This window comes from uncultured Jannaschia sp. (assembly GCF_947494025.1).
Lineage (GTDB): Bacteria > Pseudomonadota > Alphaproteobacteria > Rhodobacterales > Rhodobacteraceae > Jannaschia.
This window is the reverse complement of sequence record NZ_CANLTQ010000011.1, coordinates 1-57,325: the sequence shown is the minus strand read 5'-3', so window position 1 is coordinate 57,325 and position 57,325 is coordinate 1. Positions and strand designations below refer to the sequence as shown.

The following is a 57,325-nucleotide window of genomic DNA, read 5'->3' as shown; positions in this document are numbered from 1 at the left end:
TCCCGACGACGCGCGGGATCGCGGCGTCGCGGACGGAGACCTCATCCGGATCTCGAGCGACCGGGGCGCGTGCCTGGCGGCCGTCGCGATCACCGACTCGGTCACGAAGGGGGTCGTCAACCTTCCCACGGGCGCTTGGTACGACCCGGTCGACCTCGATGGACAGCGGATATGCCAGCACGGCAACCCCAACGCCGTGACGCGTGACGCCGGGACTTCGCGCCTCGCGCAGGGGTCCACGGGCCAGCTCTGCTGCGTGCAGGTCGAAAAGTGGCAAGGCGAGGTGTCCGACATCAGGGCCTTCGACGGCCCGCGATAGGGGAAACCCGTTCCGGCCCGCCCGACTGACGCGGCGGATCGCAGACGTCCCGTCGCGCAGCGGCGTCGCGCTTTCCCCGGTACGGGATATGATCGCGCACTTAGCGGCGCATGTCGACGGCAACGCGCCCGAGCCGGGCTGCGTAGCCGAAGCGTTTGGGCGCATGGCCCTGAAGGTCATCCTGCTTCCGGCCGGGTGCATCGCCCCGGCCCGAGGGTCGCGCCGGAAAAGCCGAAGACGTCGGCGTGTCCTGACAAAGCCGCAGGACGAGGTGACTCTTCGCCGCCCGGCCGGCCGCCGCTCCGGATCACGGGTCCTTGGCCGGCCGTAGCGGGGGCAGGACGCGCTCGATGCGGTCCCGCATCCCCTCGTATTTCGGCGGCAGCATCAGTGCCTGCCCCATCGTCTCCGCCGGCTCGTCGGTGGCGAAGCCCGGCGGGTCGGTCGCGATCTCGAAGAGCACGCCGCCCGGCTCGCGGAAGTAGATCGCATTGAAGTATTGCCGGTCGATCACCGGGGTCACGTCGAACCCCGCCGTCGCAAGCCGGTCGTGCCAGCCGCGTTGCACCGCGTCGTTCTCGGCGCGGAAGGCGACGTGGTGGATCGTGCCGGCCCCGCTGCGCCGGATTGCCGGCGCGTCGGATCGCATGATGTCGATCGTCGCGGCCCGGCCGCCCCCTGGTGCCTCGAAGCGCAGGCGCTCCACGCCCTCGCAGCTTTCGCGGCCCGCCTCCGCATAGCCGAACAGGTCGACAAGCAGGCGGGCCGTCGGCTCGGGATCGCGCTCCCACAGGGTGACGGAATGGAAACCGTCAAGCGCCTCGCCCGATGCGGCCCCGCTCTCGACGAGTTCCACCGGCGCGCCGTCGGGATCGCGCAGGACGAGCAGACGCTGGCCGAACCGTTCCGCGGGGCCATCGAAGTCCGCCGTATCGCGCGCGAGCCGATCCATCCAGAGGTCGAACGCCCGTTTCGACACGGCATAGGCCACCGCGCTGGCCATGCCGGACCCGACACGGCCCGGTCCGGCATCGGCAAAGGGGAAGAAGGTCATGATCGTGCCGGGCGTGCCGGCCGCGTCGCCGTAATAGAGGTGGTAGGTGTCCGGCGCGTCGAAGTTGACGGTCTTCTTGACGAGCCGCTGGCCGAGGCGGCCTGCGTAGAAGTCGAGGTTGGCCTGCGGTGCGCCGCAGATCGCGGTCACGTGGTGCAGGCCGGGTATGGCGCCGAGGGGCATGGTCGATCTCCGGGTTCGGGTTTGTCTCGGTCGGACGTCGCGGGGCCGGACGGACCCGACAAGGATACATCACGCCGCCCGCGGATTGCGGATACCCGGGGCGGCGGGATGAACTTGGCTTCGTCGTCCAGAACCGTGTCGGAGCGGCCGCGGGTCCATTCCATCTTCGCCCCCTTCGATCAGCTCTCGCCGGGAGAAGACGAAGGCCCGTTGGATGTAGCACGGCCCCCCATCGGCGTCCCGCCAAAGGCCATGAACCACGCGTTGCGCGGATGGCGATCGGGTCGCCGGGCACCACATCGAAGGACGCGCCGAGGATTGGCCGCTCGTCCTGCCCGCCGATCACGTGGACGAACGACGCATCCAGACCGCCATCACGCTCGGCGTGCGGGGCATCGTGCCGACGGAGATGACGCCGGAGGTCGCGGCCGCCGCGATCCGGTCCATCCTCGCGGGCAGGTCCTACTACCCGCATGCGACGTCGATGGGCGCCCGGATGTCGCCCTTGATGATGCAGACACCGCCCGAGACGTCCCCACCGAACGGGCGGGGCCCGCCGGGCAAGGGTTTCCGGTTCCGCATCAGCGCCAACGATGACCGTCTCACCCGGCGGCAGCGCGACGTCCTCATGGAGCTGGAGAAGGGGCTCACCAACAAGGCGATCGGCCGTGAGCTCGACCTCCTGTCGGAGGCGACGGTCAAGGTCCATGTGCGGCATCCGATGCGCAAGCTGGGCGCGACCAACCGGACGCAGATGGCCCTTCTGGTGTGCGCGACGCGGAACGCGCCGGACGCGCGCAAAAGATCCCGTCGACCCCGTCAGGGGCCGTCGGGACGCCGCGCCATCAGGACGTGGCCGCAGACAGAGCCTGATCCAGGTCGGCGATGATGTCGTCCGGATCCTCGATCCCGATGGACAGGCGAACCACGTTCGGCGCGGCGCCGGCGGCCATCTGCTGCTCGGCCTCGAGTTGCCGGTGGGTGGTGGAGGCGGGGTGAATCACCAGCGACCGCGTGTCGCCGAGATTGGCGACGTGGCTGAAAAGCCGCAGCGCATCGACCAGTTTCACGCAGGCGTCGTAGCCGCCCCGGACCCTCACGGTGAAGAGCGCCCCCGCCCCCTTCGGCACGATCCGCTTCGCCCGCTCGTGATAGGGCGAGGAGGGAAGGCCGGCATAGGTCACCGCCTCGATCCGGGAGTCGTTCTCCAGCCATTCGGCAACCTTGCGGGCGTTCGCGACGTGGCGCTCCATCCGGAGGCCCAGCGTCTCGATCCCCATCAACGTGTAATGCGCGCCCTGCGGATTCATGGTCATGCCGAGGTCGCGCAGGCCGATGGCGATCGAATGGAACGTGAAGGCCATCGCGCCAAGCGACGCGAAGGTCAGGCCGTGATAGGCCGGCTCCGGCTTCGACAGGGCCGGGAACTTGTCCGAGGCGCTCCAGTCGAACCGGCCCGAATCCATCACCGCGCCGCCGGTGACCGTGCCGTTGCCCGTGAGGTACTTGGTGGTCGAATGGACCACGAGCGTGGCGCCATGCTCCATCGGGCGGCAGAGCCAGGGCGTCGCGGTGGTGTTGTCGACGATCAGCGGAATGCCGTGGCGGTCGGCGATCCGCGCCATGGCGTCCAGATCGGTGACGTAGCCGCCGGGATTGGCGATCGTTTCGCAGAAGATCGCGCGGGTGTCGTCGTCGATCGCCGCCTCCACCGCGTCGAGGTCGTCGGTGTCCACGAAGCTCGCCCGCCAGCCGAAGCGCCGGATCGTATGGGTGAACTGCGTGACGGTGCCGCCATAAAGCCGGGAAGAGGCGACGATGTTGCGCCCCGGCTGCATCAGCGGGAACAGCGCCATGATCTGCGCCGCGTGTCCCGACGAGCAGGCGATGCCGCCGGCCGCGCCCTCGAGCGCCGCGATCCGCGTGGCCAGCGCCTGCACCGTCGGGTTGGTCAGCCGCGAATAGATGAAGCCGACCTCCTCGAGGTTGAAGAGCTTGGCGGCGTGGTCGGCGTCCCGGAACACGTAGGCCGTGGTCTGGTAGATCGGCACCTGACGCGCGCCGGTGGCGGGGTCCGGCTCGGCCCCGGCATGGACGGCCAGCGTGTCGAAGGCGTAGGTTCGGTCGGACATCGCAAACTCCCCAATCATGGCGGCGCTCGGGATCCGTCGCCGCCTTCGCGCCCGATCCTCGGGATCATCGGCGTATTACGCAAGATGCCCGAGGGCGCCGCCGTCGGTTTGTCGCCGCGCCGGGCCCGTCGCCGGCGAGATCCCGTCCGCGAGAGAGCCGCCGTCGACGGCGGCGATGTCCGTGCCGGTCACGAAGTCCGCCGCGCGGACAGGTTCACACGCCGTGCCGAAGCGATCCGCGGGAATGCGCGGCCTCCTTGTGCGCGGCCGGCATGCGTTCGCATCTCAGCTCGGTCAGAAAGAAACGGGGCAAGGTCGAGTTCACCCTGCACGCCAGCCCCGCCCATTCGGCACCCGGTGTGCGGGTAAGACCGAGGACGCCGTGCCTGCCGATGACGCAGACGGATGCGTCGGGTCAGCCGCAATGCGCGGCGCGCGAGGCGATGTTGACGATGGCGCCGCTTCCGCGTGCACGCACCGCCCGCAGTCCGTGCGGCGGAAGGCACTCCGCAGGTCGGCCATCAACACGATGGGGTCATCCGCCGAGCCGATCTTGCCGGCCGAACGGCTCCCGGTCGTGTTTCGGCCATTGGCGAAGATGTCGGGCAAGCCGAGCAAGGCCGCGAACACGATCCCCGCGACGACGAGGTGGCCGATCGAGACCTGTCCGATGGGGCCTTTGGCGGATCATTCCGACGCCGGGCGGGATGATCGACATCGGCACCGCCGCGAAGGACGGGATCGCGCCGACGAACCCGCGCGGCAGGCTCCGCAAGCCGTCCCGCCAATCCCGCCTGCCCCGTCGCAGCACCGCCCGACTCTTCGCGGGGGAGCCGTTCCCGCGCGGACCCCTCGCGGTCCTGGAAGGGAGACACGGCGCGGGCGGCGGACCCGCCTGCCGTGCGTCCGTACGCGTCCTGACGGCGCCCCGCCATGCGGATCGAGCGTGCCCGGACGCTCGTGATCCACACGCCCGTCGGTCGGTCCCGACCCCGCGCGGAGCATCACGGCGACGTGTCCCGCCGCGGCAGGCGACGGAACCGGGTCGATGCGATCGCGTTACCCGACGCTCCCTACTTGTCAGGCACTCCGCATATGAAACACGATTCCCTTCAATCGGCAAAATCGGTCGCGTCGCAGATGACCGTCCCGATCCGCGAAGGACGCCCCTTCCCGCTCGGGGCGACCTGGGACGGGCTGGGCGTCAACTTCGCGCTGTTCTCCGCCCATGCCACCAAGGTCGAGCTGTGCCTGTTCGACGAGACCGGCCAGAAGGAGATCTCGCGCGTCGAGCTGCCGGAATACACCGACGAGGTCTGGCACGGCTACCTGCCCGAGGCCCGCCCCGGAACGGTCTACGGCTACCGCGTCCACGGCCCCTACGAGCCGGAGGCGGGGCACCGGTTCAATCCCAACAAGCTCCTGATCGATCCCTACGCCAAGCAGCTCGTCGGCAAGCTCGTCTGGGGGCCGGAACTGTTCGGCTACACGCTGGACCATCCCGACAAGGATCTGTCCTTCGACGAGCGCGACAGCGCCCACATGGTGCCGAAATGCCGCGTGATCGACCCGGCCTTCACCTGGGGAACGGAGCGCCGGCCCATGGTGCCCTGGGACCGGACCATCACCTACGAGATGCACGTGAAGGGCTTCACCGCCCTAGACCATCGTGTGCCCGAAGCGCAGCGCGGCACCTTCGCCGGCCTCAACCATGCCCATGTCGCCGGCTACCTTCGCGACCTCGGCGTGACCTCGGCCGAACTCCTACCGATCCACGCCTTCGTCGACGACAGCTATCTTGAGGAAAAGGGGCTGCGGAATTACTGGGGTTACAACTCCATCGCCTTCTTCGCCCCCGAGGCGCGCTACCTGCACGGGAACACGGTCAACGAGTTCAAGGAGATGGTGAACCAGTTTCACCATGCGGACATCGAGGTGATCCTCGACGTGGTCTACAACCACACCGCCGAGGGCAACGAGCTGGGCCCGACGCTCAGCTTCAAGGGGATCGACAACGCCTCCTACTACCGCCTCATGCCCGAGGAGCCGCGCTACTACATCAACGACACCGGCACCGGGAACACGGTGAATCTGTCGAACAGCCGCGTGCTGCAGATGGTGGGCGACTCCCTGCGCTACTGGGCGACCGAGATGCGGGTGGACGGGTTCCGCTTCGACCTGGCGACCATCCTCGGCCGGGAGCCGCACGGCTTCGACGAGAACGGCGGCTTCCTGCATGCCTGCCGGCAGGACCCCATCCTGTCGCGGGTCAAGTTGATCGCGGAGCCCTGGGACATCGGGCCGGGCGGCTACCAGGTCGGGCACTTTCCGCCGGGCTGGGCGGAATGGAACGACAAGTACCGCGACACCGTGCGCGCCTTCTGGAAGGGCGAGGAAGGGACGATGGGCGAGTTCGCGGCCCGCGTCGCGGGATCGGCCGACCTGTTCGACAAGCGCGGCCGCAAGCCCTGGGCCAGCGTCAACTTCATCACCGCGCATGACGGCTTCAACCTCAACGACCTCGTCAGCTACGACGAGAAGCACAACGAGGCCAACGGCGAGGAGAACCGCGACGGGCACTCGAACAACCATTCCTGGAACCACGGGGTGGAGGGGCCGACCGACGATCCCGAGATCATCGCGCTGCGCGAGCGCCAGAAGCGCAACATGCTCGCCACGCTCCTGCTGTCCCACGGCACGCCGATGATCCTCGCCGGCGACGAGTTCGGCCATACGCAGAACGGCATGAACAACGCCTACGCGCAGGACAACGAGATCACGTGGCTGGACCGCGACGGCGCCGGCCCCGAGGGGTCGAGCCTCCGCGAATTCGTCCGCCGGCTGGTCGCGCTGCGGCAGGCCTATCCCCTGCTCCACCGGAGCCGGTTCCTGTCGGGCGCCTACAACGCGGAGCTCGACGTCAAGGACGTGACCTGGCTCGACCCGCTCAGCAACGAGATGACCGACGAACAATGGACGGATCCGAATGCCCATTGCTTCGGCATGCTGCTCGACGGCCGGGCGCAGCCCACGGGCATCCGGCGCCGCGGCGACGACGCGACGCTTCTGGTGGTGTTCAACGCCCATCACGACGTGGTGGAGTTCACCCTGCCCGAAGCGCCGGGCGGTTCGCGATGGATGGGCCTGATCGATACCAACGATCCGGAGCGCCTCGAACCCCCGGCGTTCCCGTTCGGCCATGCCTATGCCGTGACGGGCCGATCCCTGCTGCTCTTCGTCCTTACCGAGGAGGAGTCCATGCCGCGTCACTTGCGCGAAGGATTGTCGGCCATGATGGCGATCGCGGACCGGCCCCTCTAGCCCGGCCCGCTGGCCCCGTCGGTCCGGCCGGATCGCGGGCGCCCGCATCTCCGTGGCCTGTTTCCGGCCACGGAGATGTGCCGGCAGGGATCGCTCCCATGTCCTGCCACGGGAACCGGGGAGCGTGGGCACGGGAACGCTTCGCCTTGCCGGCCCGTTGTGACGCAGTCCCAACACGGTTCTTGCCGAATGCCCCGCACGACGCCCCTGCCCGAGACCGAACGCGCCGCCACGACCTTTCCGACCGCCGCCGGCATCTTTTTCGGCCTCGGCATCGGCGGGTTCTTCGACGGGATCGTCCTCCACCAGATCCTTCAATGGCACCACATGGCCAGCAGCGCGGGCTTTCCGGTGGACACGGTCGAGGGCCTGCGCGGGAACACGCTCTTCGACGGGCTTTTCCATGCCACGGCCTACGTCTTCGTCCTTGTCGGCCTCGTCCTGCTTTGGCGCGCGGCGCGGGGCACGCACCTGCGCTGGTCCAACCGCCTGCTGGCAGGCACGCTCCTGATGGGTTTCGGGCTCTTCAACGTCGCCGAAGGGCTCCTCAGCCATCAGATCCTCGGATTGCACCATGTCAACGAGACCGTTCCCCGAGCGCAATGGATCTGGTGGGATGTGGGCTTCCTCGTCTGGGGGGCGGCGATGATCGCGGGCGGCTGGGCGTTGTGGCGCGCGTCGCGCAAAGCACAGGCCGAGGCGAACGCGGCGGCGACGGGCGGGCCGTGACATCGGAACGCCGCGTCGTACCCCGCGTTGCGCCTTTGTGATCTCGGGAGGCCATCATGATCGACGCATCAACCCCGCATGACCCGTCGGACAAGCGCCCGCCCGGCCCGGCCGGACCTATCGAGGCGATCGCCCGGGCGAACCGGGGTGGCCGATCATGATCCCGCCCCGCCTTCATGCCGCGCTCGACGCGCTGTCCGCGGCCGCGCTTGTCGCGGCGCCCCGGATCCTGCGCTGGAACAGACGGCTCCACGCGCCGCTTGCGGCGGCCGGCGCCGGTGTCGCGGCCTATAGCCTGCTGACCCGCTACGACCGGCCCTCGACGGCGCCGCTGTCGATGTCCGAGCATCTGGCGCTCGACGCGCTTCAGGGCGCGGGCTTCTGCGCCGCCGCCGCGATGCTCAAGCACGAGCCGCCGGAGGTGCGGGGATTGCTGGCAGGCTACGGCCTGTTCTCGATCGCGGTGGCGCTTCTGACGGACCGGCCGGAACGGTCACAGCGCCGCGTGGGTCGCCAGGTTCCGGTCGGCGCGGACGCGATCGCGCGGATCGAGCGCGGGTCGCGCATCCGCGAGGTGGCGCCGGAACTCGCCTATCGCCGGCTCGGCATCGTCAACGTCGCCTTTCTCGGGCCACGCGGCGCCGGCGACCGGAACTGGATCCTCGTCGATGCCGGCCTGACCGGCACGGCGCGCCCGATCGCGGCGGCGGCGACGGAACGGTTCGGATCCGGCGCCCGCCCCGCGGCCATCGTGATGACCCACGGGCATTTCGACCATGTCGGCGCGCTCGAGGAACTGGCCGAACGCTGGGACGCCCCCGTTTTCGCGCACCCGCTGGAACATCCCTATCTCGACGGCTCGCGGGCTTACCCCCCGGGCGATCCGAGCGTCGGCGGCGGGGCGATGGCGGCGCTCGCTGGCCTGTATCCGACCGCGCCCGTGGACGTGCGGCCGCGCCTCCGTTCCCTGCCCGACGACGGTACGGTCCCGGGGGCGCCGGACTGGCGCTGGCTCCATACGCCCGGCCACGCGCTAGGCCACATCTCCTTGTGGCGCGCGCGCGACCGGACGCTGCTTGCCGGCGACGCCGTCGTCACCACGCGCCAGGAATCCGCCTATGCCGTGGCGACGCAGGCCCCCGAGATCCACGGCCCGCCCGCCTATTTCACGACGGAATGGGACCAGGCGCGCGACTCCGCGCGGCGGCTGGCCGAGCTCGCGCCCGACCTGATCCTGTCGGGCCACGGGGCCCCGCTGGCCGGGCCGCGGGTGTGCGACGCCCTGCACCGGTTGGCCCGCGATTTCGATAATGTGGCCAGACCTCGCGGCAGCCGCTACGCAAGCCCGCCGACGCGCTCCGAGGCCTGACCGCCGGTCTGACGCCCCATGCGAACGCTCTTCCGAGCGCGTCGCAAAAACCGCAACGGTCGCGTCAACCGACGGAATGGCGGGAAACCAAATCATCCGGGCCCTCGTTGGCCCCCCGAGCGGCGCGCGCGGAGGGCCGCGGTTGCCCCCGGCGCGGCACTTGCCCGCCTGCCGTGCGGATCGAGAAAGGGAACGAGTCATGAGCCAGCGAACCGAGCGCATCGTTGCCGCCATCGAGGGCGAGGAGCGGCTCGACCGTCCCTCCTACGACGTCGCCAACGCGGCCTCGCTCGCGCTCCAGCCGATGGGACGCGCGGCGCAGCCGATCGAGAACGCGCTGCACGGGACGTGGCTCGGCCACCCGCTGCACCCGCTGCTCGCGACGCTGCCCGTCGGCGGCTGGACGCTGGCCTTCGCCCTCGATACGGCGGAAACGCTGGGCCTCTCCGACGATCCGCGGACGGCGCGGGCGGCCGATATCGCGCTGGCGGCCGGCGCGGGCGGGGCCGTCGCCGCCGCGGCGGCCGGGATCGCCGACTGGCGGCAGATCCACGGCCGCGACCGCCGCACCGGGCTCGTCCACGCCGCCGCGAACTCGACCGCGCTCGCGCTTGCCCTCGGCTCGCTCGCGCTGCGCCGGCGCGGCCGCCGCTCCGCGGGCCGGGCGCTGAGCGGCGCGGGATGGGCCGCGATGGCGGCGGGCGCCTGGCTCGGCGGCCACCTCGTCTATCGCCGCGGCGTGGGCGTCGATCAGGCCGACCGCTCGCCCGAGCCGCGCGCCTTCATGCCGGTCCTTCCCCTCGACGCGCTGGAGGAGGACCGGCCGCGCCGCGTGGAGGTCTGGGACGAGGCCGCGCGCGCCGGGATCGGTGTCGCTCTGGTGCGCCATCGCGGGCGCGTCCACGCGATGGGGTCGCGCTGCTCCCATATGGGCGGCCCGCTCGACGAGGGCTGGGTGCAGGATGGCGGCCTCGTCTGCCCCTGGCACGGTTCGCGCTTCTGCCTCCGCGACGGGCGCGTGCTCGACGGCCCCTCCACCGCGCCGCAGCCGCGCTACGACGCGCGTGTGCGAGGGGGCCAAGTCGAGATCCGCCGTGTGCCGGAGCCGGGGGACGAGGCGCTCACCCCGCAGGAGATCGACGCCGCCACGCAAGGGCCGGAGCCGTCCCCGCCGCCCGGGGCGCGCAAGGCCGACGAAGTGCTCTTCGAGCATCACGAGCTCATGCGCCGGCTCTTCGAGCGGATCGAGGCGATGGCGCCCGACGACCCGGAGCGGCGCGACGTGATGCGTCTGCTGGCGGGTGAGCTCGAGATCCACGAGCATGTCGAGGACGAGATCTTCTACCCGGCCGTCCGACCCGTCAGCGAGGACGTGCCCGTCGCCCATGCGGAGCACCAGCAGCTCGCCGACATGCTCGCGGTGACGCTGCGGCTCGGGCCGTCGAGCCCGGAATTCGAGGCGCAGCTTCGCGCCCTGCACGAAGCGGTCGACCACCATGCCAGCTCCGAGGAGCGCTCGATGTTCAAGGAGGCGCAGCGTCTCGGCGACGCGCGGCTGCGCCAGATGGGGGCCGAGATCGAGGCGATGCTCGACCACGAGCGCGAGTCCCGCGCCCGCAGCGCCTTCCGCGACCTCAAGATCCGCCTGCTCGAAGGGGTGTGAGCACGCCCCGTCCGGCGGTGGCCGGATCGCGGGCCGGGGTCACGGCATCCGGCGCCCGATCCGGCCAACGGCCCGCGCCCTTTGTCGCGCTTCCCGGCACGGCGGTCGGACGGGGATACCCGGGGCGCTGAACCTGCACCGGCGGCCACGCTGTGATCCCGGGGAAGCGGTGCCTAGGCCAGCGATCGCGCCGCCCGGCCCGTCACGGCGCGATCAGCTCCACCGACGGGAAGTAGGTGCGATACCGCGTCACGTCCCGGGTGAGCAGCGGGCGGGCGGCCAGCGCCGCCTGCGCGCCGACGAAGAAGTCCGGCAACACCCCCACCCGCGTGCCGCCCGAGCGCCGATAGGACCGGAACGCCTTGCCGGCCAGAACCAGCGCCGCGTCCGGCATCGCCGTCCGCCGGAGCCCCGCCTGCGCCACGAAGGCGTCGAGATCCTCGATCCGCTCGTAACGCACGGACAGCTCGCCACAGACGACGTCGCCGATCACGAGCAGTCCGCGAAGCGCCGCCTCTTCGAGCCGCGCCAGCGACCCGTCGGCGTGGATCGGGTCGTCCGTCACCAGATCGAGCAGGACGTTCGTGTTGATAAAGGTCACGCCCCGTCCGAGACCTCCCCTCGCGTCAGCGCGATGATTTCCCCGGTGGAGGGTCCAGGCCCGGCCTGGCCGCGCAGATCGGCCAGCGTCCGGCGCGGCGCCTTCGGGCCGTAGCTCGACGCGACCGTCCTCCGTCCGTCCGAAGCCCACGCGGCTGCCGGGCTCGATTCCGAGAAAGTCGCGCACCGGCTTCGGGGATGGTCACCTGTCCCTTGGATGTCACGGTCGTCGGCAAATCGGCTCCGAGAGGTAATACATTCATATGGAGGGCATTACTTTCACGCTGCGAATTCCAGGGCGGGATCGGACAGCGCCAACCGGTTCGGCATGGCCTCGAACCGGTGGCGGCTCATGCCGAACCCCCGACCGACCGCACCGCTTCGGCCACCGATCGGCCCTGCGTTACCAGCACGTCCACCTGCCGTGGCTTCACGACGATCTCCTCCGGCTTGCGCCTCTTCTGTCCCGTTCCATCGTCCTCCCTCCCGCCCAAAAGCCTACTACAGGGAGGACCACTCTCGAGGGGGCAGACCGCCGCCGGCCGAGGCGGAGGCGGGGGCGAGCTTCCATGCAAGACACGACCGCAGTTCGCGCATCAGCCCCAGACAACTTGGCGACGCCAACGCAACAGTCCCGTTGACAATGCCATTCAGCCCTTGTCCACCTGACAGGTGCCGGGAGGACGGCGCTGACCATGATGTCGTCCGGCCCGGTCCGGGTCCGCTGGGAGAGGGAACGGATGCGTCCGACGATCGATGACATGCGTGCTGGAGTGGCTCTATGGGACGCCTGATTTCCGCGGCGACACGCCTGACAGAGATGGCGATGGTGATCCTGCTCGCTGGAATGGCGATGATGGTCTTCGTCAACGTCGTGTTGCGCTACGGTCTCAATTCGGGGATCACGTTCTCCGAGGAGCTCAGCCGCTACTTCTTCGTCTGGCTGACCTTCATCGGCGCCGTCATCACGTTCAAGGAGAACGCCCATATCGGAGTGGAGACGATGGTGCGCCTGTTCGGACGACGCGGCCGGCTGATCTGCATGTTCATCACCAACGTCATCGTCCTGATCTGTGCCGTAGTCTTCTTCCACGGCACCTGGGTGCAGCACCCGATCAACGCCTCCATGACGGCGGCGGTCGTCGGCATCTCGCTCATCTGGGTGTTCGGGGTAGGCTATTTCTCCGCCGCGGGAATCGGTCTGATCGCGGCCGTCCGCCTCGGCCAAATCGTCACCGGACGGATGCCGGAGGAAGACATCGCCCGTTTCGCCGGTGATTACGACGACGGTCCCGGAGAGCCCGGTCACAAAGCGGAGCAGCGCTGATGGTCATCGGCGTCTTCATTGCCGCGCTCTTCGGCACGCTCGCCTTCGGAGTGCCTGTCGCCTTCGCGCTGATGTTCACCGGCATCATCCTCATGAGCTACATGGGGATCTTCAACACCCAGATCATCGCCCAGCAGATGATCTCCGGGGCCAATACCTTCACGCTCCTGGCCATTCCGTTCTTCCTGCTGGCCGGGGAGTTGATGAATGCCGGCGGATTGTCCCGCCGGATCGTGCATTTCGCGGTAGCCTGCGTGGGACACGTGCGCGGCGGGCTCGGAATTGTGGCGATCATCGCCGCAGTCATCATGGCGTCGTTGTCGGGCTCCGCCGCGGCAGACTCGGCGGCGCTCGCTGCGATCCTGATCCCGATGATGCGCGAGGCGGGCTACCACGTGCCGCGCGCCGCGGGCCTCATGGCAGCAGGCGGCGTCATCGCCCCCGTGATCCCGCCCTCCATCGCATTCATCATCTTCGGCGTAGCGGCCAACGTGTCGATCACGGGCCTGTTCATCGGGGGCATCGTGCCGGGTATGCTGATGGCCCTGTCGCTTGTCGGAATGTGGCTGATCGTGGCGCGACGGGACAACGTGAAGACCCTACCGAAGCGCTCCGGCAAGGAGCGGCTGCGCGCGACCCTGGATGCGCTCTGGGCCCTCATGATGCCGGTCATCATCCTGGGAGGCATCCGCTTCGGTGTCTTCACTCCCACCGAGGCAGCGGTGGTCGCGGCGGTCTACGCGCTTTTCGTCGGGCTCTTCGTCTATCGCGAACTGCACCTGCGGGAACTCTATACCGTCCTTCTGAACGCCGCGAAGATGACGGCGGTGGTCCTGTTCCTGGTGGCCGCGGCTCTTGTCACGTCCTGGCTGATCACCTCAGCGAACATTCCCGCACAGATCGTTGGATTCATCGAACCCCTGATGGACAACCCGCGCCTCCTGATGCTGGCCATCATTACGCTGGTCTTCGTGATGGGCACCGTGCTCGACCTCGCGCCGACCATCCTGATCCTGGCGCCGGTACTCATGCCGGTCATCCGCGCGGCAGGGATCGACCCGGTCTATTTCGGGGTGATCTTCGTAATGACCACCTGCATTGGCCTGATCACCCCGCCCGTAGGCGTCGTGCTGAACGTGGTCAGCGGTGTCGCCCGCGTGCCTCTGGGCCAGGTCATCGGCGGCGTGATGCCGTTCCTGCTCGCGCAGGTCGTTGTCCTGGTCCTGCTCGTTCTGTTTCCCGAACTCGTCACCGTACCGCTGAACGCGTTGCGCTGACGGCCCGACATCACGTCCATCAGGAGGAGGAGGACACCATGACCATGAAACATCTACTTGCGGCGACCGCCCTGGTCGCGCTCGCTGCCCCGGTCCAGGCACAGGTGCAGGAGCGCACGATCCGCATTTCCAACGGCGTAGCCGAGGATCATCCGGTCGCCGATGGCATCGAAGCCATGCGCCAATGCACCGACGAACGCACCGACGGCGCCTGGACCCTGAACGCGTTCTGGAGTTCCGCCCTCGGTGACGACCTGCAGGCGACGCAGGCCTTGCGATCGGGCGTGCAGGAAATGGTCATCACCTCGACCTCTCCCATCGTGGGCATCGTGCCGGAACTTGGCGTGTTCGACCTGCCCTTCCTCTTCGCCAACGCGGAGGAAGCGGATGCCGTCCTCGACGGTGAATTCGGCGAGTTCATCTCCGAACGGATGCTGGATTCCGGCCTCGTGAACCTTTCCTGGTGGGAAAACGGCTTCCGCAACCTGTCGAACAACGTGCGGCCCATCGAGTCTCTCGAGGATTTCCAGGGCATCCGCACCCGCGTGATGCAGAACAACATTTTCCTCGACACGTTCCAGACCCTCGGCACCAATCCCACGCCGATGGCCTTCGGCGAGGTCTTCACCGCGCTGGAGACTGGGGCCATCGACGCGCAGGAGAACCCCTACGTCACGATCGACACCTCGCAATTCTACGAGGTGCAGGATTACGTCTCCGCGACGCAGCATGCCTACACGCCGTTCCTGGTGCTGTTCTCGGGGCCGATCTTCCAGACCTATTCCGAGGAGGAGCAGCAGATCCTGAGAGACTGCGCCATGGCGGGTCAGAGCGTCCAGCGCGAGGCGAGCCGGGAATTGGCCGGACAATCCCTTGAGCGAATCACCGAGGCCGGCACGGCGTTCAACGAGATCTCCGAGGAGAACATGGCCGAGATCCGCGATGCGGTGCTGGGCGTCTATGAGCGGAATGCCGATACGATCGGACAGGACGTGATCGACCGCGTGCAGAGCCAGCTCGCCGAGATTCGCGGCGAGTGATCTCGACACCGGGCGGGGCCGTGCGGCCCCGCCCCCCGCAGGAGCGCCCGCATGAAGATCGTCGCCGTCGAGACCCTTCGCCTCGGCGAGTTTCCCAATATCCTGTGGGTTCGCGTCGAGACCGACGAGGGGCTTACGGGCCTTGGCGAGACCTTCATGGGCGCTGCGGCAGTGGAGGCGTATATCCACGAAACCGCCGCGCCCCGGCTCATCGGACGCGACCCGATGCAGATCGAGGCGATCGGCCGGGATCTCCTGGGCTACCTGGGTTGGCGCGGCGCGGGCGTGGAGACGCGTGGCAACTCGGCCATCGACATCGCCTTGTGGGACATTTTCGGCAAGGCCACCGGATTGCCTGTCTCCGTCGCTCTCGGCGGAAAGAGCCGGGAGACGATCCGTACCTACAATACCTGCGCCGGTTACCGTTACGTGCGCGACACCCGTGCGCAGAAGGTCGAGAACTGGGGTCACCGCGAACCGCATGCCGGGCCGTACGAGGATCTGGACGCTTTTCTTCACCGTGCAGACGAGTTGGCGCATTCCCTTCTCGAGGAGGGGATCACGGGAATGAAGATCTGGCCCTTCGACATGGCCGCCGAGCGCAACCACGGCCTCGATATCTCCGCCAACGAGTTGGGGACCGCGCTCGAGCCATTCGAAAAGATCCGCGCGGCGGTGGGCGATCGTATGGACATCATGGTGGAGTTCCATTCGCTGTGGCACCTGCCAGCCGCGCAGAGGATCGCGCATGCGCTGAAGCCATATGACACGTTCTGGCACGAGGATCCGATCCGGATGGACAGCCTCGACAGCCTGAAGGCCTACGCCGCCCATTCGAGCGCGCCCGTCTGCGCATCCGAGACGCTGGCCTACCCGCATGCCTTCCGCGACTACCTTGCCACCGGGGTCGCCGGGATCGCGATGCTCGACCTGTCATGGTGCGGCGGCCTGACGGAGGCACGCAAGATCGCCGCGCTCGCGGAAGCTGCGCACATCCCCGTGGCCCCCCATGACTGCACGGGGCCGGTGGTCTTCATGGCCTCCTGTCATTTCTCGCTTCACGCGCGTATGGCGCTGGTGCAGGAATCGGTGCGCGCCTTTTACACTGGCTGGTACACGGAACTCGTTACTGCTCTGCCGCCAATCCGCGACGGGCAGATCGGCGCCTCGGACGATCCCGGCCTTGGAATCGAGCTTCTGCCCGGTCTCGAAAATCGCCCGGACGCCATCCATCGCCGCCTCGACACGCAGGACGTGGCCTGAGGATCAAACGCCCGCACAAGCACCGCAGCGGCGAACAGGAAGACGGCTTTCGACGTTCACCGCTTCCGTTCGAGCGGCGGCAATCCAAACCGTCCCGTACTTTCGTCGCAGCGACGCTGCGGACGAAGCGACCAATCGCTGCGGTTGCTCGGTTCTTGTCGTCACCCGATAGATCATCGGTCAGGACGAGCGAAGAAGCGGTTCGGTTTGCCTGAACAGTTTTTCAGGTTACGCGTCCGGTTGAACGCAAACCGCTTTAAAGGCGAACCGCGCATGCAGCGGACGCCGTATCGAATTGGGGGAGCGGAAACCGGGCGCGGTACGGCTGACCCTCAGCCCGCCAGCCGCGCCTCGATCGCCGCCGCCACGGACGGAAGCGCCGCGTCGCCGCCCAGCCTGCCCCTGCATCGGTCGGCGAAGGCGTTCAGCACCGGGTCGCGGGCCACGATCCGGGTCTGCACTTCCGCAACCACGGTGGTCGGCCTGGGAGAACCGTCGCGATAGGCCGCGGCGGGCTCGGCGATGCCCTTCATCGGGCCAGTCGGTCGAACAGCCGTGCCCAGGCGACCTGACCATCGCGCAGATTGGAAAGGCGGTAGAACTCGTTCGGAGCGTGATAATCCTCGTCCGAAGTGGAGAACGAGAAGAAGATCGTTCCGACCCCCAGATATTCCGCGAAGACCGAACCGATAGGGATCGTGGCGCCCATCGCGACGCGGAGCGGGGCCGTTCCCATGATCTCCTCGAGAATATCCTCGGTCACCCGCATCGCCGGCAAATCCGGATCCAGCGCGAAGGCCGCCGAGCCGGGGCCATGACGGCGCAGATCCATCGCGAAGCCGGTGGGCAGGACGGCCTCAAGATGCTTGCGGATGGCATCGAACACGATGTCGGGCGACTGGCCGGCGACGAGACGGCAGGTGATCTTGACGCTGGCTTCCGCAGGGATGACCGTTTTGGTGCCTGCCCCGGCATAGCCGCCGGAGATGCCGTTGAACTCGAGCGTCGGGATCAGCCATTGCCGCGTAAGCAGGGCCGGGCCGTCCGGCATCGGACGGGGATGCGGTGCGCCGATGGCGTCGAAATAACCCGGCACATCGAAGCCCACCGTCTCGATGGCCCGGACGATGGCCGGGTCGGGCGGGGTCGCGCCCTCGAGAAAACCGGAGACCGCGACCAGCCCGGCCTTGTCATGCAGCGTCGCGAGCATGCCAGCGAGCGCCCGGATCGGATTCGGGGCGGAGCCGCCGTGACGGCCGGAATGGAGGTCCTTCGCCGCGCCCCGCAATGTCAGCTCCATCGCGAGCATCCCCCGGCTCGCCACGGTGATCGAAGGCAGGTCCGCGCGCCACATCGCCCCGTCGGCCGAAACCGCCACGTCGCAGGCGAGCCGTTCGGCCATTGCCGCGACGGTCGGCGCGAAATGAGGCGAGCCGGATTCCTCCTCCCCCTCGATCAGGAACTTGAGGTTGAGCGGGGGTGATCCGGCCGTCTCCCGGAAGGCGCGCGTGACCACGAGCGGGATGAGGAGCGAGCCCTTGTCGTCCGACGCGCCGCGCGCGTAGAGGCGGTCGTCGCGGATTTCAGGCTCGAAGGGCGGGCTTTGCCACTTGTCGACAGGATCGGGCGGCTGCACGTCGTAATGGCCGTAGATCAGGATCGTGGGCTTGGCCGGGTCGGTGATCCATTCGGCGAAGATGCAGGGATGGCCGCCGGTCTCGACAAGCTCGACAACCGGCATTCCGGCCTCTGTCAGCCGCTCCGTGACGAAGCCGGCCGCGCTGCGCACGTCGTCCCGGAAGGCGGGATCGGTGCTCACGCTCGGAATGCGGCAAAACGCCTTCAGTGTCTCGACGGTCTCGGCATCGTGCGCGGCGAGCCACGCCTCCTGCTCGTCCGTTCCGCTCATTTGCCGCCATCCACGCCGAGCGTCTCGCCGGTGATCCAGCCGGCATGGTCGGAGGCGAAGAACAGGACCGCGTTCGCGATGTCTTCCGGCGTGCCGAGGCGCCGCATCGCGATGTTCTGCAACAGCGCGGCCTGTCCCGCCTCGCCCATCGCCTCCCACTGGCGCTCGGTCGTGGGATTGGAGCGCACGAAGCCGGGGGCGATGCAGTTCACGGTGACGCCGCTCGGACCGAATTCATGGGCAAGCTGACGCGTGAGTCCGATCTGGCCCGCTTTCGCGCTGGCATAGGCCTGAATGCCGGTGAGGCTGATCGTGCGGCCCGCTCCCGACGAGATGTTAATGATCCGCCCCTTGCGCTTCGCTTTCATCGCCGGAGCGACTGCCTGCGACATGAGAAACGTTCCGGTCAGGTTGACGTCGAAGATCGTCTGCCAGTCGGCGGCGGAAATCTCCTCGATGGGCCGTCCGACCTGGCCGCGCACACCGCCGGCGCAGTTTACAAGGATGTCTGCGTCCAGCGCGGGGATCACGGCCTGAACCGCGTCGCGGTCGGAGATGTCAAGCGTATGCGCGGTCATGCGGGCGTCGTCCGCTACGGTGCGGGAGAGACCCTCGGCATCCACGTCGACCGCGTGGACCCGCGCGCCAAGCTCCGCGAAGGCCAGAGCGATGGCGTGGCCAATTCCCTGCGCGCCGCCGGTGATGACGACGATACGGTCCTCGAACAGGATTTTCATGGCATGACCTCCGCCAGTTCGGTCAGGTTGTCACGCGAAAGCGGACGCTCGCCACGCTCGATTTCCGCGATCATCGCCATCAGACGTTCGGTCAGTGGCGTCGCAAGCCCATGCGCGCGGCCGGTGGCGACGATGGGACCGAGCTGCGCCTCGCATTCGGTCTTGCGCTTTCGGACCGCCAGATCGCGCCAGATGCCGGAATGCGTCTTGGCCGAAGTGCGGTTATGCGCCACCATCTCCGCGAAGGAGCGATCGGGCGCGGCCGGCGGCGCGCCGGGAGCAAAGGCCGCGGGATCGAAGCCGTTGAACCCCTCGCAAGCCACGCCCTCGGCCGCCGCGACTGCGCCGGTCTCCTGCCCGAGGGCCGTGAGGACGGGGCGGCAATCGGCGGCGTCGAGCACGTCCGCGATGGAATCGTCGGTGAGCGCGGTGCCGAAAAGGAGGGCACCATAGGTCATCTTCCCCCAGAGATAGCCCCAGATGTTTGGCGTCAGCACGGCGCGGTCGTCGAACGCGCGCATCAGATCGTGTAGCGCACGGATGCGTGGGCCGTCGGCGCCGTCGAGTTCGCCCACCACCACCGCGCCGCGCCCGGAATAATGCACCACGCCGGGGCGCAGGTAATCCGCGCCGAAATTGACGAAGCAGCCGATTGTGCGCTTCGCCCCCACCTCGCGGGCGATGGTCCGCTCGTTCAATCCGTTCTGGGCGGAAACGACATAGCCGTCCTTCGCGAGATGCGGGGAAAGCTGGGCGATGGCCGTCTCGGTGTGCAGCGCCTTCACGCAAAGGAAGACGCGGTCGAATACGCCGTCGACGTCGCGGGGCCGGAATGCGGCCGCCTGTACATGATCGGGCCGGACCGGGCCTTCGATCGTCAACCCGTCCGCGTTCATCGCGGCGACGTGGTCGGCGTCGTTGTCGACGAAGACCACGTCGTGCCCCGCACGCAGAAAGGCCGCGCCTAGGCTGCCGCCGATGGCGCCGGCGCCCCAGATCAGTATCGGTCCACTCACCGCGTCACCTCGGCCCAGGGTCCCTGCATCAGCTTGCGCGTCTCGGCCACGCCCGTGTCCCAGAGCGCCTGCATCTCGGCATCGTCACGCTGATAATAGCCCCCGAAGTTGCCGTCGCCCAAGACGCGGCGGGTCGTGGCCGGATCCATCGCCCGCATCGCGGCGAGGTCGATCATCGGCTTCTGCTGCGTCGGCAGCTGGCCCGGCAACCGGGTCCACGGAAAGTTTTCCATCCACGAGGCGTGGCTGGCGACCGGGTCGATCTCCTGCACCTTGGCGAGGGTTTCGGGCGCGTTCCACCAGTTGTGGAACTTCACGCTGGTGCCCGGATGATCGGCCATCCACTCGGTGGCAAGGCTGCCCGCGGGCGCGTTGCCGCCATGGCCATTGAGAATGAAGATGCGCCGGAACCCCTGGGTGTAGAGACCGTCGAGGATGTCGCGCACGATGGCGGTGTAGGTTTCGACCCGGAGGCTGATCGTGCCGGGATAGGCCATGAAATAGGGCGTGACGCCGTAAGCCAGAACCGGAAAGACGGGGATGCCCAGCGGCTCGGCCGCGTCGAGCGCCATCTTCTCGGCCAGAATGGAATCGACCGAGAGCGACAGGCCTGCATGCTGTTCGGTGCTGCCCAGCGGCAGGACCGCAAGATCGTCGGTCTTGAGGTAGTCCTCGACCTGCTGCCAGTTCATGTCGGAGATCTTCAAGAAGCTTCCTTTCTCGCATCGGGGGTCGCGAAACCCAGTCTGGGGAGGACCAGCCGGCCAATGTCGCCGGGGTCGGGAACGTGCAGGTACTCGATGAGCGCCGCGCCCGGCCGGGCGGCCCTGGCCGCGCTCTCGGCACCGCTGGACATGACGACCACGTCGGCCGTTTTCAGCAGCGCCGGCAGGTCCGACGCGTCGAGCATGCGCGGCGTGACCGACTGGACGTGGGAGGCGAAGCGGCGCACGCCCAGCGTCAGGATCGGGAGGAAGTCCTCGAACCGCGACACCGCGACCAGCCGCGCCATCGGGTCGAGCGCGGCCAGCGCCAGACGGGTCTGCTCCGCCGGAATGAACCGCAGCGAGATGACCTCCCGGCCGGGGGCCAGCGCCGCCAGCCTGTCATGCAGGGTGGCGAAGGTCAGGATCAGGTCCGCGTCGGCAAGGCGCGCCGTCAGCGCGGCATCCTCCGGCGCCTCGTCCCAGAGCGCGATCGGCTCGATCGAGATCGCGGTCTGTTCGGCGACGCAGGCGGCATAGCTGCGCGTGGCCTCCGTGAACAGGCCGACCATGACGATGCGGGGCTCGGATTTCGCGGCCAGATCGCGTGCGGCGACGAGCGACAGGAGATCGGCTACCTCGATCCCGTGCGCGGCCGCCTCCGCGATCAGGTCGTCGATGATCTGCCAGATGCCGACCGCGCGGCCGGTGGTGCCCAGGCGCGACAGGGCGCTTTCGGAGACGAAGGTGCCGGCCCCCGTCCGCGCCTCGATCAGGCCGGCCTGCTTGAGATCGGCATAGGCCCGGGTAACGGTCATCGGGGCGATGCCCGCGCGGTCGGCGAGGTCGCGGACCGACGGCAGAGGCATCCCTACGCCAAGCCCGCCGGAGGCGATCTGGCGAACGATCGCCGCGCGGATCTGCTGGCGCGCGGGAATGGCGCTGTCGCGATCGATCTTCACGTCCATCCGTTTGCTCCTCACCGTAATCCGCTTCGAGGGCGATTTCCGAGCACATGAGCGCATGGTGCAGCAGCCAAGCGGGTTTTCCTAGGTATGTCGGCAAAAACCGTATTGTTGACTTGTGTCGCACGAGATGGAACGATCCACGGAAATATAACAATCGAACATGGGGGCCTTCCAATGACATTGACACGGGCGAAAGTTCTGGCCGCGGCCGCGACGGTATTGATGGGCACGACGGCCCTGGTGCAGGCGCAGGAACGCGGCGGCGTGATGACGTTCGGGCGCTACGCGGATTCGCTGTTCCTTGATCCGGTCCTGAACGACGCCAACGTGGACATCTGGATCCTGTCGAACATGTACGACACGCTGCTGCTCCCGACCGCCGACGGGCAGTCGGTCGAGGCGGGGCTCGCCACCGACTGGTCGGTGTCCGACGACGGCACGGTGGTGACGCTGACGCTTCGCGACGGCATCACGTTCTCCGACGGTTCGCCGATCACCACCGAGGACGTGATCTGGTCGCTCGACCGCGCCCGAAACCCCGATAACGGCATATGGAACTTCCTCCTGTCCGCCGTGTCCGAAGTGACGGCGCCCGACGACACGACCATCGAGATTCAGCTAAGCCAGCCCGATCCGGCGATCCTGCCGGCGCTTTCGGTCTTCAATACGGCCATCCTGCCGAAGGACGCCTTCGAGGCGATGCCGGGTGAGACCGATCTGGAGAAGGCCACCGCCTTCGCCGAGAACCCTATCGGATCGGGGCCCTTCGTTCTGGAAAGCTGGGACCGCGGATCGACCCTGAAGCTCGTCAAGAACGAGCATTACTGGGCAGACGGGGAAGACGGGGAGAAGCTGCCCTATCTCGATGGCGTGACCTTCGAGATCATCCCTGACGACGCCACCCGGATCCTGCGCCTGCAATCGGGCGAGATCGACGGCGCCGAGCTCATCCCCTTCGCCCGCGTGGCGGAGCTCGAGGCCGACCCGAACATCGATATGGAACTGTTCCCGTCCACCCGCGTGGCCGACATCATCCTGAACGTACGGCCGGAACTCGACGGCGAGGCGAACCCGCTTTCGGACGAGAAGGTCCGGCAAGCGATGAACTACGCCACCAACAAGGATGCGATCATTCAGGTCGTGACCTTTGGCGTCGGCACGCCCACCTCGTCCTACATGTCATCCACCACGCCGCTGCATACGGGCGACGGCGCTGTGTTTCCCTACGACCTCGAACAGGCGCAGCGGCTGATGTCGGAATCGGAGTATCCCGATGGCTTCTCCGCCAGCATCCTGACGCTCGCGGGAAACCAGGATGAACTGGGCATCGCCACGGCCCTGCAACAGATGTGGAGCCAGATCGGCATCGATCTTGAGATCGAGCAGGTCGACAACGCCACCCGGACGGAGCAGTACCGCAACGGCACGTTCCAGATGCGTGCCGGCGCCTGGACAAACGACATCGCCGATCCGAGTCAGATCACGTCCTATTTCGCCTATTCGCCCACAATCGACGCCCTCCATTCCGGCTGGAAGTCCGAAGAGGTCGACTCGCTGTTCGAGGCGTCGCAATCCGAGATGGACGAGGAGACGCGGGCCGAACAATACGCCCGCATCCAGGAGATCTACAACCAGACCGGCCCGATCATCCTGCTCTACGAGACGCCGTATCCGGTCGCGCTGCAGCAGAACGTGAAGGGGTTCTATCAGATCCCGCTGGGCAACAACATCTTCCGCGAGACCTATCTCGAGACCGAATAGGCTCGCACGCGTCGGGGGCGTCGCGCGCGCGCCCGACGATCCCGCCTTGGCAAGACCTCCGCTGAACAAGGGCCCCGCCCCATGTCGCTACCTGCATTTCTGGGCCGACGCCTGTTGCAGCTCATTCCGACGCTGATCTTCATCCTGATCGTGGTCTTCGTTCTGGTTCGCCTTCTGCCCGGCGATCCGGCGAGCGCCATTCTGGGCGATCGGGCGCTGGATGCGGATGTCGAACGGATCAACCGGGAGCTCGGTCTCGACCGGCCGCTGCCGGTGCAGTTCTGGGCCTTCGTGCAGTCGGTCTTCACCGGCAATCTGGGCAATTCCATCTCGATGAAGATCCCCGTCACCCAGCTCATCTGGGAGCGGCTGCCGATCACGATGCTGCTCACCTTCATGGCCGCGCTGATCGCCGTCGTCGTCGCCGTGCCGCTGGCCTTTGTCGCCGCGCTCCGCCGCGACAGGATCGCCGACAGTGCGATCCGGGGCGCGTTCCAGGTCGGATTGTCGATGCCCGTCTTCTATGTGGGCCTCATCCTGCTCACGGTGTTCGGCGCCAAGCTGCGCTGGTTTCCGGTCGGCGGCTACGGCGACGGGTTCGTCGACCAGCTCTACCACCTGTTCCTGCCGGCCGTGACCCTGGCGCTGTCGCTTTCGGCGATCCTGATGCGGAACCTGCGTTCCGCGATCATCGGCGTGGTGGACGCCGAATACGTCACCTTCGCGCGCGCCAAGGGCTTGCGCCCCCGCCTGATCCTGTTCCGCCACATTCTCAGGAATGCGCTGATCTCGACGCTTACGCTGTTCGGCCTGTCGATCGGCACGCTTCTGGGCGGAGCGGTCATCACCGAGAGCGTCTTCGCCGTACCGGGCGCCGGCCGCCTGATGATCGACAGCATCTACGGTCGCGACTATCCGGTGGTGCAGGGCCTGACCATCGCGCTCGCGGTGCTGGTCTCGCTCACGTTCCTGCTGACCGACATCCTGCAGGCCTGGCTCGACCCGCGGGTGACGCGATAACCGTCGTCGCCGACATCCCCGCCCGCGTCGGCCGCCTGCCGCGTCCGCTCCTCTTCGGCGGCGCGATCCTTCTGGCGAGCGTGATCGTCGCGGCCTTTCCGCAGTTCTTTGCGCCCTACGATCCGCTGGCGATGGACTACGTCAACCTGCTCGCCCCCCCGAGCGCCGCCCATCCCTTCGGCACCGACAATTTCGGGCGTGACGTGCTTTCCCGCGTGCTGCATGCCTACACGATCGACATGCAGATCGCGCTCTTCGCGACGCTGTTTCCGTTTCTTTTCGGTACGACGGTGGGCGCCATCGTCGGCTATGTCGGCGGCGCGACGGAGGCGATGTTCGGGCGCGTCGTGGATGCCGTCATCACCTTCCCGTTCCTTGTTCTCGTCATCGCCATCGTCTCGGTTCTGGGGCCGGGCCTCATGAACATGTATATCGCCATCGGCGTCGTCGGCTGGGTGTTCTACGCTCGGATCGTCGCGGCGGAGGTGAAGGTGCAGAAGCGGCTCGACTACGCCGATGCGGGGCGCGCGATGGGCTATACGCATGCGCGCATCATCTTCCGCCACCTCCTGCCGAACGCGATCACGCCCGCCGTCGTCTACTGGATGACCGACATGGCGCTGGCGATCCTGCTCGGATCGTCGCTGGGCTACCTTGGCCTCGGGGCGCAGCCGCCCGCAGCCGAATGGGGCGTGCAGATCGCGGACGGCAAGAATTTCATGGCGACCGCGTGGTGGATCTCGGTTTTCCCCGGCATCGCGATCGTGATCACGGGGCTTGGATTCTCGCTTCTGGGCGACGGGCTGGCCGAACTTCTCCGGGGGCGCCGATGAGCGAGCCGATCCTCCGGGTCCGGGGCCTCACGACCACGTTCGGCGATGGAGCCTTGCACGCGGTGCGCGACGTCTCCTTCGATGTCATGCCGGGCGAGGTGCTGGGCCTGGTGGGCGAAAGCGGGTCGGGCAAGAGCGTCACGCTCCGCTCGCTCCTGCGCCTGCTGCCCGCGGGCGGCCGAGTCGCGGGATCCGTCTGCTGGCACGGGCGCGACGTCCTGGCGATGAACGAGGCGGAGCTTCGCGGCGTCAGGGGCGGCGAGATCTCGATGATCTTCCAGGAGCCGATGACGGCGCTGAACCCCGTCCTGCCTATCCGTGTGCAGATCGAGGAGAACTTGCGCGCCCATACGAAGCTCGACGGTCGGGGGCGCCGCGCACGGGCGCGCGAGTTGATGGATCTGGTCGGCATTCCCGACGCGGCGCGCAGGCTTGACGAGTTCCCGCACCAGTTCTCCGGTGGCATGCGGCAGCGCGCGATGATCGCCATCGCGCTCGCCTCCGACCCGAAACTGCTGCTCGCGGATGAGCCGACAACGGCGCTCGACGTGACGATCCAGGACCAGATCCTGAAGCTGATCCTGGAATTGCGTGATGAGCTGGCGATGAGCGTCGTGTTCGTGACCCACGATCTCGGCGTCGTCTCCGCCACCTGCGACCGGATGGCGGTGATGTATGCGGGGCGGATCGTGGAGGAAGGCGCGGTCGCGGATGTCTTCGCGTGTCCGCGTCATGCTTATACGCACGGTCTTCTGGGATCGGTGCCGCAGGCCGGGGCGGAGCGCAGCATGCTTCTCAGCATCGAGGGCACGCCGCCGGGCCTCGCCCGGATCCCGGAAGGCTGCGCCTTCAACCCGCGCTGCGATTTCGCCACCGACATCTGCCGGCGCACGCGGCCCCGGCTTGCGGAGATGAGCCCCGGCCATCATGCGGCCTGTCACAATGCCGGTGCAGTCGCCGCCGCCGGGTCTCCCGTTCGGAGGGCGATGCGGGATGGCTGAGGCGCTTCTCTCCGCGATTGACGTCTCCAAGGACTTCGCGATCCCCCGCTCGCTCCTGCAATGGGCGCGTCGCGAGCCGCCTGCGGCCGTCCACGCCTTGAACGGCGTCAGCCTCGACGTGCAACGCGGCGAAACGCTCGGCATCGTGGGCGAGAGCGGCTGCGGCAAGTCCACGCTGGCGCGGTGTCTCGTGCGGCTCCTCGACTGCGACGATGGACGTGTGGTCTACGACGGCACCGACATCGCGACCCTATCCGGGGCGGAGCGGCGGCGGTTCAACGCCCGGGTCCAGATGATCTTCCAGGATCCGTATTCCTCGCTGAACCCCCGCATGAGCGTGCGCCAGATCCTCTCGGAGGCGCTGCGCGTCCACCGGATGCGTCCGCCGGGCGAGATCGACGCACGGGTCGCGGAGCTGCTCGACACGGTGCGTCTGCCCCCCGACGCGGCGGACCGCCATCCCCACGCCTTCTCGGGCGGGCAGCGCCAGCGCATCGGGATCGCCCGTGCGCTGGCCGTCGAGCCGGAGGTGCTCGTCGCCGACGAACTGGTTTCCGCGCTCGACGTTTCGGTGCAGGCGCAGGTGGTCAATCTCCTGCTGGAGCTTCAGGACCGGTTGTCGCTCACCGTGGTCTTCGTCGCCCACGACCTGCGGCTGGTCCGCCACATCTCGCACCGCGTCGCCGTCATGTATCTGGGCAAGGTCGTGGAAGTGGCGCCGACCGAGCGCCTGTTCCGCGACCCGCGCCATCCCTACACCCAAGCGCTTCTTGCCGCCGCGCCCGAAATCGACCCCGGTCGCCGCACGCATCGCGCCGCGGCGCGGGGCGAGTTGCCGAGCCCCATCAACCTGCCGTCCGGTTGCCTGTTCCGCACCCGCTGTCCCCACGCCTTCGACCGCTGCCGATCGGAGGTCCCGACGCTCACGCCTCGCGGGCCGGTCCATGTCGCCGCCTGCCACCTCGACCATCCGGAGCCGACCGAATGAGCTACGCTGATTTCCAGGCCCGCATCGCGCGGATCAACGACGTGCTCTGCACGCTGAACCTGCTTGCCTGGGACAGCCGGACCATGATGCCACCCGGCGGCGTCGATGCGCGCGCCGAGCAGGTGGCGACGCTCACGATGCTGGCACGCGAGATGGCGACGTCCGACGCGATGGCCGCCGCGCTGAACGCTGCCCAAGACGAAGTCGGGGATGGCGACGACCTGCCCGCCCGCGCCGTGGCGCTGGCCCGGCGGGAGATCCGCACGCTCGCCCGCATCCCCGCCGACGTGATCGCGGAGAAGGCCGCGCTGTCCTCGCGCGCCCATTCGATCTGGGTCGCCGCCCGCGCCGCGAACGATTTCTCCGCCTACGCCCCTGTCCTCGAGCGGATGATGGCGTTGCAGCGGCGCATCGCCGGGGCGATCGGCGGCGACCACCCCTACGACGCGATGGTCGGCCAGTTCGAGCCGGGAATGACCCATGCCCGGCTGCAAGCCATCTATGCCGAGCTGAAAGCCGCGCTCGTGCCGCTGATCCAGCGGGCGGCGGACGCGCCGCAGCCGCGTCACGACTTCATGGCGCGGGATTTCCCGATCCCCGCGCAGAAGGCGTTCGGCCTGAAGGTCGCGGAAAAGATGGGCTACGACATGAATCGCGGCCGGCTCGACGACACCGCGCATCCGTTCGAGATCTCGTTTACGCGCGACGACGTTCGCATCACCTCGCGGTTCCGCGAGTCCTGGCTGCCCGGCGGCACCTTCGCGCTCTGGCACGAGGCGGGGCACGGCATGTACGAGCAGAACGTCGCGCCGGAGCATGCCCGGACGATCTTCGCCACGGACCTCGTGAACCTCTATGCCGTCGGCGGTGCCAGCTTCGGCATGCACGAGGCACAGTCGCGGATGTGGGAGAACCGGGTCGGCCGGTCGCGGCGCTTCTGGGCGCTGCATTTCGACGATCTGCGCGCGCAGTTCCCCGACCAGCTCGCGGACGTGTCGCAGGACGAGTTCTGGCGCGCGGTGAACCGCGTCCGTCCCGACTACATCCGGGTCGAGGCGGACGAACTGACCTATGACATGCACATCATCCTGCGCTCCGAGATCGAGGCGGACCTGATAGACGGGACCATCGACGTGGCCGACTTGCCGCAGGTCTGGAACGGGAAGATGCGCGAGACGCTGGGCATCGACGTGCCCGACGACACGCGCGGCGTGCTTCAGGACGTGCACTGGTCGCATGGCTATGTCGGCTCGTTCCCGACCTACACGCTGGGCAACGTCATGTCCTCGCAACTCTTCGCGGCGGCCTGCCGGCGGTCCGGGGTGTCCGAGGGGCTGGAGGCGGGCGATTATCGACCACTCTTCGAGGACATGCGCGCGAATGTCTGGTCCCACGGCCGGTCGTCCACGCCGGAGGAGACGTTGACCCGCGCCACCGGGCGCGGCCTCGACACCGCGCCCTACATCGCCGACCTGACGGCCAAGGTGGAAGACCTGACCGCGTGACCCTTCCTCCGCAACCCGTGATCGTCACCGCCGATCTCTACGATCTGCACCACCAAAACGTCGGCGTGGTGGACCTTCCGTTGCGCAGTTTTGGGGGACTCGACAGCTTCTTCGGACCTTGCCAGACGCTTCGCGTGGAGCGCGATCACAGGCCCGTCCTTGCGGAGCTTCGGACGCCGGGCTTGGGCCGCATCCTCGTGGTGGATGCGATCGGTCACGTCGATACGGGCGTGATGGGGGATCGGCTGGCCGCGATCGGCGTGGAGAACGGCTGGCGCGGTGTCGTCGTCGCGGGCGCGATCCGCGACTCGCGCGGGACAAGACCGTTGCCGTTCGGCGTCATGGCGCTCGGCGTCACGCCCCGCAAAGGTTGGCGAGAGAACCCGTCCGATGTGGGCAGGCCCGTCGAGATCGGCGGCGTGCCGGTCACGTCGGGCATGTGGATCTATGCCGATGTGGATGGCGTCCTGATCGCGCCGGAAGAGCTCGAACTGCCCGGGGGCGAACAGCAAAGCGCCGGGTCAGCGGGCTCGGTGTAGCGCGCGACAGCAGGATTGACGGCTCGTCATCGCGGTCATGGACGACCGGCCGTCCGCACCTTCAGGTCTGCTCCCGTCTGTCCTGTCTCGCAACATCCTGGGAGGAAGTGTCCGATCTATCGTATATGAGGCTGTCGGTCCGTGCTGCGAACGACAGGAGCATGGACCATGACGAAGAAGATCGGCGACGCCATTCCCGGCGAACTGCTGGAGGGGATGCGAGTAACGCCCGAAGCGAACGCTCGCACAGCGCATGCTGGCGGCCATCGTGGCGAACCGTGCCCCGTGGTCGCGCCTCATCGAGTGGTTTCGAAGGCTGCGAACGGCGCCTCCCACGCAGGCGGGATGGCTGACGGCGAACGATTGCACCGTCACATACAGCTTTCGACCCATTGAGGTTGTTGTCGCTCGGCCATCCGGTGCTACTGAGGATGGCGCATGAAGGATAGAGGCGGCGAATGGGCGGACAGAAACAGCAACGCGCTATTGTTCAGGATCATGCGGCCTTTCTGGCGGGAACACATGACTTTCAGGCCGACATCGAGATGCTGGCGGGCAGCGAGCTCGTAGGCACCATTCTCGAAACCGTGATGCTGGCCACCGACATGCGCTTTGCCGGGGTCGCTCGAGTGACGGCCGACCGTTGGGTGGCCTGCCGGACCGTGGACGAAATCAACTTCGGTTTGGCCGGAGGCGACGAGATCGAAATCCAGTCGACCTTCTGTCAGTCCGTGCGGGAAACGTCCCGGAAAGTCCTGTTCAACGACGTCGCGACGGACGAGGTCTACAAGGGTCACCCTATCGCGGCCAGGTTCGGCATCGTCAGCTACGCCTCGATACCGATCCATCGCAGCGATGGCAGCTTCTTCGGCACGCTTTGCGCGATCGACACCGAGCCGCGCGACGTGAAGCATCCACGTGCGGTGGCGATGCTGGAGATGTTCGCGGAAATCATTGGCCGGGGCTTGGAAACCGAGGAGCGGCTGGAGGCACAGGAACAGCTCGTCGAACACGAGCGCGAGATGGCCCGCGTTCAGGAAGAGTTCGTCGCCGTGCTGGGCCATGATCTGCGCAATCCTGTGGCCGCACTCGGCGCCGGGATCCGGCAACTCGACAAGCAGCCCCTGCCGGACAGGGCGCGGCAGATCCTGCCTCTGATGCGCGCATCGCTCCATCGCATGAACGATCTGATCGATAACATCCTGCTTCATGCCAAGTCGCGCCTCGGGGGCGGCATCCGGATCTCCGCAACGCCGGACGCCCCATTGGCGGACGCCATCCTCCAAGTCGTTGACGAGGTCCGTGCGGCATCACCCGAGCACGAGATCACGCAGGACTTGCAATTCGACAGGCCGATCAGTTGCGACGCGCCGCGTGTGGCCCAAGCCGTCTCGAACCTGTTGTCCAACGCCACGCGGCATGCGTCGGGTGGCTCAACGATCGAGGTGCGGGGCGTCCTCAGAGATGGTGAAGTCGAAATATCGGTTGCGAACCGGGGAAAGGCCATTCCCGAGAGCGTCCGGAAAACCTTGTTCCAGCCATTCCAGCGAGGGGAACATGCGACGGGCGAAGGTCTGGGCCTCGGACTGCATATCGCCTCCTCCATCGCGACCGCGCATAATGGCCGGATCGAAGTGACCTGCGCGAACGGGACCACCACTTTCGCATTCAAGCTGCCCTTTCTGACGTAGGGGACGCCCGGAAAAACGTCTCCTTCGGGAAGCGCTGTTTCAGCTCCGCCTTGGCCGCGCTGTCAGGAAATACCCGTTCCCCGAGTACGGGTCGAATTTGGCAAGCGATGTGCGCGTCACATTCGAGAAAGGAAGCGCCCGGTGGACCATCAGGAACGACCACCGAGGATCGTTCACGACGAAGAGCGTTTGACTGGGTGTGCAGAATGGACCCGGAACGCCGCGGTCGATCTGGGTCTCTTCGGAGGCTTTGTTGCACAAATCCGGTGAGGGATTGCCAGCGGTCGTCGTTGCGCCGGTAAGCGTCGCAACACGATTGCCACCTGTCGAAGATCCCTTAGGGTAAACAGGCAGGCGCCCGAGGAGGGGCAACCCTGCGGTATCGACGGACAAGGGAGCACCTCATGAAATTCGGATTGTCACTTTCCATCCTCGCGCTTTCGGCGGCCGGGGCCTCGGCCCAAGACGTGCCGCAGGCGTCGAACCAGTGGTACGAGGACGCGCAGGCCACGCTCGAGGCGATGCTGTCGCGGGAGCCCAACACGAACCGTGCCAAGAACGTCATCCTCTTGGTCGCGGACGGTAACGGCGTCGCGTCGAATTATGCGACCCGTCTCTTCACCGGACAGCAGGAGGGCGGTCTTGGCGACGATTACGTCCAGCCGCACGAGGCGTTCCCGAACCTTGCGCTGATCAAGACCTACACGACCAACGGCCAGACGCCCGACAGCGCGCCGACCGCGGCCGCGTTCAACTCGGGGATCAAGGCCAAGAACGACGTGATCAACGTCACCGACGCCGTGGCTGTCGGGGATTGCGCCGCGGGGGCCGCGGAAGAGGTGACGCTCCTGTCCGAGATCGTCGCCGAGGCGGGCAAATCGGTCGGCATGGTCTCGACGGCCCGGCTGACCCACGCGACCCCGGCCGCCGTCTACGGGCGCACCGTCGATCGCGATTTCGAGGACGACACTCTGATCCCGGAGGGGTGCGAGCAGGCCGACCTGGCGTCACAACTGGCCGAGCAGGTCGAGGCAGGGGTCATCGACCTGGCGATGGGCGGCGGGCGCCAGCACTTCATTCCCGCCGAAGTGACCGACGCGGAGGGTGGAACCGGCAGCCGCGGGGACGGGCGCAACCTCGCGGAGGAGATGGCCGGAGAGAACGGCATCTATGTCCAGACGCAGGAGGAGTTCGACGCGATCGACACCGCGAGCGTCGAGGGTCCCGTCATCGGCCTCTTCGAGCCGAGCCACATGCAGTACGAGGCGGATCGCTCGGGCGAGCCGAGCCTTGCCGAGATGACGCAGGCGGCGATCGAGGTGCTTTCGCGGAACGAGGACGGCTATTATCTGCTGGTGGAGGCTGGACGGGTCGACCACGCCAACCACGCCGGCAACCTCGCCCGGACAGTGCGGGACGGCCGCGCCTTCGCAGAGGCGATCGCGATGGCGGACGAGATGACGGACGACGCCGACACGCTGATCGTCGTGACCGCCGATCATGATCACGCCCTTCAGTTCAACGGGTATTGCGGTCGCGGCTCCGACATCACGGGGCTCTGCATGGAGGTCGATCCGTCCGGTATCGAGCATACCGGCAACCCGAACGTCGCCTCGGACGGCATGCCCTATACCGTGGCGGGCTACCTGAACGGGGCCGGCTCCGTCCTCGTGGAGCAGGTGGACGAGATCCCCGACGCGGACAATTCCCAGCCGACCGAACCGGATGTCGGTGAAGCCGAGGGCGAGGCGCAGCCGCTCTATGCCGGTTCGCGTCCCGATCTGACCGAGGAGGAGGCGACCGATATCGACTACCTCCAGCAGGCGCTGGTGCCGATGCCGTCGGAGACCCATTCCGGGACCGACGTGGCCCTCTATGCCAAGGGTCCCTGGGCCCATCTGTTCGACGGCACCATCGAGCAGAACGTAATCTTTCACGTGATGAACCACGCGATGAACGCGGAGGAGTAGGAGCGGATCATCCGCGCTTCGCGAAGGCCGGTCCGGCAGTTCCGCCGGTGCCCTGCCCCGCGACCGCCACCGGGTCGGCAATCGCCGTCCCGGTGTGCCGTTCGACCGGGCGCGGTTCGGATCCCTGCCGTCCGTCGATGCGTCGGTCCGGGCGGCGCGCGGCGCGTTCTTGCCGGACCGACCCGGCCCGGGCGATCCATCCCAGGCTCTGACCCGGATATTACGGCTACGATCCGGGCAGGACGCGGACACGTTATTCCATGACCGCTTCCGAGGACGGTCGCCGCCCCTTCGGCTCGTCGATGCCGTCAGGGAAATTCTTACATCGTCGGTCCCGTCTGGCCTTTTCCCGCGACCTTGGTCACAAGATTGTCTGGCGATTACGGCGAGGCATCGCGCCGGCCGGACAACATGCGCCCATTGGGAGGATAACGATGAGAACCACCGAGATTCTTGCCGCCGTCGCGGCACTGACCGCCACGACCGCCACCGCGCAGAACGAGACCTATGCCGATCTCGACCGCACGGGCTGGCCCGACAGCTTCACCGTCGGAACCGCGTCGCAGGGCGGCACGTTCTTCGTCTACGGCTCGGGCTGGGCGAACCTCGTCGGCGAGGAGCTGGGCATCTCCGGGGGTGGCGAGGTCACCGGCGGACCGATGCAGAACATGGCGCTCGTGCATACGGGCGATGCAGCGTTCGGAATGACGACGATGGGCCCGGCGCGCGAGTCGCTCGAGGGGACCAACCCGATCGCTCCCGGCCTGACGATGACGCAGGCCTGCGCGATGTTCCCGATGTATCAGACGCCGTTCTCGATGGCCGCGCTTTCCGGCTCGGGCATCACCTCGGTCGAGTCGATCCCGGCCGGGGCGCGCATCGGCTTCGGGCCCGCCGGCTCCACCTCCGACACCTACTTCCCTGCGATGCTCGAAGCGCTCGGCGTCGACTTCGAGCGGCGCAACGGCGGCTGGGACGACCTTGGCGGCCAGCTCCAGGACGGCCTTCTCGACGCGGTGGCCTTCGCCGTCGGCATCCCGACGCCGGCGATCAGTCAGGCCGAGGTGCAGACCGACATCAACTTCGTCGACTTCTCGGAGGAGGAGCAGGCGCAGATCATCGAGGAGTTCCCGGTCTCCGAGTTCACCATCCCCGCCGATACCTACTCGACGCTCGAGGAGGACATGCATTCGGTCGCGATGTGGAACTTCGCCATCGCCAACTGCGACTTGCCCGAGGATTTCGTCTACGCGGCCACCGACATCGTGATGTCGGACAATGCCCGCATGATGAACATCCACGGCTCCGCGGCCGAGACGGTGCCGGAGAACTGGGACAAGAACACGGTTCTGCAATGGCACCCCGGCGCGGCCCGCTGGTTCCGCGAGAATGCGGGGGCCGAGATACCCGACGACATGGTCTACAGCGCGCGGTGACGCCGCACGCGGTCCCGGTCCCATCCGGGCCCGCGTCGGCATGGTCGGAACCGCGCCTCTTTTGAGGTGCGGTCCTTTCGGACTAGGAAAGGTGCCTTGACGCACCGGAAGATCGCGTAACCGGTGCGGAGCCGGTCCACGGGGAAAGAACGACATGGCCGAAAGCCGGGACGACCTAGAAACGAAGCCGAAGCTCGAAGCGGGGGGGCTCGCCGAAGGCGGCGGGGTGATCGCCGAAGGCGTCGACGACGAACCTGTCGAGGCCAACCGCCGCGACTATTCAGGCTGGCGGCTGAGCCTGATGGCCTGGTTCGCCGGACTTTACGCGGCGTTTCACATGGCGGCCCTGAACGGCATATCGATCGAGCGGTGGACCGGGGTCGAGCTGCCGCTCCTGCCGACCTTCCCGATGGAAACCTGGAACTTCCGCATCGTCCACGTCGCCGGCGCGCTGCTGCTGGGCTTCGCGATGTTCGCCGGCCGCGCGTTTGCCGAGGACGCGTCCAAGGGGACACGCGCGGTCGACGGGCTCTCCTGGGCCTTCGCGGTGGTGGGCCTCGTTTCGCTCGGCACCGCGCTGTCGTTCTCGATCGAGATCGCCAACGGCGCGATGTGGAACGGCATGGATCCCGGCATCCGGGGCCGGGAGATCTGGTGGTTCGGCGCCCCCCTCCTCGCGGCCACCGCGGGCGGCATCGTCCTGAGCTGGGTCCATCGGCACCCTCGCGGCGGTTTCGCCGCGCCCGACATCGTGCTGGGCATTTGCGCCCTGTCCGTCGCGGTCTATCTGATCACGATCTACGGCACCCTGATGCGCAACTCGACCGGCACGCCGTTCGCGCCGATCGGCATTTCGCTCGCCGCGGTGGCGGGCGTCGCGCTGATCCTGGAACTCACGCGCCGGGTCGCGGGCCTCGCGCTCGTCGTCATTTCGGGCATTTTCCTCGTCTATGTCTTCACCGGGCAATTCCTGCCCGGCTTCCTGAACTCGCCCGCGATCTCATGGGAGCGGTTCTTCAGTCAGGTCTACACCGATGCGGGCATCCTGGGGCCGACCACGGCGGTGTCCTCGACCTACATCATCCTCTTCATCATCTTCGCGGCGTTCCTGTCGGCCTCCAAGGTCGGCGATTATTTCGTCAACTTCGCCTTCGCCGCCGCCGGGCGTTCGCGGGGCGGACCGGCAAAGGTCGCGATCTTCGCCTCCGGCCTGATGGGCATGATCAACGGCACCTCCGCGGGCAACGTCGTGGCGACCGGCTCGCTGACGATCCCGCTGATGAAGAAGGTCGGATACAAGTCCACGACCGCGGGGGCCGTGGAAGCCGCCGCTTCGACCGGCGGACAGATCATGCCGCCGATCATGGGGGCCGGCGCGTTCATCATGGCCGAGATCACCGGCATTCCCTACACCGAGATCGCGCTCGCCGCGATCATCCCCGCGATCCTGTACTTCGTGTCGATCTACTTCATGGTGGATTTCGAGGCGGCCAAGCTCGGCATGCGGGGCATGCGCGAGGACGAATTGCCGAAGTTCCGCAAGATGGCGCGGCAGGTCTACCTGTTCCTTCCGATCGTCATCCTGATCGGGGCGCTGTTCATGGGCTATTCGGTGATCCGCGCGGGCACGCTCGCCACGCTTTCTGCCGCCGTCGTCTCCTGGCTGACGCCCTACCGCATGGGCCTGCGCCAGATCGGCCGCGCGTTCGAGCTTGCCGGCATCATGTCGATCCAAATCATCGCGGTCTGCGCCTGCGCCGGCATCATCGTGGGCGTGATCGCGCTGACCGGGATCGGTGCGCGCTTCTCCTCGCTGCTGCTCGGCATCGCCGGGGCGTCGGAGCTGCTGGCGCTGTTCTTCGCGATGTGCATCGCGATCATGCTCGGGATGGGGATGCCGACGACGGCCGCCTATGCGGTCGCGGCGAGCGTCGTCGCGCCGGGCCTGACGAACCTCGGGATCGAGCCGCTCACGGCGCATTTCTTCGTCTTCTACTTCGCCGTCGTCAGCGCGATCACGCCCCCCGTCGCCCTGGCGAGCTACGCCGCTGCGGGTATCTCGGGCGCCAATCCGATGGCCACCTCGATGGCGTCGTTCAAGATCGGCATCACCGCCTTCGTCGTTCCGTTCATGTTCTTCTACAACTCGGCGCTGCTGATGGACGGGACCTGGCCGGAGATCGGCCGCGCGGTCCTGACCGCGACGGCGGGGGTCTACCTGCTCTCGGCCGCGGTGCAGGGCTGGTTCCTCGGCGGACGCATCGCCTGGTGGCTTCAGATCGCGCTCGGCGTCGTCGCGCTCTTCATGATCGAAGGCGGCATCGTGACCGACCTCATCGGGATCGGCGGCGCGGCCGCGATCTGGGCGGTGCAACGCTTCGTACGCCCCGACCCGGACATGCCCCGCGCGGCTCGCGGAACCGGTTCACGTCGATGACGGGCGACTGGAAACGGTTCGTCAGGCGCGCTTCGATGTGATGCCCCGTGATCGCTCCATGACAGGACGCCGGAAGATCGTGTGACGCTTCGGCCTCCGGCACCTTTCCGATCAGGCCGGCGTCAATCTCCGCTCGAAGTCCGTCGTCGGCCCCCGACGATCCGTGACCCCAGTATCGGTCGATCGTGCCGTACACGATCGGCCGATCCCGTTTCCGACGAGACTTTGCGCATTGGCGACGCGCCAGGGATGACACGCCGGCAAGCGTATCCGCCGGTTTGGAACCGTCCAGAGCCGTAATCGCACCCGAAAAACCCGGCTGATCAGCAGCGGATCCCCCTCGCAGTCAGCGGCAACACGTCGCCACGACCGCGCCTACGGGCGCCTGCCGGCTGACCGTCACCCCCACGGAGCAGGACCGGCACCGTCCGGCCCTTCCCGCCACATCGACATCACGGGATTGCCAGTGCCCGCCATCATTCCCGGCAGGTTGGACGGATGCAGGACGGGTCGCTTCACGATCAATTACGCCTCCGCCTTAAAGACCGGGATCGTCGAGAGCCCGCCACCGCTCGCAGGACCGCCCGCGATCGAGGACGAAGCCAGCGTCGTGACCCAGGTCGAGACCACCGACGAACGGTCCGCAGATACGCGACGGAATCGTTCAATTCCGTGACGCCCAATGCCCCGCTTCCCGCCATGACACGTCCGTGACCCCAGGCGGTTGCCGAAGGGGCGAACATCGACATGGAGTGGATTACCACCTCGGGTTCCCAAGCTCCGCCCGTCATCGCCATCTTCCCCGCGGGCTTGCCCATGCGGAACGGCGGCTTCGTGATCCGGTCGGCGGGGCTGGTGGCGGCCGTGCCGCTGGCCGTCGGGCGGTTCGGCCTTGCCTCGCATCGGACGGGATCGCGTCGTCCCGGCCACCCAATATGCACGCTCCGAGGCGTCCGGCGGTGCCGCGACGGAAACCCGACGCGGGGCCGCGAGACTCCGGCCCCACCCGGAACAATCGGGCCGCCCGTCCGCTTTGGTTCGAGAACGGCCCCCGCGATGGACGGGTCGGGCAGGACGGGACCGGATCGGATGGACGCGCCAAAGCCGAACCCGCTGACACGCGCCGGCCGGGCGCCGGGACGCCCGGTTCCGGTGCGCCGATGAGCCGGGACGCGCCGGGGGACGACCCGGAGCGCCGGGACGCGCGGGGCCTTGCGGGGACCCTGCTGCCGGGATGCGTCGTGGCGATCGCCCTGATTCTTCTTGGCTGGGCACTGCGCGCGACGGCCCCCGTGGTCGTCCCCCTCGTCTTTTCGGTCTTTCTCGTGCTTCTCGTCGCGCCGGTGGATCGCCGGATCGCCGCACACGTGCCGGGCCGGCTTCGATGGCTCGGACACGTCGCGGCGATGGGCACGATCGTGGGAGCTCTCCTTGTCTTTCTCGGCGCCGTCTGGTTCGCGGCGAGACGGGTGGTGGACCGCTTCCCCCTGGACCTCGACGGCGGCCTCCGGTCCCCGGAAGGTGCCGCGTCGGGGACGTCAGGCGTGCCGGCGGCGGAGACCGACACCGGGATCCTTCCGGACAGTGTCAAGGCGATCTTCGACATGTCGGACCGTTCCCCGGGCGCGCGTCTGGCGGAATGGGCATCGGAACATGCCTCGGCCATCCTTGGCGCCGCGGAGGCGACCATGGGCTCTCTCGTGCTGATCTTCTTCCTGACCCTCCTGATGCTGATCGAGGCCCCACTCTGGAAGGAGAAGGTCGCCAGCTTGGCCGGCGGATCCCGTCACGACGCGCTGGAAGCAGTCGGCGTCGTCGCCGAGCGGTTGCGATGGTATCTGCTGGCACGCGCTTTCATGGGCCTGCTGACCGGGATCCTCTACATGGCCTGGCTGTGGATCTTCGGCCTCGACCTGCTGATCGTCTGGGGCCTGCTGGCCTTCTTCCTGAACTTCATCCCGACCTTCGGCTCGCTGATCGCGGGCATCCTCCCGATCCTCTATGCCTTTCTGCAAAAGGACGTCGGCACGGCGCTGGCGATCGGCGGCGGCCTGCTCGTCATCGAACAGATCATGGGCAACTACGTCGATCCACGCGTGCAGGGCCGGCAGGTCGCGCTGTCGCCGCTGGTGGTGCTGGTCGCCCTGCTCTTCTGGGGTTGGGTCTGGGGGATCGTCGGGACCGTCCTCGCCGTCCCCGTCACCATCGCGATCACCGTGATCTCCGTGCATGTCCGGCCGCTCCGGCCCGTCGCGCTCCTGCTCGGTGACAGGACCGATCCCGACGCCCTCGACGAGCTCGGCCGCCGCTGAGCGGGCGGGCGCGTTCGGGCTGGACCGCCGGGCCGAAACCGATACAGATGGGGCGCGGCGCGGGATCCCCGCGGGCTGCCCGGAACGCGCCGGACCGATGGCGGGGCGGCCCCCTGCCCCGGCCGATCTCCAAGACGAACGGAGACGACATGGATCGAATCTATTGCGGCGTCGCGCCCCTTCCGGCCGAGCTCTGGTCGCGCTGGAACCTCGACCCGGTCCTTCTGGGGGCGCTCGCGCTCCTCGCCGCACTGGTCTGGCGGACCATCTCGGGGCGCCTCGCCGTGGCGGTCCTGTTCCTCGCCTTCGTGTCGCCGCTCTGCGCTTTGTCCTCCGCGCTCTTCTCCGCCCGCGTGGTGCATCACGTGCTACTCGTGGCGGTGGCCGCTCCGCTTCTGGTGCGGGCCGCCGGACCGCGGGGCGCGGGCCTGCCGGCGTCAGCCTTCGCGGTGTCGACGGCGACGCTCTGGGCCTGGCACTGGCCCGGGGCCTACGACCTCGCGCTATCGCATGTGGGGGTCTACTGGCTCATGCAGCTTTCCCTGCTGGGCAGCGCGGTCTGGTTCTGGCGCGTCGTCCTCGCGCCGGAGCGCTCCGGGGTGGAGGCGCTGACGCTGATCGTGGCGGCCTTCGCGCAGATGGGCATGCTCGGCGCGATCCTGTTCTTCGCCCCGCAACCGCTCTACGAGGCGCATCTGCTCGCACCCTTCGCCTGGGGCCTCGCGCCGCTCGACGACCAGCGGCTCGGCGGACTCCTGATGTGGGTTCCGGCGGGTCTGCCCTACGCGGCGGTGGCGGCGTTCGTGGCGCGGCGCGGCTGGACCGCGCTCCGGCGGGCACCGGCATGATCGAGACGCTTTCGGTCCTGGTCCCGCACGTGAAGGCGCTCCATGTCACGGCGCTCAGCGTCTGGTGCGCGGCGCTGATCGCGCTGCCGCTGATGCTGGCGCTCCACGATCCGGCCATCGCGCAGGCGGACTACACGCGCGTGCGCCGTTCGACCCATCTCACCTTCACGTTCCTGATGACGCCCATGGCGGTGATCGCGGTGATCTCGGGCACCTGGCTCATCTTCCTGCGCGAGGCGTTCGTGCCGTGGCTCTTCCTGAAGCTCGTTTTCGTGGGCGCGATGGTCGCCTTCCACGCCTGGCTCGGCAACATCCTCGTCCGCGTGGCGGAAACGTCCGGCATGCATCGCCCGCCGCCTCCGTTGCCGCTCGTCTTCGGGGTGATGGTCCCGATCCTTGCCGTGATCACCCTCGTCACGGCAAAGCCGGATCTGGGGGACATCCGCTTTCCGGACTGGCTTTCCACGCCGAGGGATCAGTCGCTGCCCTTCGACGTTCCCAGCCGATAGTCGAAGACGAGCTTGCCGCCATGCCATCCGGTGAACGCCACCACGAGCACGCAGACGCTCGACAGAAGCAGCCCGTAGGGCAGCACCGCCGTCTCATAGCCATAGAGCCGGTGGCCCCAGTTCGTGCCCAGAAGCGCCAGCAGCAGGACCGCGATGATGAAATGCGTCCAGGCCGCGGCCCGCGCGCGGATGCCCGACACGAACAAAAGCTCCATCGTTCCCGACAGCCCGGCCAGCATCCCGAACAGGAACCCGGTTCCCGCCGCCCAGATGCCGGCCCGCGCCCAGAACGGATCGCCCGTCCACCAGTAGAGGAGGTCGGCCCCGAAGGTGCAGAAGGTCAGCGCGACCGGGAAGGAGACCGTCATCGCGTGGATCGGATGCCCGTGGATCGAGATCTTCGACTCCGTCTGATCCCATCCGGGATGGCTGGTGATCGGGTCGATCAGGGTCTCGTCGGCGTTCTGGACCTGTTCGGGCACGGGCGGCGGCTCCTGCGCGGGGGCGTTCTCGCATCAATGCCGCTCGCGCTGGCGGGTTGCAACGAAGCGTTGTCCGTCGTCGCCCCGGCGGGGCCCGCCGCGGCGGCGATCGCGACGCTCTGGTGGGTGATGCTGGCGGGCGCGGCGCTGATCTGCCTTCTCGTGGCGGGTCTTCTCTGGGGCGCCTTCCGGTCGCGCCCCGTGGCGGACGGCGCGGACGGCGCGCGCGGGGAACGGGTGTGGATCCACGGCCTCGGCCTCGCCTTCCCGTTCGCCGTCCTGGCCGCGCTGTTGTTCTACGGGCTCTGGGTGGGCGAGCGCCTGATGCCGCGGGCCGGTTCGGACGTCGTGAGCGTCTCGGCCGTGGCGCAGCGATGGATCTGGTCCTTCGGCTACGACGACGCGGAAGGCCGCGTGACGCAGGGTGTCCTCCACATCCCCGCCGGCCGGCCGGTGGACGTCGCCATCACGACCCGCGACGTGATCCACAGCTTCTGGGTGCCCCGGCTCGCCGGCAAGCTCGACGCGATCCCGGGTCATGTGAACGTGCTCCGGCTGGAGGCCGACCGTCCGGGGGTCTATGCCGGCCTGAGCGCCGAATACAGCGGCGCGGGCTATGCCGGCCACCACTTCGAAGTCCACGCGCACGACGCGGCGGGCTGGAGCGCCTTTCTGCGCGGAGAACGCCCGTGAACACGCTCGCCCGCCATCGCCGGCTCACGCGGATCTGGGCCTCGGACCCGGGCTGGCGCGGCTGGTTCACGACGGTGAACCACACCGATCTGGGCCGGATGTTCCTCGTTACCGCGTTCTTCTTCTTCGCCGTGGGCGGCGTGCTCGCCATGCTGATCCGGGCGCAGCTCGCCACCGCGAACTCGGCCTTCGTGGGCGCAGAGACCTACAGCCAGCTTTTCACGATGCACGGAACGATCATGATGTTCCTGTTCGCGATCCCCGCCTTCGAGGGGCTCGCGGTCTACCTGCTGCCGAAGCTGCTCGGCACCCGCGACCTCGCTTTTCCGCGCCTCACCGCCTACGGCTACTGGTGCTACGCCTTCGGCGGCACGATGATGCTGGTCTCGCTTCTGTTCGGCATCGCGCCGAAGGGCGGCTGGTTCATGTATCCGCCGCTGTCCGGCGCGATCTACTCACCGGGGATTAATACGGATTTCTGGCTGATCGGCATCACCTTCGTGGAGATCTCGGCCATCGCCGCGGCGGTGGAGTTTTCCGTCTCGATCCTGCGATACCGGGCGCCGGGCATGTCGCTCGACCGGATGCCGATCTTCGCGTGGTACGCGCTCGTCACCTCGCTGATGATCCTGACCGGGTTCCCGCCGCTCATTCTCGGCTCGATCCTGCTGGAGCTCGAGCGCGCCTTCGGCATGCCCTTCTTCCAGGTGGCCCTGGGGGGCGACGCGCTTCTGTGGCAGCACCTGTTCTGGCTTTTCGGCCATCCCGAGGTCTACATTATCTTCCTGCCGGCGGCGGGGATCGTCTCGACCGTGCTGCCGGTCATGGCCCGCACCACGCTGTTGGGCTACGGCTGGGTGGTCGCCGCGGCCGTGGCGCTCGCCTTCCTGAGCTTCGGCCTCTGGGTCCACCACATGTTCACCACCGGCATCCCGCATATGGGGCTCGCCTTCTTCTCGGCGGCCTCGACGCTGGTGGCGGTGCCGACGGCGGTGCAGATCTTCGCCTGGATCGGGACGCTCTGGAAGGGCAGTCCGCAACTCCGCCTGCCGATGCTGCACATCCTCGGCTTCTTCGCCACCTTCGTCATGGGCGGGCTCACCGGGGTCATGGTCGCCGTGGTGCCCTTCGACTGGCAGGCGCACGACACCGCCTTCATCACCGCGCATCTCCATTACGTCCTGTTCGGCGGCTTCGTCTTTCCGGTGCTGGCCGGCATCTATTACTGGCTGCCGCATTTCAGCGGGCGACGGCGCTTCTTCAAGCTGGGCGAGGCGGCCTTCGCGCTGATTTTCCTCGGCTTCCACGGCACGTTCCTCGCGATGCACTGGGTCGGCCTCCTGGGCCAGCGCCGCCGGATCGAGACCTACGACCCCGAAACTGGGTGGAGCGCCATCAACCTCGTCTCCACCATCAGCGGCTTCGTCATGGCGATCGGCCTGGCGCTCGTGTTGATCGACGTGGTGCTGCACACGATGATCTCGGCCCGCACCGCCCGCAATCCGTGGAAGGCCGGCACGCTCGAATGGGCGATGCTGCTGCCCGCGCCGGCCTACAACTTCGCCAGCCTGCCCCGCGTCACGGACCGCGACCCGCTCGCGTTCGACCCCGCCCTGCCCCTCCGCCTCGCGCGGGGGGAGGGTCATCTCGGCACGCCCGCGCAGGACCGTCGGGAAACGCTGACCGTCGACACGAGCAGCGGGCGGCCCGACTACATGGTGATCTTTCCGCCGAACACCGCCCTGCCCGTCCTCATGGCGGCGGTGACGGGGCTCTTCTTCCTGTCGCTCCTTCTCAAGACCTACTGGATCACGCCGCTGGCGCTCGCGGGCGTCGCGGCGCTCGCCTGCCGCTGGGTCTGGGGGCTGGGCGCGCGCGCAGATGCCGGGCCGCAGGATGCGGGGCACGGCCTCGCCCTGCCCCTCGCCGGGGAAACCGACCGCGCGCCGGGCTGGTGGGGCTCGGTCTTTCTGCTCACCGCGAACGCGACCCTCTTCGGCTCGCTCCTGTTCGGCTACGCGTTCCTGTGGACCGTGGCGCCGGGCTGGCCGCCCCCGGCCTGGCTTCCCGCCGCCCCGGCGGAGCTCGCCGTCGGCGCGGGCGGTGCCGTCGCCGGCGCGGCCGGGCTGCGTCTGGCGGTCCGCGGCAATCGCCGGGGCCGCCCCGTGCCGGGCCTCCTGCTCGCCGCGGCGGGGGCGCTGGCGCTCCTCGGCGCGCTCGTCTCGTTCCTCGGGCGCATCCCCGATCCGGCCGGCCATGCCTACGACGCCACGCTGACCATGATGGGCAGCTACGCGCTGTTCCACGCGGCGCTGCTGGCGCTGATGACTGGCTTCCTGCTGTTGCGGGTGCGGGGCGGCTACACCTCGCCCGCCCGCCGGGCCGAGTTCCCGATCGTCCGCCTTTGGGCCGATTACGCGGCGCTGGTGGCGGCGGCGACCCTCGGGCTCGCCCATCTGCCGGGCCTCATCGCGTGATCGACCTCGCGCGCATCCTCGTCGCGCCGCTCCTTTGGCTCGCGACCTTCAGCGCCGTCTACGGGCTGCAGGGTCTCGGCTGCGCGGCGGGTTGGGACGCCACGGCGGACGGCCCGTCGCCGTTGCGCCTTCTTCTCGTCGCCGCGTGGGGACTGACGATCCTCATGCAGGTCGCGCTTCTCGGCGCCCTGCGTTCGGACCGTTTCGGCGCCGACCGACCCCTCGTGCGGCGGGTCAGCGTCCTCGGCGGCTGGGTCGGGCTCGTCGCCGCGTTCTGGTCGCTCCTGCCGGTGGCCACCACGACTCCCTGCGCCGCCTGACGCCGGCCTTGGGACAATCCGCGCAATTCCGTCTCCGGCGCGTTCGTCCTAAACGCCCGGGAAACCCAGAAACCGCGCAGCAGGCCGTTCGCATGACCGAAACCCCGATCGAGAACCACGGCATCATCGGAGACCTCGCGACCACCGCGCTCGTCACACTGGACGGGACGATCGACCACCTCTGCTGGCCCCGCTTCGACAGCCCCTCCGTCTTCGCGAGCCTGCTCGACAGCGAGCGCGGCGGGGCGTTCGCGATCACGCCCGAGCTGCCGCAGGCCCGCCACCGGCAGCTCTACCTGCCCGACACCAACGTCCTGCTCACCCGGTTCCTGTCGGAGCACGGGGTGGCCGAGATCTCCGACTTCATGGTGCCGCAGGGGGCGGGCGCGCCGCAGAGGCTGGTGCGGCGCATCAAGGCCATCCGGGGTGAGTTCCGGGTCACGATGCGCTGCGCCCCCCGCTTCGACTATGCCCGCGCCGGCACGCATTGCGTGGCCGAGGAGAACGGCGTGGTCATGCGCTCGACCGGCGCCGACGCGACCCGTCTGCGACTATGCGCGAACGTGCCCCTCCGCGTCGAAGACGATGCCGTCGCCGCCGACCTGCGCCTCGGCCCGGGGGAGAACGCGCTTTTCGTGCTTCAGGACGCCGCGACCGAATGCGAGGCGGATCTCGACGCCTGGGCGGTCGGGGCCTTCAAGCATTGCACGAACTTCTGGCGGGACTGGACCGACCGCTCGACCTATCGCGGTCGCTGGCGCCATACGGTGAACCGCTCCGCGCTGACGCTGAAGCTGCTGACCTCGGCCGGGCACGGCTCGATCCTCGCCGCCGCGACCTTCGGCCTGCCGGAGCGGATCGGCGGCGAGCGCAACTGGGATTACCGCTACACCTGGATCCGCGACGGGGCCTTCGCCGTCTACGCCTTTCTCCGCCTCGGCCACCGGGCGGAGGCGGAGGCGTTCATGGGCTGGCTCGGCACCTGCGTGGCCCACCGCGAGGAGGACGATGCCGAGCGGAACGGGCCGCTCCACGTGCTCTACGGCTATGACGGGCGCACCGACCTGCCGGAAACCGTGCTGGACAGCCTGCGCGGCCACCAGCGCTCCGCCCCCGTCCGGGTCGGCAATGCCGCGCACGACCAGCTTCAGCTCGACATCTACGGCGAGCCCATGGACGCGGTCTATCTGGTCGACAAGAGCGGGCACATGGTGCCCTGGTACGCGTGGGAAGGCATCGTCCGCAACCTGACATGGCTGGAGGAGCACTGGAACGAGCCCGACGAGGGCATCTGGGAGGTGCGCGGGAGCCGGCGGCACTTCCTACATTCGCGCCTGATGTGCTGGGTGGCCTTCGACCGCGGGGTCCGTCTCGCGGTGAAGCGGTCCCTGCCCGCCCCCATCGAACGCTGGCGCAGCATCCGCGACGCCATCCGCACCGAGATCCACACGCAATTCTGGAACGAGGCGCGCGGCTACTTCGTCCAGAGCCTCGACAGCGAGGCGATCGACGCGTCCTGCCTGCTGATGCCGCTCGTCCGCTTCATCTCGCCCACCGATCCGCGCTGGCTTTCCACGCTCGAGGCCGTGGGTCGGGAGCTCACCGACGACAGTCTCGTGTTCCGCTACGCCACGCGGGACGGGGCCAACGACGACGGGCTCGACGGGCTGGAGGGCACGTTCAACATGTGCTCGTTCTGGTACGTGGAATGCCTCGCCCGCGCCGGCGACGTGGAGCAGGCGCGCTACCTCTTCGACAAGATGCTGGGCTACGGCAACCATCTCGGCCTTTTCGCCGAGGAGACGGGCCCCGCCGGCGACCAGCTCGGGAACTTCCCGCAGGCCTTCACCCACCTCGCCCTGATCTCGGCGGCCCATTACCTCGACCGCTGCCTCCGGGATTGACGCGCCCCCATCGTCGTCCTCGACGTCGCAGGCGCATCGGTCGTGAGACTGCCCGAGGTCCGGCGCGACCTGCGGCGTGTTTCTCCGGAACGCGCCCTCCTCGTCCGTCAGCGTCGCGCCGCGGCTTTCGGCGCTCCGTAGCCCGCGCCCCGCCCTTCACGCGCCGGGCGGGTCGCCGTTGTCCCGCCCGCTCCGCGAGGCGACCTCCGTGGCCCCGCAGATCTCGCGCAGCGCGGGCTTCAGCCCCTCCTCCAGCGTCGGGTGATAGAACGGCAGGTCGAGGAGCGCGGCCGCCGTCTCCCCCCGCGCCAGCGCCAGCGCCAGCAGATGTGCCATGTGATCGGCTCCCGGCGCGAAGAGTTCCGCCCCCGTCAGCCGCCCGTCCGGCGCGTCGGCGTAAAGGCGGACGAGTCCTTCCGCCCTCGCCTCCACCCGCGCCCGCCCCTGATCGGCGTAGGACGCGGTGCCGATGACGCTCCCCTCCCCGGCCGGCGCGCCCAGCACGGCGAAAGGCGGATCGGTGAAGGTCAGGCGGAACGGCACGGAACGCGCCACGGACGCGACGTCGGGCCAGGCGGCGGCGTTCCGCCCTGCCAGCGCCCCCTCGTCGGCGGCTTCGTGAAGCACCGGGCGGTCGCCATTCGCGTCCCCCGCCACGAAGACCGGCGCGTCGCCGCATTGCAGCGTCCCCGGATCGAACCGGGGCACGCCCCCGTCGTCGAGCGGCAGCCCCGCGGCCTCGAGGTCGAGAACGGCGAGTTGTGGCGGCCGGCCGGTGGCGACGAGCACGCGCTCGAAACGCGCCTCCCCCTCGGACGCGCCCGACCAGCGGAGGCAGGCCGCGTCCCCCAGCCGCTCGGCCTCGACCTCGACGCCGAGATGGAGGGTCACCTCCTCGCCCAGAACCTCCGCCAGCGCCCCCTGCACCGCCGCGTCCCTCGACCCGCCCAGCGTCTCGGCATGATCGAAGAGGGAGGTGCGCACGCCGAGGCGGGCCATGGCCTGCGCGAGCTCCAGCCCGATGGCCCCGCCGCCGATCACCGCGAGCGAGCCGGGCAGCGTTTCGAGCTCGAACACCGTCCGGTTCGTCAGGACCAGATCGCCCAAAGCCTGGAACGGTCCCGGCACCATCGGGAAGGCGCCCGCCGCGATCACCACGGCCCGGGCGTCCACCGTGTCGCCGGTGTCCAGCGCGAGCCGCGCGGGTCCGGTGAACCGCGCCCGGCCCTTCAGACACGTCCCCGAAGGCAGCTCGTCGAAGGAGGCCCGCGTGGCCGCGACGAAGCGGTCGCGCTCCGTCCGCAGCCGGGCCATCACGGCGGCGCCGTCCACCGTCACCCCGCCCGGCTCGATCCCGAAAATCGGCGCGCGGCGGGCGCGGTGCGCCGCCTGCCCCGCGGCGATCAACAGCTTCGACGGCATGCAGCCGACCGTCGCGCAGACCGTTCCGGCGAAGCGCTCGTCGATGAGCCGGGTCGTCGCACCCGCCGCCCGCGCGGCGCGCTCCGCCGCGAGCCCCGCCGTGCCGGCCCCGATCACGGCCACGTCGCATCGATGTTCCGTCATGTCGCACCTCCCTCTGCCGGACAGACCATATGTCCCGCCCGCTTGTCGCGAACCCGACCCCGGGCGGCCCCGCAGGTTCCGGCGAACACCGCGTCCCGCGACCCCGTGCCACCCTCGGCGCGCCAGGCCGCGTTCCACGGGAAAGGACGGCGCGCGCCCGGCCGCGGCGCGGTCACGTCCGCCCCGGTCGGCGGAACATCCGGCCTGCCCGTCTGTTCAGCCCGAACCGGACGGGCGCGCCGCCCCGCGCGCCCGTCCGCAGATAAGGAAAGGTGACGCAACATGTCCACGACGATCCGCATCCACGAATTCGGCGCCTCCGACGTCCTTCGCGTCGAGGACCGGCCCGTGCCCGAACCGGGGCCCGGCGAGGTTCGTATCCGCGTCGCCGCCGCCGGCCTGAACCCGGTGGACTTCAAGACCCGCGAGGGCAGCTATCCGATGGTCAGCCGGGACGACCTGCCGCTCGCGATGGGCCACGAGGTCGCCGGCACGGTCGAGGCCGTCGGCGAGGGCGTCGAAAGCTTCGCTCGCGGCGCGCGCGTTCATGCGATGGTGTCCGCCGGCGGCTACGCGCAGCATGTCGTCGTCAGCGCCGGCGATGCCGCCGCCGTGCCCGAGGGCCTGAGCGACGCCGAGGCCGCCGCGATCCCGCTTGCCGCGCTGACCGCGTGGCAGGGGCTCGTCGACCACGGCGGGCTCACGGCGGGTCAGCGCGTCCTGATCCATGGCGGCGCGGGCGGGGTCGGCCATTTCGCCGTACAGATCGCCAAGGCGCGCGGCGCGACCGTCCTCGCGACCGCCTCCGCCGGGGACGAGGACGTCCTGCGGGAGCTGGGGGCCGACACCGTGATCGACTACAGGAACGCGCGTTTCGAGGAGGAGACGGGCGAGGTCGACCTCGTGCTCGACCTCATCGGCGGCGAAACGCAGGAGCGGTCCTGGTCGGTGCTCCGGCATGGCGGCGCGATGGTCTCCTCCCTGCAGGAACCGTCGGAGGAAAAGGCGCGCGAGAAGGACGCCCGGGCGACCGCGTTCCTCGTGAAGCCCGACGGCACGCAGCTTGAGGAGATCGGGCGGCTCGTCACGCGGGGCCAGCTCCGCCCCGTGGTGGCCGAGACCTTTCCGCTCGAACGGGCCGCCGACGCGCAGGACCGGCTGGAAACGGGCCACGTCCGCGGCAAGATCGTGCTTCTCGTCGCCTGACGGGCCGCGCATCCGCCGTGGTCGTTCGCTGTCGACGACCTTCCGCGTGGATGCGCCTAGATCACCCCATGGCGCATCCCGGTCACGATCGCTCCCCGCCGTCGCGACTGCTGGCGACTTGTCTCGGTCGCGGGGCCGACTTCACCCGGACGAATGCAGACCGTCCCATCAGCGATCGGTAATTGCCTTCGAAAGATAACGAAATCGGTTCGAAGCAAATTCCGGGCAGGCTCTGGGCAGCAAGGTCGCGTCAGATTACGGTCGCCCTTTATCTAATTACGTGCGTGAATCCTGCAAGAATGGCTGGCGAGAGCCACATAGGGAGTGCAATCGCCTTTTGATCGGAAATAAGGAGCCTCCAGAGCGCGAGGCCTGAACCATGACGAAAGCCAAGAAGATATCCGAACCAGCCGGGCAGGCCGAACGCAGCCTGACCGGCACCGATGGCCTTGACCATATCCTGCAAGGGGGATTGACCAGCAGTCGTCTTTATCTCGTTGAGGGAACGCCAGGTACCGGCAAGACCACGCTGGCGCTGAAATTCCTTCTCGAGGGTCTCAAGACCGGAGAAACGGGCCTTTACGTCACGCTGTCGGAAACGACAAGCGAACTGACCGCGGTCTCGCGGTCGCATGGCTGGTCCCTCGACGAGCTCGACCTGTTCGAACTGGTCAGCGAGGACGGGATAAGCGGCGACAACGAGCAATCCCTCCTACACCCCAGCGAGGTGGAACTGGGCGAGACCGTGCGCGGCGTCATTGCCAAGGTCGAGGAGACGAATCCGAAGCGCGTCGTGCTCGACAGCCTGTCGGAACTCCGGCTCCTGTCGCAGAACCCGCTGCGCTACCGCCGCCAGATTCTGGCATTGAAGCACTTCTTCGCCAACCGCAACTGCACGGTACTCATGCTCGACGATCGCACAGCGGAGCCGGGCGATCTGCAGCTGCATTCCATCGCCCACGGCGTCATCCTTCTGGAGCAGACCGCAAGCGACTTCGGGGCGGAACGACGGCGTCTCAGGATCGTCAAGATGCGCGGATTGCAATACCGCGGCGGGTATCACGACTTCACCATCGAGAAGGGGGGCATCAGGGTCTATCCGAGACTGATTGCCGCCGAGCATCACGCGAATTTCGATGCCCGGCCATTGTCGACCGGCCTCGCGGAGCTTGATGCGCTGCTCGGTCAGGGGCTGACGCCGGGCACCAACACGCTGCTCTCGGGGCCCGCCGGAGTGGGCAAGACAACCACGGCCGTCCGTTGCATGATTGCGGCGCTGGAGCGCGGACAGCGCGCGGCCTATTACCTGTTCGACGAACGGCTCGGAACGCTTCTGATCCGGTCGGCCGCGCTCGGCATGGACCTTCGGCCCTATATCGAACGCGGACAACTCATGCTCCGACAGATCGATCCGGCAGAACTTTCGCCCGGGGAATTCGCTGGCGCCGTCCAGAGCTCGGTCGAGACGGACGGTGCGAGCGTCATCGTGATCGACAGCCTCAACGCCTATCTTCACGCGATGCCGAGTGACAACTTCCTGGTCCTGCAGATGCACGAGCTCCTAAGCTATCTCAGCCAGAAGGGCGTGATCTCCCTCATGATCCTGGCCCAGCACGGCATCACCGGCGAGCTGCGCTCGGACGTTGACATGAGCTATCTCGCGGACACGGTCATGTTGCTGCGGTTCTTCGAGGCGGACGGCGAGATCCGAAAGTCGATGGCGGTCCTCAAGACCCGGACCTCCGATCACGAGCGCACCATCCGCGAACTCGAGATCAACCGAACGGGTCTCGTCATAGGTGCCCCGATGAGGGGCTTCCGGGGAGTTCTCAGCGGAAGTCCGAGCTTTGCCGCCAAGGGCGACCGGCTGATCGACGGCGAGGCGCATGCCGACGAGTAGCGGCCCCCGGGCCGGCCATGTCGCGATCCTGGCCCCGCGCGGGCGCGATGCGGACGTCGCGAGGAGCCTCCTTGCCGCGGCGGGTATTCCCTGTGTCGTACTGCGATCCCTGGCTGATCTATGTCATCTCCTGACGCAGGGCATAGGCGCGGTCCTGATCACCGAGGAAGCGCTGCAGGGCCACGATCTCGGCACTTTGCAGGCGTTGCTGGCCGACCAGCCGGCCTGGTCGGACCTCCCGTTCGTGGTCATGACGAACGGGACCGGGGCGACGCGCACCGCAACGGAACTCGACAGGATCGATGCGCTCGGCAACGCCCTTCTGCTGTCCCGCCCCCTGCATGGCGACGAAATCCTGCGCGCCGCACGGTCCGCCCTCAAGGCGCGCCACCGCCAATACGAAGTCCGTGCGCGTATGCTGGAACTCCAAGCGCGCGAGGCCGACCTGCGTGACAGCGAGCAGAAGTTTCTCGCCATCGCCAATTCCGTCGACCAGATGATCTGGTCGACCCGCTCCGACGGCTTCCACGATTACTACAACGACCGATGGTACGAGTTTACCGGGGTACCCGCCGGATCGACCGATGGCGAAGGCTGGAACGGCATGTTTCACCCCGATGATCAGGAACGCGCCTGGTCGGTCTGGCGGCGTTGTCTGGAAACCGGCGAAACCTATCATATCGAATATCGGCTGAGACATCGCACGGGACAGTACCGCTGGGTTCTGGGCCGGGCGCAGCCGGTGCGGGACGAAGACGGTCGCACCACCCGCTGGTATGGAAGCTGCACCGATATCCATGAGCAGGTCCTGGCTCGCGAATCCCTCGCGAAGTCACGCGAACACCTTGAAACCGCGGTCCGGGATCGTACCGCCGAACTCGCCGATCTCTATACCAAGACCCCGGTCGCCCTGCATTCCCTCGATGCCTCCGAGCGTCTGATCAGCGTCAGCGACCGGTGGCTGGCCTTCATGGGCTACGACAGCCGCGACGAGGTGATCGGACGCAGCATTGTCGATTTCATCTCCGCCGAAAGCCTTGCGGCGCACGATTCCGAGTATCGCCAGTCGCTGTTCGAGTCCGGGGTCGTCGAAGACCTTCCGTGTGTCTGCATCAAGAAGAGCGGCGAACTCGCGGATGTGCTCGTTTCGGCGCGCACGACGATTGCCCGCGATGGGACCGTGTCGAGAATCATGGCGTCTATTGTCGATGTGACCGAGCGGAAGCGCGCGGAAGCGGCTCGGGACATGGCAGAGGCGGCCCTGCGGCAAAGCCAGAAACTCGAGACGATCGGACAACTCACGGGCGGCGTCGCGCACGACTTCAACAACTTGTTGATGGCAATCCGGTCGAACCTCGAGCTTATGCTACGCCGTCTGCCAGCGGGGGACGACAGGCTGGCGAAACGCCTCGAGAACGCGATCCTGGCCACCGACAGGGGCGCCGGGCTGACGCAGAGGATGCTCGCCTTCGCCCGAAAGCAGGAACTCGACGCGCAATCGGTGAATGTCGAAGCCTTGCTGGAAGGGACTCGCGATCTTCTGGAGCGTTCCCTCGGTCCGCAGGTCGAGATTTCCTATGCATTATCGCCGGACACGGCCGAGGCGCATGTCGATGCCAATCAGCTCGAACTCGCTCTCCTTAACCTTTGCGTCAATGGCCGGGACGCGATGGACGGAAACGGCAGGCTTACGATCATGCTCGACAACGTGGAACTTCGCGGGTCGGGCGAGCCAGGCTCCGGCGAATACGTGCGTATTGCGATCACCGATAGCGGCACGGGCATGGATGCCGCGACGCTGGCGCAGGCGATGGAGCCGTTCTTCACGACCAAGGGCGTCGGAAAGGGAACCGGGCTCGGCCTTTCGATGGTCTACGGATTCGCCAGTCAATCGGGCGGCACTTTGCAGCTTTCCAGCGAGCCGGGCAAAGGCACGACGGCAGAGCTGCTTCTTCCCGTCGCGAAGGACGCGGTGCGGCGTCGTCCTGTCGAGACCGTGGAAAGCCCGGTGTCGGTCTTGCGGACCGAGAAAGCCACAATCCTTGCGGTCGACGACGACGCCCTTGTGCTCATGGGAACGACCGGATTGCTGGAAGATATGGGCTACGAGGTCCTCGAGGCGAATTCGGGTAAGAAGGCTCTCGAGATACTCGCCACGCGGACGGATATCGACCTCGTCATCACGGATCATGCGATGCCGAAGATGACCGGGGTGCAGCTCGCGGAGCTGATCCACGACGGATGCCCCGACCTCCCAGTCATCCTTGCCACCGGATACGCGGAAATGCCGGAAGGTGGCGAACGACATATCTCCGTTCGACTGGAAAAGCCTTTTTCCGAGAAGCGATTGTCACAAGCGATTGCACAGGCACTTCCGTCGGGGGGTTCGATCGTTTCTTCCTCTGCTCGCCAGACCGGGTAGACCCGCCAGATACCACTGCGGGCCAATCTGTCGGGGTCGTGTTCCGTCACGTGGTGGACCTTCACGCTGCGCTGACGGTGCAGCCGGGGTGGCCATCGAGGATGTCGGTTATAGTGGATTTATCGGACTTCAACCACGGACCGAGGGAGACCCCGACGACCGGGACCACCATGCTTCCGATCGAACTGCTGCGAAAGCATGATGAGGGCGAATTTCTCCCCGCTGCGGCGTAAATAGTGCGTCAGACGCTGATGGAGCACGGTGCCGAGGGCCTTATCGGCGCGAACCGCTACGAGCGCGGCGACGGCCGCCAGACCTATCGCAACGGCTACCGTGATCGAGAGCTGAATACCCGGCTCGGAGCCTCGAGCTTGCGAGTGCCCAAGCTGCAGCAGGGCTCCTAGTTCGGGCTTCCTCGAGCCGCCCCGCACTTCGGAGAAGGCGCTGGTGGCGGAAGGCCCCGCACATGCCTTCCTGCTCGGGGCCGAGAGCCGACGAACGGACCTCCCTTCGGCCCCATCCGGGCGTCCCCGACGGTCGTGCGCTTGCGCCACTTCCGGACGGTCTTCTCGCTGAGTCCGTAGCGCTCGGCCAGCTGCGAGACTGCCTGCGACCGCTGTATCGCCGCTCGGACCGCGTGCGTGGTCGTGACGCTCCCGTGCAGAACCCGGCCCCTAGTTCATCTCTCTCCGTGGCAGTCAGAACTCCGCCATCACAGCGTGGGACTGAACAGTCAGGCAAGGGAGACTTGACTACGCCATATATATCCATACTACATGAATTATGGATTCTCTTACTGCTCTTTCCGCCTTCGCTGCCTTGAGCCAGTCAACGCGGCTCGACACGTTCCGCCTGCTCATCAAGGCCGGGCCGAAGGGAATGACCGCCGGGCGGATCGGCGAAGCCCTGGAAGTGCGGCAGAACACGCTGTCGGCCAATCTCACCGTGCTGCGCCACGCGGGGCTCGTGCGCAATGTCCGGGAGGGGCGGTCGATCCGTTACTACGCCGATTTCGAAGGGGTCTCCGGGCTGTTGCGGTTTCTGCTCGAGGATTGCTGCGGAGGTGAACCCGCGCTCTGCCGGCCGCTCATCGACGACATCGCCTGCGCCTGCTGACGGCGGGACTGAACGGGAAGAGTATCATGACCGATGCAACGCAGAGTGCCCCCTCTCCGATGGGGGCTTTCGAACGCTGGCTTTCGCTGTGGGTGGCATTCGCCATCGTGGCGGGACTGGTGCTCGGCTCGCTGGCCCCCGGACTCTTCGAGACCGTCGCGGCGGCGGAGGTCGCCTCGATCAATCTCGTCGTCGCGGTGCTGATCTGGGCGATGGTCTACCCGATGATGGTCGGCGTCGACTTCGGGGCGGTCGCGCAGGTGGCGAAGCAGCCGCGGGGGCTGTTGATCACGCTGGCGGTGAACTGGCTGATCAAGCCGTTCAGCATGGCGGCGCTGGCGGTGTTGTTCTTCGAGATCGTCTTCGCGCCCTTCCTCGCACCCGAAGATGCAGCGCAATACGTGGCGGGGCTCATCCTGCTGGGCGCCGCGCCCTGCACGGCGATGGTGTTCGTGTGGTCGCAGCTCACCCGCGGGGACGAGACCTACACGCTGGTGCAGGTCTCGGTGAACGACTTGATCATGATCGTCGCCTTCGCACCGATCGTGGCGTTCCTCCTCGGTGTGACCGAGATCGCGGTGCCGTGGGAGACGCTGCTGCTCGCGACGGTTCTCTACGTTGTGCTGCCACTCGTCGCGGGGTTCCTGACCCGGCAGGCGCTCGGGAGCCGCGACCGGATCGACGCCTTCACCGCCCGGATCAAGCCGCTCTCGGCCCTCGGGCTGATCGCCACGGTGGCGATCCTGTTCGGCCTGCAGGGCGGCGCGATCCTGGAGCGGCCGCTGGTCATTGCCATGATCGCGGTGCCGATCTTCATTCAGAGCTACGGCATCTTCGCGCTGGCCTACGGTGCCGCCTGGGCGATGCGTGTGCCGCACCGGATCGCCGCGCCCTGCGCCTTGATCGGCACGTCGAACTTCTTCGAGCTGGCCGTCGCCGTCGCCATCAGCCTCTTCGGCCTGAACTCGGGTGCGGCGCTCGCCACCGTCGTGGGTGTGCTCGTCGAGGTGCCGGTGATGCTGTCGCTCGTGGCCTTCGCCAACCGCACCCGTGCCCGCTTTGCAGGAGCCTGATCCATGGTCACCATCTACCACAACCCCGCCTGCGGCACGTCCCGCAACACGCTCGCCATGATCCGGACCGCCGGCATCGAGCCCGAAGTGATCCTCTACCTCGAGACACCGCCCACGCGGGACCGGCTCGAAGCGCTGATCGCCGCAATGGCAATCACCCCGCGCGACCTGCTGCGTCGCAAGGGCACGCCCTACGAGGAGCTCGGGCTCGACGATCCGGACCTGACGGATGCCGACCTGATCGACGCGATGATGGCACATCCGATCCTGATCAACCGTCCCATCGTGGTGGGTGCGGGGGGGGGGACGCGCCTGTGCCGCCCCTCCGAAGAGGTCTGGAAGGTCCTCGACGCCGCCGATATCGGCCATTTCACCAAGGAAGACGGGGAGGTGGTCCGTCCGTGACCCCCGCTCCCGATCTGCCCAACGTCGACGCCGACCACCTGCACGCCATCGAACCCGCGGTCTACGCCGCCCCCGGGGACGACGGGCATCCGCCGCGCATCCTGATCCTCTACGGCTCCCTGCGCGAACGCTCCTTCTCCCGCCTCGCCGCGGAGGAGGCGGCACGGGTGCTGCGCTGGTTCGGTGCGGAGGTTCGCGTCTTCGACCCGAGGGGCCTGCCGTTGCCCGACGGCGCACCGGACGATCACCCCAAGGTCGCGGAGCTCCGCGATCTCGCGACATGGTCGGAAGGCATGGTCTGGTCCTCGCCGGAGCGCCACGGGGCCATGACGGGCGTCATGAAAAGCCAGATCGACTGGATCCCCCTCTCCCTCGGGGGTGTGCGTCCCACGCAGGGCAAGACGCTCGCACTCATGCAGGTCTGCGGCGGATCGCAGAGCTTCAATGCGGTGAACCAGATGCGCGTTCTCGGCCGGTGGATGCGCATGGTCACGATCCCGAACCAGTCCTCCGTTCCCAAAGCCTGGGACGAGTTCGACGCCGCCGGCCGGATGCGCCCCTCGCCGCTCTACATGCGCATCGTCGACGTCATGGAGGAGCTGGTGAAGTTCACCCTGATGACGCGTGGCCGCTCCGGTGCTCTGACCGATCGCTACTCGGAGCGGGTCGAGACTGCGGAAGCCTTGTCAAAGAGGGTGAACCAGGGGCGGATATGAAGCGCCCGGAGTGAGGACGGGTTCCTTCCAGCTATCCGCCGTGTGACATGCGAACGGCTGCTTCGGCCAGATCGCCAACCGGGGCCAGGACTATTCTTCGTTCGCCCGAACCGGTTCCTTTTCGGGAACCGGTGGGCCGCATCACTGCGTTCGGAGCCGGCGGTGTACGCTGCAACGAAGGCTCCGAACCGGGTTCAGCAAGGGAAGCGGTCGTTCTGATCAGTTCGAGGACATTGAAAGCCGCCTCCGACGATTTGCGGCGGCAGAGGCGACAGGTCCTGCGGGTCGCGCTGCAGACCGGCGTCGCGACGCTCGCCGCCTATCTGCTGATCGACCGGATCGCCCCGGCGCATCTCTCCTGAGGTATCATCTCGGTGCTCTTCACCATCGGCGTGAGCTCCGACCTGACCTACAGGAATGCGGTGGGCCGGATCGCCGGCGCCAGCATCGGGGCGGTCGTCGGCCTGATCGCGACATATACGCTCGGCGGGCCGGTCCTCCTGGGCCTGATCCCGGCGGTGGTCGTCACGAACACGATCGTGACGATCCGGCCGAGCTTGCGCTACGCCACCGTGACGGCCGCG

49 protein-coding genes and 4 pseudogenes (1 of these 53 cut by a window edge) are annotated in these 57,325 nt (G+C 67.9%); 39 read left to right on the top strand and 14 right to left on the bottom strand.

Going from position 1 to position 57,325, the window contains the following annotated elements; translation table 11 throughout:
- On the top strand, positions 1-319 hold the end of the coding sequence (locus Q1B08_RS13445; RefSeq protein ID WP_299819707.1) for a molybdopterin-dependent oxidoreductase. 1,976 nt of this gene lie to the left of the window's left edge; 319 of the gene's 2,295 nt are visible here — the last part of the coding sequence; its start codon lies off the left edge, out of view; its stop codon occupies positions 317-319.
- Between the two features lie 307 nt (positions 320-626).
- Here the strand turns inward: Q1B08_RS13445 and Q1B08_RS13440 are convergent, their stop codons facing one another.
- The gene (locus Q1B08_RS13440; protein WP_299819705.1) at positions 627-1,556 is read right to left on the bottom strand and encodes a ring-cleaving dioxygenase; all 930 of its coding nucleotides are present in this window, start codon (positions 1,554-1,556) and stop codon (positions 627-629) included.
- 346 nt (positions 1,557-1,902) lie between these two features.
- Here Q1B08_RS13440 and Q1B08_RS13435 point away from each other — a divergent pair, with 346 nt between their 5' ends.
- Entirely contained in the window at positions 1,903-2,445 is a 543-nt protein-coding gene (locus Q1B08_RS13435; RefSeq protein WP_299819703.1) for a response regulator transcription factor, read from the top strand.
- Here Q1B08_RS13435 and Q1B08_RS13430 read toward each other — a convergent pair.
- On the bottom strand, positions 2,402-3,688 hold the full coding sequence (locus Q1B08_RS13430) for an O-acetylhomoserine aminocarboxypropyltransferase/cysteine synthase family protein (RefSeq protein WP_299819701.1): 1,287 nt from the start codon (positions 3,686-3,688) through the stop codon (positions 2,402-2,404). The genes Q1B08_RS13435 and Q1B08_RS13430 overlap by 44 nt on opposite strands.
- Before the next feature lie 1,140 nt (positions 3,689-4,828).
- On the opposite strand from Q1B08_RS13430, the gene glgX reads away from it, so the two are divergent.
- The 4 genes from glgX to Q1B08_RS13410 all read left to right on the top strand — a co-directional run bounded on the left by glgX (position 4,829) and on the right by Q1B08_RS13410 (position 10,770).
- Complete coding sequence (gene glgX, locus Q1B08_RS13425) at positions 4,829-7,009, top strand: glycogen debranching protein GlgX (protein WP_299819778.1); 2,181 nt, start codon at positions 4,829-4,831, stop codon at positions 7,007-7,009.
- 189 nt (positions 7,010-7,198) lie between these two features.
- Entirely contained in the window at positions 7,199-7,738 is a 540-nt protein-coding gene (locus Q1B08_RS13420) for a DUF2243 domain-containing protein (RefSeq protein WP_299819688.1), read from the top strand.
- A 157-nt stretch (positions 7,739-7,895) separates the two neighbouring features.
- Positions 7,896-9,107: an MBL fold metallo-hydrolase gene (locus tag Q1B08_RS13415; protein WP_299819687.1), complete on the top strand. Its 1,212-nt coding sequence runs from the start codon at positions 7,896-7,898 to the stop codon at positions 9,105-9,107.
- A 199-nt stretch (positions 9,108-9,306) separates the two neighbouring features.
- A complete protein-coding gene (locus Q1B08_RS13410; RefSeq protein ID WP_299819686.1) occupies positions 9,307-10,770 on the top strand; it encodes a DUF2231 domain-containing protein in 1,464 nt (487 codons plus the stop codon).
- Between the two features lie 202 nt (positions 10,771-10,972).
- Here Q1B08_RS13410 and Q1B08_RS13405 read toward each other — a convergent pair whose 3' ends face one another.
- Both Q1B08_RS13405 and Q1B08_RS22050 read right to left on the bottom strand, forming a co-directional pair.
- Entirely contained in the window at positions 10,973-11,371 is a 399-nt protein-coding gene (locus tag Q1B08_RS13405) for a PIN domain-containing protein (protein ID WP_299819685.1), read from the bottom strand.
- A gap of 114 nt (positions 11,372-11,485) precedes the next feature.
- Positions 11,486-11,557, bottom strand: a pseudogene (locus Q1B08_RS22050) (hypothetical protein); the annotation flags it as partial.
- A gap of 594 nt (positions 11,558-12,151) precedes the next feature.
- On the opposite strand from Q1B08_RS22050, the gene Q1B08_RS13400 reads away from it, so the two are divergent.
- The 4 genes from Q1B08_RS13400 to Q1B08_RS13385 are packed head-to-tail and all read left to right on the top strand — an operon-like array spanning position 12,152 to position 16,277.
- A complete protein-coding gene (locus tag Q1B08_RS13400; protein ID WP_299819684.1) occupies positions 12,152-12,697 on the top strand; it encodes a TRAP transporter small permease in 546 nt (181 codons plus the stop codon).
- Positions 12,697-13,974 carry a TRAP transporter large permease subunit gene (locus tag Q1B08_RS13395; protein ID WP_299819683.1) on the top strand — a complete coding sequence of 426 codons (1,278 nt, stop codon included), beginning with the start codon at positions 12,697-12,699 and terminating at the stop codon, positions 13,972-13,974. Before Q1B08_RS13400 ends, Q1B08_RS13395 begins: the two co-directional genes overlap by 1 nt.
- A gap of 38 nt (positions 13,975-14,012) precedes the next feature.
- Positions 14,013-15,014, top strand: coding sequence for a DctP family TRAP transporter solute-binding subunit (locus Q1B08_RS13390; protein ID WP_299819682.1), 1,002 nt, complete (start codon positions 14,013-14,015; stop codon positions 15,012-15,014).
- Positions 15,015-15,065: 51 nt separating this feature from the next.
- Positions 15,066-16,277 (top strand): mandelate racemase/muconate lactonizing enzyme family protein, encoded by a 1,212-nt coding sequence (locus tag Q1B08_RS13385; protein WP_299819681.1) that lies wholly within the window; start codon positions 15,066-15,068, stop codon positions 16,275-16,277.
- Between the two features lie 332 nt (positions 16,278-16,609).
- On the opposite strand, the gene Q1B08_RS13380 is transcribed toward Q1B08_RS13385, so the two are convergent.
- The 6 genes from Q1B08_RS13380 to Q1B08_RS13355 are packed head-to-tail and all read right to left on the bottom strand — an operon-like array spanning position 16,610 to position 21,611.
- A complete protein-coding gene (locus Q1B08_RS13380) occupies positions 16,610-16,810 on the bottom strand; it encodes a hypothetical protein (RefSeq protein ID WP_299819678.1) in 201 nt (66 codons plus the stop codon).
- The gene (locus Q1B08_RS13375; protein ID WP_299819675.1) at positions 16,807-18,186 is read right to left on the bottom strand and encodes a M20/M25/M40 family metallo-hydrolase; all 1,380 of its coding nucleotides are present in this window, start codon (positions 18,184-18,186) and stop codon (positions 16,807-16,809) included. Before Q1B08_RS13375 ends, Q1B08_RS13380 begins: the two co-directional genes overlap by 4 nt.
- On the bottom strand, positions 18,183-18,923 hold the full coding sequence (locus Q1B08_RS13370; RefSeq protein ID WP_299819672.1) for an SDR family NAD(P)-dependent oxidoreductase: 741 nt from the start codon (positions 18,921-18,923) through the stop codon (positions 18,183-18,185). Before Q1B08_RS13370 ends, Q1B08_RS13375 begins: the two co-directional genes overlap by 4 nt.
- Positions 18,920-19,939, bottom strand: coding sequence for a 2-dehydropantoate 2-reductase (locus tag Q1B08_RS13365; protein ID WP_299819669.1), 1,020 nt, complete (start codon positions 19,937-19,939; stop codon positions 18,920-18,922). The genes Q1B08_RS13370 and Q1B08_RS13365 overlap by 4 nt, the downstream gene beginning before the upstream one ends.
- Entirely contained in the window at positions 19,936-20,646 is a 711-nt protein-coding gene (locus Q1B08_RS13360; protein WP_299819666.1) for a creatininase family protein, read from the bottom strand. Before Q1B08_RS13360 ends, Q1B08_RS13365 begins: the two co-directional genes overlap by 4 nt.
- Positions 20,643-21,611: a GntR family transcriptional regulator gene (locus tag Q1B08_RS13355; RefSeq protein WP_299819663.1), complete on the bottom strand. Its 969-nt coding sequence runs from the start codon at positions 21,609-21,611 to the stop codon at positions 20,643-20,645. Before Q1B08_RS13355 ends, Q1B08_RS13360 begins: the two co-directional genes overlap by 4 nt.
- Positions 21,612-21,785: 174 nt before the next feature.
- Between Q1B08_RS13355 and Q1B08_RS13350 the strand changes: the two genes are divergently transcribed.
- From Q1B08_RS13350 to Q1B08_RS13280, 15 genes are all read left to right on the top strand, one after another.
- Positions 21,786-23,372 (top strand): ABC transporter substrate-binding protein, encoded by a 1,587-nt coding sequence (locus Q1B08_RS13350; RefSeq protein WP_299819660.1) that lies wholly within the window; start codon positions 21,786-21,788, stop codon positions 23,370-23,372.
- Between the two features lie 81 nt (positions 23,373-23,453).
- Entirely contained in the window at positions 23,454-24,392 is a 939-nt protein-coding gene (locus Q1B08_RS13345; protein WP_299819657.1) for an ABC transporter permease, read from the top strand.
- A gap of 80 nt (positions 24,393-24,472) precedes the next feature.
- Positions 24,473-25,225, top strand: a complete 753-nt coding sequence (locus tag Q1B08_RS13340; RefSeq protein WP_299819654.1) for an ABC transporter permease — start codon at positions 24,473-24,475, stop codon at positions 25,223-25,225.
- On the top strand, positions 25,222-26,226 hold the full coding sequence (locus Q1B08_RS13335; protein WP_299819651.1) for an ABC transporter ATP-binding protein: 1,005 nt from the start codon (positions 25,222-25,224) through the stop codon (positions 26,224-26,226). The genes Q1B08_RS13340 and Q1B08_RS13335 overlap by 4 nt, the downstream gene beginning before the upstream one ends.
- On the top strand, positions 26,219-27,214 hold the full coding sequence (locus tag Q1B08_RS13330; RefSeq protein ID WP_299819648.1) for an oligopeptide/dipeptide ABC transporter ATP-binding protein: 996 nt from the start codon (positions 26,219-26,221) through the stop codon (positions 27,212-27,214). Before Q1B08_RS13335 ends, Q1B08_RS13330 begins: the two co-directional genes overlap by 8 nt.
- Positions 27,211-28,719, top strand: coding sequence for a carboxypeptidase M32 (locus Q1B08_RS13325; RefSeq protein ID WP_299819645.1), 1,509 nt, complete (start codon positions 27,211-27,213; stop codon positions 28,717-28,719). The genes Q1B08_RS13330 and Q1B08_RS13325 overlap by 4 nt, the downstream gene beginning before the upstream one ends.
- Positions 28,716-29,258 (top strand): ribonuclease E activity regulator RraA, encoded by a 543-nt coding sequence (gene rraA / locus Q1B08_RS13320; RefSeq protein WP_299819642.1) that lies wholly within the window; start codon positions 28,716-28,718, stop codon positions 29,256-29,258. The genes Q1B08_RS13325 and rraA overlap by 4 nt, the downstream gene beginning before the upstream one ends.
- A gap of 168 nt (positions 29,259-29,426) precedes the next feature.
- Positions 29,427-29,654 carry a hypothetical protein gene (locus tag Q1B08_RS13315; protein WP_299819639.1) on the top strand — a complete coding sequence of 76 codons (228 nt, stop codon included), beginning with the start codon at positions 29,427-29,429 and terminating at the stop codon, positions 29,652-29,654.
- 62 nt (positions 29,655-29,716) lie between these two features.
- Positions 29,717-30,949: a GAF domain-containing sensor histidine kinase gene (locus tag Q1B08_RS13310; RefSeq protein WP_299819636.1), complete on the top strand. Its 1,233-nt coding sequence runs from the start codon at positions 29,717-29,719 to the stop codon at positions 30,947-30,949.
- Between the two features lie 404 nt (positions 30,950-31,353).
- Positions 31,354-32,919 carry an alkaline phosphatase gene (locus tag Q1B08_RS13305; protein WP_299819633.1) on the top strand — a complete coding sequence of 522 codons (1,566 nt, stop codon included), beginning with the start codon at positions 31,354-31,356 and terminating at the stop codon, positions 32,917-32,919.
- A gap of 434 nt (positions 32,920-33,353) precedes the next feature.
- Complete coding sequence (locus tag Q1B08_RS13300) at positions 33,354-34,355, top strand: TAXI family TRAP transporter solute-binding subunit (RefSeq protein WP_299819630.1); 1,002 nt, start codon at positions 33,354-33,356, stop codon at positions 34,353-34,355.
- A gap of 154 nt (positions 34,356-34,509) precedes the next feature.
- Positions 34,510-36,792: a TRAP transporter fused permease subunit gene (locus Q1B08_RS13295; protein WP_299819627.1), complete on the top strand. Its 2,283-nt coding sequence runs from the start codon at positions 34,510-34,512 to the stop codon at positions 36,790-36,792.
- Between the two features lie 1,160 nt (positions 36,793-37,952).
- Entirely contained in the window at positions 37,953-39,104 is a 1,152-nt protein-coding gene (locus Q1B08_RS13290) for an AI-2E family transporter (protein WP_299819625.1), read from the top strand.
- A gap of 149 nt (positions 39,105-39,253) precedes the next feature.
- Positions 39,254-39,952, top strand: a complete 699-nt coding sequence (locus Q1B08_RS13285; protein WP_299819621.1) for a cytochrome c oxidase assembly protein — start codon at positions 39,254-39,256, stop codon at positions 39,950-39,952.
- Complete coding sequence (locus tag Q1B08_RS13280) at positions 39,949-40,461, top strand: CopD family protein (RefSeq protein WP_299819618.1); 513 nt, start codon at positions 39,949-39,951, stop codon at positions 40,459-40,461. The genes Q1B08_RS13285 and Q1B08_RS13280 overlap by 4 nt, the downstream gene beginning before the upstream one ends.
- On the opposite strand, the gene Q1B08_RS13275 is transcribed toward Q1B08_RS13280, so the two are convergent.
- A complete protein-coding gene (locus tag Q1B08_RS13275) occupies positions 40,428-40,943 on the bottom strand; it encodes a DUF2231 domain-containing protein (protein ID WP_299819615.1) in 516 nt (171 codons plus the stop codon). The two genes, Q1B08_RS13280 and Q1B08_RS13275, sit on opposite strands and share 34 nt — an antisense overlap.
- Before the next feature lie 36 nt (positions 40,944-40,979).
- Between Q1B08_RS13275 and Q1B08_RS13270 the strand changes: the two genes are divergently transcribed.
- The 4 genes from Q1B08_RS13270 to Q1B08_RS13255 all read left to right on the top strand — a co-directional run bounded on the left by Q1B08_RS13270 (position 40,980) and on the right by Q1B08_RS13255 (position 46,337).
- Complete coding sequence (locus Q1B08_RS13270) at positions 40,980-41,636, top strand: cytochrome B (protein WP_299819612.1); 657 nt, start codon at positions 40,980-40,982, stop codon at positions 41,634-41,636.
- Positions 41,633-44,113, top strand: coding sequence for a cytochrome c oxidase subunit I (ctaD, locus tag Q1B08_RS13265; protein WP_299819609.1), 2,481 nt, complete (start codon positions 41,633-41,635; stop codon positions 44,111-44,113). Before Q1B08_RS13270 ends, ctaD begins: the two co-directional genes overlap by 4 nt.
- Complete coding sequence (locus Q1B08_RS13260) at positions 44,110-44,433, top strand: hypothetical protein (protein ID WP_299819606.1); 324 nt, start codon at positions 44,110-44,112, stop codon at positions 44,431-44,433. The genes ctaD and Q1B08_RS13260 overlap by 4 nt, the downstream gene beginning before the upstream one ends.
- A gap of 92 nt (positions 44,434-44,525) precedes the next feature.
- Complete coding sequence (locus Q1B08_RS13255) at positions 44,526-46,337, top strand: glycoside hydrolase family 15 protein (RefSeq protein WP_299819603.1); 1,812 nt, start codon at positions 44,526-44,528, stop codon at positions 46,335-46,337.
- 156 nt (positions 46,338-46,493) lie between these two features.
- On the opposite strand, the gene Q1B08_RS13250 is transcribed toward Q1B08_RS13255, so the two are convergent.
- Positions 46,494-47,903: a dihydrolipoyl dehydrogenase gene (locus Q1B08_RS13250; RefSeq protein WP_299819600.1), complete on the bottom strand. Its 1,410-nt coding sequence runs from the start codon at positions 47,901-47,903 to the stop codon at positions 46,494-46,496.
- Between the two features lie 282 nt (positions 47,904-48,185).
- On the opposite strand from Q1B08_RS13250, the gene Q1B08_RS13245 reads away from it, so the two are divergent.
- The gene (locus Q1B08_RS13245) at positions 48,186-49,109 is read left to right on the top strand and encodes an NADP-dependent oxidoreductase (RefSeq protein WP_299819597.1); all 924 of its coding nucleotides are present in this window, start codon (positions 48,186-48,188) and stop codon (positions 49,107-49,109) included.
- 379 nt (positions 49,110-49,488) lie between these two features.
- Positions 49,489-51,009: an ATPase domain-containing protein gene (locus Q1B08_RS13240; RefSeq protein WP_299819594.1), complete on the top strand. Its 1,521-nt coding sequence runs from the start codon at positions 49,489-49,491 to the stop codon at positions 51,007-51,009.
- A 118-nt stretch (positions 51,010-51,127) separates the two neighbouring features.
- Here Q1B08_RS13240 and Q1B08_RS13235 read toward each other — a convergent pair whose 3' ends face one another.
- Positions 51,128-51,538: a hypothetical protein gene (locus Q1B08_RS13235; protein WP_299819591.1), complete on the bottom strand. Its 411-nt coding sequence runs from the start codon at positions 51,536-51,538 to the stop codon at positions 51,128-51,130.
- On the opposite strand from Q1B08_RS13235, the gene Q1B08_RS13230 reads away from it, so the two are divergent.
- Complete coding sequence (locus Q1B08_RS13230) at positions 51,506-53,431, top strand: hybrid sensor histidine kinase/response regulator (protein ID WP_299819588.1); 1,926 nt, start codon at positions 51,506-51,508, stop codon at positions 53,429-53,431. The genes Q1B08_RS13235 and Q1B08_RS13230 overlap by 33 nt on opposite strands.
- A 170-nt stretch (positions 53,432-53,601) precedes the next feature.
- Positions 53,602-53,832, top strand: a pseudogene (locus Q1B08_RS13225) (transposase); the annotation flags it as partial.
- Between the two features lie 49 nt (positions 53,833-53,881).
- Here Q1B08_RS13225 and Q1B08_RS13220 read toward each other — a convergent pair.
- Positions 53,882-54,095: pseudogene (locus tag Q1B08_RS13220) on the bottom strand (transposase); the annotation flags it as partial.
- A 119-nt stretch (positions 54,096-54,214) separates the two neighbouring features.
- On the opposite strand from Q1B08_RS13220, the gene Q1B08_RS13215 reads away from it, so the two are divergent.
- The 6 genes and pseudogenes from Q1B08_RS13215 to Q1B08_RS13190 all read left to right on the top strand — a co-directional run.
- The gene (locus Q1B08_RS13215) at positions 54,215-54,547 is read left to right on the top strand and encodes a metalloregulator ArsR/SmtB family transcription factor (protein WP_299819584.1); all 333 of its coding nucleotides are present in this window, start codon (positions 54,215-54,217) and stop codon (positions 54,545-54,547) included.
- Between the two features lie 26 nt (positions 54,548-54,573).
- Positions 54,574-55,620 (top strand): ACR3 family arsenite efflux transporter, encoded by a 1,047-nt coding sequence (gene arsB, locus Q1B08_RS13210; protein WP_299819581.1) that lies wholly within the window; start codon positions 54,574-54,576, stop codon positions 55,618-55,620.
- Positions 55,621-55,623: 3 nt separating this feature from the next.
- The gene (gene arsC / locus Q1B08_RS13205) at positions 55,624-56,025 is read left to right on the top strand and encodes an arsenate reductase (glutaredoxin) (protein ID WP_299819578.1); all 402 of its coding nucleotides are present in this window, start codon (positions 55,624-55,626) and stop codon (positions 56,023-56,025) included.
- The gene (gene arsH / locus Q1B08_RS13200) at positions 56,022-56,741 is read left to right on the top strand and encodes an arsenical resistance protein ArsH (protein ID WP_299819575.1); all 720 of its coding nucleotides are present in this window, start codon (positions 56,022-56,024) and stop codon (positions 56,739-56,741) included. Before arsC ends, arsH begins: the two co-directional genes overlap by 4 nt.
- 233 nt (positions 56,742-56,974) lie before the next feature.
- Positions 56,975-57,103, top strand: coding sequence for a hypothetical protein (locus tag Q1B08_RS13195; RefSeq protein ID WP_299819572.1), 129 nt, complete (start codon positions 56,975-56,977; stop codon positions 57,101-57,103).
- A 12-nt stretch (positions 57,104-57,115) separates the two neighbouring features.
- A pseudogene (locus Q1B08_RS13190) lies at positions 57,116-57,325 on the top strand (hypothetical protein); the annotation flags it as partial.

What these genes read in the sequence shown, in the direction of transcription:
- Q1B08_RS13280 (WP_299819618.1), top strand. Translation starts at nt 39,949, where the DNA reads ATGATCGAGACGCTTTCGGTCCTGGTCCCGCACGTGAAGGCGCTCCAT.
- Q1B08_RS13380 (WP_299819678.1), bottom strand. Translation starts at nt 16,810, where the DNA reads ATGAAGGGCATCGCCGAGCCCGCCGCGGCCTATCGCGACGGTTCTCCC.
- Q1B08_RS13440 (WP_299819705.1), bottom strand. Translation starts at nt 1,556, where the DNA reads ATGCCCCTCGGCGCCATACCCGGCCTGCACCACGTGACCGCGATCTGC.
- Q1B08_RS13410 (WP_299819686.1), top strand. Translation starts at nt 9,307, where the DNA reads ATGAGCCAGCGAACCGAGCGCATCGTTGCCGCCATCGAGGGCGAGGAG.
- Q1B08_RS13385 (WP_299819681.1), top strand. Translation starts at nt 15,066, where the DNA reads ATGAAGATCGTCGCCGTCGAGACCCTTCGCCTCGGCGAGTTTCCCAAT.
- Q1B08_RS13400 (WP_299819684.1), top strand. Translation starts at nt 12,152, where the DNA reads ATGGGACGCCTGATTTCCGCGGCGACACGCCTGACAGAGATGGCGATG.
- Q1B08_RS13305 (WP_299819633.1), top strand. Translation starts at nt 31,354, where the DNA reads ATGAAATTCGGATTGTCACTTTCCATCCTCGCGCTTTCGGCGGCCGGG.
- Q1B08_RS13370 (WP_299819672.1), bottom strand. Translation starts at nt 18,923, where the DNA reads ATGAAAATCCTGTTCGAGGACCGTATCGTCGTCATCACCGGCGGCGCG.
- Q1B08_RS13240 (WP_299819594.1), top strand. Translation starts at nt 49,489, where the DNA reads ATGACGAAAGCCAAGAAGATATCCGAACCAGCCGGGCAGGCCGAACGC.
- Q1B08_RS13250 (WP_299819600.1), bottom strand. Translation starts at nt 47,903, where the DNA reads ATGACGGAACATCGATGCGACGTGGCCGTGATCGGGGCCGGCACGGCG.
- Q1B08_RS13310 (WP_299819636.1), top strand. Translation starts at nt 29,717, where the DNA reads ATGGGCGGACAGAAACAGCAACGCGCTATTGTTCAGGATCATGCGGCC.
- Q1B08_RS13215 (WP_299819584.1), top strand. Translation starts at nt 54,215, where the DNA reads ATGGATTCTCTTACTGCTCTTTCCGCCTTCGCTGCCTTGAGCCAGTCA.
- Q1B08_RS13430 (WP_299819701.1), bottom strand. Translation starts at nt 3,688, where the DNA reads ATGTCCGACCGAACCTACGCCTTCGACACGCTGGCCGTCCATGCCGGG.
- Q1B08_RS13290 (WP_299819625.1), top strand. Translation starts at nt 37,953, where the DNA reads ATGAGCCGGGACGCGCCGGGGGACGACCCGGAGCGCCGGGACGCGCGG.
- Q1B08_RS13295 (WP_299819627.1), top strand. Translation starts at nt 34,510, where the DNA reads ATGGCCGAAAGCCGGGACGACCTAGAAACGAAGCCGAAGCTCGAAGCG.
- Q1B08_RS13315 (WP_299819639.1), top strand. Translation starts at nt 29,427, where the DNA reads ATGACGAAGAAGATCGGCGACGCCATTCCCGGCGAACTGCTGGAGGGG.
- Q1B08_RS13285 (WP_299819621.1), top strand. Translation starts at nt 39,254, where the DNA reads ATGGATCGAATCTATTGCGGCGTCGCGCCCCTTCCGGCCGAGCTCTGG.
- Q1B08_RS13350 (WP_299819660.1), top strand. Translation starts at nt 21,786, where the DNA reads ATGACATTGACACGGGCGAAAGTTCTGGCCGCGGCCGCGACGGTATTG.
- Q1B08_RS13335 (WP_299819651.1), top strand. Translation starts at nt 25,222, where the DNA reads ATGAGCGAGCCGATCCTCCGGGTCCGGGGCCTCACGACCACGTTCGGC.
- Q1B08_RS13230 (WP_299819588.1), top strand. Translation starts at nt 51,506, where the DNA reads ATGATCTGGTCGACCCGCTCCGACGGCTTCCACGATTACTACAACGAC.
- Q1B08_RS13355 (WP_299819663.1), bottom strand. Translation starts at nt 21,611, where the DNA reads ATGGACGTGAAGATCGATCGCGACAGCGCCATTCCCGCGCGCCAGCAG.
- Q1B08_RS13395 (WP_299819683.1), top strand. Translation starts at nt 12,697, where the DNA reads ATGGTCATCGGCGTCTTCATTGCCGCGCTCTTCGGCACGCTCGCCTTC.
- Q1B08_RS13375 (WP_299819675.1), bottom strand. Translation starts at nt 18,186, where the DNA reads ATGAGCGGAACGGACGAGCAGGAGGCGTGGCTCGCCGCGCACGATGCC.
- glgX (WP_299819778.1), top strand. Translation starts at nt 4,829, where the DNA reads ATGACCGTCCCGATCCGCGAAGGACGCCCCTTCCCGCTCGGGGCGACC.
- Q1B08_RS13330 (WP_299819648.1), top strand. Translation starts at nt 26,219, where the DNA reads ATGGCTGAGGCGCTTCTCTCCGCGATTGACGTCTCCAAGGACTTCGCG.
- Q1B08_RS13390 (WP_299819682.1), top strand. Translation starts at nt 14,013, where the DNA reads ATGACCATGAAACATCTACTTGCGGCGACCGCCCTGGTCGCGCTCGCT.
- Q1B08_RS13325 (WP_299819645.1), top strand. Translation starts at nt 27,211, where the DNA reads ATGAGCTACGCTGATTTCCAGGCCCGCATCGCGCGGATCAACGACGTG.
- Q1B08_RS13415 (WP_299819687.1), top strand. Translation starts at nt 7,896, where the DNA reads ATGATCCCGCCCCGCCTTCATGCCGCGCTCGACGCGCTGTCCGCGGCC.
- arsC (WP_299819578.1), top strand. Translation starts at nt 55,624, where the DNA reads ATGGTCACCATCTACCACAACCCCGCCTGCGGCACGTCCCGCAACACG.
- arsB (WP_299819581.1), top strand. Translation starts at nt 54,574, where the DNA reads ATGACCGATGCAACGCAGAGTGCCCCCTCTCCGATGGGGGCTTTCGAA.
- Q1B08_RS13255 (WP_299819603.1), top strand. Translation starts at nt 44,526, where the DNA reads ATGACCGAAACCCCGATCGAGAACCACGGCATCATCGGAGACCTCGCG.
- Q1B08_RS13270 (WP_299819612.1), top strand. Translation starts at nt 40,980, where the DNA reads ATGCCGCTCGCGCTGGCGGGTTGCAACGAAGCGTTGTCCGTCGTCGCC.
- Q1B08_RS13245 (WP_299819597.1), top strand. Translation starts at nt 48,186, where the DNA reads ATGTCCACGACGATCCGCATCCACGAATTCGGCGCCTCCGACGTCCTT.
- Q1B08_RS13345 (WP_299819657.1), top strand. Translation starts at nt 23,454, where the DNA reads ATGTCGCTACCTGCATTTCTGGGCCGACGCCTGTTGCAGCTCATTCCG.
- Q1B08_RS13420 (WP_299819688.1), top strand. Translation starts at nt 7,199, where the DNA reads ATGCCCCGCACGACGCCCCTGCCCGAGACCGAACGCGCCGCCACGACC.
- Q1B08_RS13300 (WP_299819630.1), top strand. Translation starts at nt 33,354, where the DNA reads ATGAGAACCACCGAGATTCTTGCCGCCGTCGCGGCACTGACCGCCACG.